A 54498-nucleotide genomic window follows, 5' to 3' on the forward strand; every position below is an offset into this window, starting at 1 on the left:
ACCATCCGCGTGCCAAGGCCCTGATGGCCGGGTACCAGCAGGCGCGCGGCGAGCGGGTGCGCGCCGAACGCCAGGCGGCGCTGCGCGACGGCAGCGCGGAGACCTTCGCGACGCTGGCCCGTCGTCGGCCGCTGTTCGTGGTGGCGGTGCTGCTGGGCATGGTGGCGGCGGCGGCCCTGGTGCTGCTGCCGTTCATGCTGCTGCGCGGCTGAACACGGCGCGGCGCCACAGGGGCGGAGGGGGCGGTAAAATGGCGGCATGATCGCCAATACCGCCGCCTACCACTTCACTTCCATTGCCGACCCGGACGCGCTGTGTGCGACCCTGCTGGCGCGTGCCACCACCGCCGACCTGCGCGGCACCGTGCTGGTGGCGGGCGAGGGCATCAACCTGTTCCTGGCGGGCCCGGAAGCCGGCATCGACGCGTTCTACGCCGCGCTGCGCGAGGACCCGCGTTTCGCCGATCTACGCGTGAAGACCAGCTACAGCCGGATGCAGCCGTTCGCCCGGCTCAAGGCCAAGGTCAAGCCGGAGATCATCAGTTTCCGCATCGACGACGGCCAGCCGCTGGCCTATCCGCGGGCGCCGTCGGTGGACCCGGCCACGGTGCAGCGCTGGCTGCGCCAGGGCCACGACGACGCCGGCAAACCCGTGGTGATGCTGGACACCCGCAACACCCAGGAGATCGCGTACGGCACCTTCCAGGATGCGCTGGTGCTGCCGATCACCAAATTCACCGATCTGCCGGAGGCGTTGGCGCCGCACCGTGAGGCGCTGCGTGACAGCACTGTGGTGAGCTTCTGCACCGGCGGCATCCGCTGCGAGAAGGCGGCCCTGTGGATGCGCAACGACGGCATGGACAACGTGCTGCAGCTCGACGGCGGCATTCTCGGGTACTTCGAGGCCGTGGGCGGGGAGGGCTACGACGGCCGCTGTTTCGTGTTCGATGAGCGGGTGGCGCTGGATGCGGACCTGAAGCCGCTGGTGGACGCGCCTGCCGGTTGACGGCTGAACGCGAAAATCAGCGTCCCGCTGCCGGGCATGGCGACGGGGGGAATCGGCCCCATCTCAGGGGCATACCCTTTGATGGAACGCGTCCATGCACCTGTCGATACTTGATCTGGCCCCGGTCTGCGAAGGCAGCGATACCACGCAGGCCTTCGCCAACATGCTGGACCTGGCCCAGCACGCCGAGGGCTGGGGCTACCACCGCTACTGGCTGGCCGAGCACCACAACATGCCCGGCATCGCCAGCGCCGCCACGGCTGTGCTGATCGGCCATGTCGCCGGCGGTACCCGGCGCATCCGCGTGGGAGCCGGCGGCATCATGCTGCCCAACCATTCGCCCCTGCAGGTGGCCGAGCAGTTCGGCACGCTGGCCTCACTGTATCCGGACCGCATCGATCTCGGCCTGGGCCGCGCCCCGGGGACCGACCAGCCGACCGCCCGCGCACTGCGCCGCTACTTCGACAGCGCCGACCAGTTCCCGCAGGACGTACGCGAGCTGCTCCATTACTTCCAGCCGGCCCAGCCCGGCCAGGCCGTGCGCGCGGTTCCCGGCGCAGGCATCCCGGTGCCGGTCTGGCTGCTCGGGTCCAGCCTGTTCAGTGCGCGCCTGGCGGCGGCGATGGGGCTGCCGTTTGCGTTCGCCTCGCATTTCGCGCCGGATGCGATGGATGAGGCACTGGCGGTGTACCGCCGCGAATTCCGCCGTTCCGAGCACCTCGATGCCCCTTACGCCGTGCTGGGCCTGAACGTAGTGGCTGCCGATTCGGAGGCCGAAGCGAAGCGTCTGTTCACCACCCAGCAGCAGAGCTTCGTCAACCTGCGTCGCGGCAGGCCGGGCCTGATCCCGCCGCCGATCGACGACATCGAGGACTTCTGGCAGCCGCACGAAAAGCTCGGCGTGGAGAACGCGCTGGCCTGCGCGGTGGTGGGCGACCTGGACCAGGTGCGCGAGGGCATGGCGGCCTTCGTCGCGCGGCACAGGCCGGACGAACTGCTGCTCACCGCCAACATCTACGACCATGCCGCGCGCAGGCGTTCGTTCGGGTTGGCGATGCAGGCGCACCGCGACGGGAGTGCCACGCCGTAGGGCGTGCCCCCGCGAAGGCGGCGTGACCGGCCGGTTCACGCCGTCGTAGCCGGCAATCCGGTGTGATGGAGCTCCTTTTTGCAGGAGTCCTCCCATGCCAGAACACGACCGCCAACAGCACATCCGGCAACTGGCCGAGATGATCCGCGGCATCGACATCGCGATGTTCACCACCGTCGGTGTCGACGGCCGCCTGTACAGCCGTCCGCTGGGTACCCAGGAGGTCGAGTTCGATGGCGACCTGTGGTTCGCGACCGCGGCCGACAGCCCGAAGGTGGCCGAGATCGCACTGAATCCGCGGGTCAACGTGGCCTACGCCTCCACCTCGGGCAACACCTATGTGTCGGTGGCCGGCACCGCGCGGGTGATCGATGACCGCGCCAAGGCCGAGGAACTGTGGTCGCCGGCGATGAAGCTGTTCTTCCCCGGCGGTCCGGACGACCCGAACCTGCGCCTGATCCACGTCAGCGCCGAATCGGCCGAGTACTGGGATGGCCCGGGCGGCCTGCTGGGCAGCGCCCTGAGTTTCGTGTTGTCGGCGATGAACGACGAGCCGGGCGCGTTGTCCGACAACGGCGTGGTCGATCTGCGCTGAGCCAGGGCTGACGAGGTGGGTCCCGACCGCGGGTCGGGACACCTCAGAACCACTTGTTGAACAGCTCCACCGTGTAGCTCACCAGGTGCCCCGAGCTGAAGCCAAAGAACAGCACAGCGGCCACCGCGCCGATCCAGTTGGCCAGCATCAGCGCGCCGTCGCGCTCGAGCAGGGCCAGGGCGAACAGCAGCAGCTGGAAGCCGAACAGGTAGTTGGTGAAGGGGATCGGCAGCGACAGCATCACCCCCACCAGGATCAGCAGCAGGCCGGTGAAGGCATGGGCCGGCAGCGGCGACAGCAGGCCCGGCAGGCGCGGTTTGAGCAGCCGGTCCAGGCGGCGCAGCGCGCCGTCGATGCGGGCCAGGAAGCGGTGCATGGTGCCGCGCTTGGGGCCGCGGTTGGCGATGAAGCCCGGCAGCCAGGGCCGCCGCAGCCCGCACAGCATCTGGACCCCGATCAGCAGGATCAGCGGGCCGCTGACCGCCCCGCCAATGCCCGGGATCGGGATGAAGGCCGGCAGGATCGCCACGAACAGGAACACGCCGAACGCGCTCTGCTGCAGGTTCTGCAGGATCTGGCCCAGCCGCAGGCGCTCTTCCGGGTCGCCGTGGTCGAACATCGCCAGCAGGGTGCGGATGCCCTCGTTGCGATAGTCGGGCCGGTCCTGGTCCGGCGGAGTGGGATCAGCCGGTGAGTTCATCGGTCTCTTCTTCGGACAGCGTGCGCAGCAGCAGTTTGTCCACGCGTGCGCCATCGAGGTCGACGATCTCGATGCGCCAGCCGGCCCAGTCGAAATACTCGCCCGCGTGCGGGATGCGCCCGAAGAAATGGATGCACATGCCGGCCAGCGTGTAGTAATCGCCGTCTTCGGCATCGGGCAGTTCGGCATTGCCCATCAGTTCGCGCAGGTCCTCGATCGACAGCGACCCGTCCACCAGGTACGAGCCGTCCTCGCGGGTCACCACCAGGGCGTCTTCGTCCACGTTCTCCACCGACTGCAGCCGGCCGACCACCGCACCCATCAGGTCGCTGATGGTCACCAGGCCCTGGATCTCGCCGTACTCGTCCACCACCAGCGCCATCGACTGCTGTTCCTCGCGGAAGATCTCCAGCAGCTTCATCGCGTGGGTGGATTCGGAGACGTACAGCGGCTCGCGAAGGTGCTGGAACAGCGAGTGGTCGTCGCGCACCAGGCGCGTCACCAGGCTTTTCACCTCGAGCACGCCGACGATGTCCTGGTCGTTGTCGCGGTACACCGGGTAACGCGAGAACTCGTTCTCGCGCATGGTCGCAATGTTCTTCTCCGGGGCCGCCACGGTGTCCAGCCAGGCGATCCGGTTGCGCGGCGTCATCAGGCTGTCGGCCGTGCGGTCGCCCAGGCGCATCACCCGGTTCATCATGTCGCGCTCGTGCGCATCGATCACGCCGGCCTCGTGGCTCTCGGCCACCAGCATGCGGATTTCTTCTTCGGTCACGGAGGCCGCTTCGTCTTTGCCCAGACCAAGCACCCGCAGCACCAGCCGGGTGCTGTGCGAGAGCAGCCACACCGCCGGGAAGGCGATGCGCGACAGCCAGCCCATCGGCCAGGCGACCAGGCCGGCGATATCTTCCGAGCGGGTGATCGCGAGCCGCTTGGGCACCAGTTCACCGAAGATGAGCGTCAGGAAGGTGATCAGGGCCACTGCCAGCGCCTTGCCCACTTCGCTGGCATAGACAAACCCCGGGAACAGGCCGTGCAGCCATTGGGCGATGGCCAGGCCGATCGCCTCGCCACCGAAGACACCGGTCAGGATGCCGATCAGCGTGATGCCGATCTGGACCGTGGACAGGAAGCTCTCGGGCTTTTCAGACAGCTCCAGCGCCCGTGCGGCGCGCTTGCTGCTGGCGGCCATCTGCTTGAGCCGGCTCTTGCGCGAGGTCATGACCGACATTTCGGACATGGCGAAGAAGCCGTTGAGCAGGATCAGGGCCAGGACAATAATCAGTTCAAACACGGGCGTCGTCCCCGGTTGGTGGCAGGGAAGGCGTGTTCAAGCGATGTCGGCTACCGGGGCGCGGGAAGGCGCGGCGGTGCGGAGGGGGGTAAGGGTCGTCGTCCATAGAGTGCACCCGAAGGTGCCCGTGCATCTTAACAAAAGGCCGGGGCAGTGACGCAAACAGAGTCGTTCAGGCGGGGCCACCCTGGCGTGAAGATCGGGGGGAGTACCCGCAATGGACATCAAACCGTCATAATTCCGCCCGGTGCCGTCCTTCCTCGACGGCGAATAGGTTTCTCAATGTTCTCTCTGCAGACCATTTTCGGCTCCGGCAAACAGTTCTACACCCTGCTGGACGAGGCTGCGCAGGCCGCCCAGGACAGCGCCAAGGCGCTGCACGCGATGCTGCGCGCGGCCGACCGCCAGCCCGCGCTGGACGCCTTCAAGCTGGCCCGCCTGCGCGAACGCGCCGCGTCGGACAAGATCAGCCAGGCGCTGGTGGACAGCTTCATGACCCCGATCGAGCGCGAGGACATCGAAGCGCTGGGCTCGGCGCTGTACAAGATTCCCAAGCAGATCGAGAAGTTTGCCGATCGCTACTCGCTGGCCACCACCCACCTGGAGCACATCGACTTCGCGCCGCGCGCGGCGATGCTTGAGCAGGCCGCCAGCGTGGTCGTGGAGATGGTCAATGACCTGCGCCACATGAATCTGGACCGGATGACCGCGCTCAACGAGAAGCTGCGATCGCTGGAGAACGAGGCCGACCGCCTGATGCTCGAGCTGTACCGCGACATCTATTCCGGCCGTCTGGACAACCTGCAGATGTTCCTGCTCAAGGAGTTCTTCGAGATCCTGGAAAAAGCCATCGACCGTTGCCGCGAGGCCGGTGTGGTGGCGTACCAGATCGTGCTGAAGAACAGCTGACGGACGCCACAGCATGCTGACCCTTGTCCTGGTGGTGATCCTGGCCGCGCTCGTCTTCGAGTTCATCAACGGCTTCCACGACACCGCCAACTCCATCGCCACCGTAGTGGCGACCAAAGTGCTCTCGCCCGGCTGGGCGGTGATGCTCGCGGCGTTCATGAACCTCATCGGCGCCCTGACCGGCACCGCCGTGGCGCTGACCATCGCCTCGGGCCTGCTCAACACCAACGTGGTGGAGGTGACCCCGCAGGTGATCCTGTGCGCCCTGCTGGGTGGCATCATCTGGAACCTGATCACCTGGTGGAAAGGCCTGCCGTCGTCGTCCTCGCACGCGCTGATCGGCGGCCTGTGCGGTGCCGGCCTGGCCGCGGCCCACAACAACTGGGACGCCCTGATCTGGTCCGAGCGGATCGGCACCTGGGCCCAGAACAAGGGCCTGCTGTGGAAGGTGTTCCTGCCGATGATCACCTCGCCGATCGCTGGCTTCCTGCTCGGCATCGTGGTGATGCTGCTGCTGTGGGCGATCATCGCGGGCATGGCCAAGGTCGGCGGCTGGCTCGGGCGCATGGCCCGTCCGCGCATCGTCAATGCCTTCTTCGGCAAGGCGCAGATCGTGTCGGCTGCCTACATGGGCTTCGCCCACGGCCACAACGACGCGCAGAAGACGATGGGTATCATCGCCATGACCCTGATCGGCGCCGAGGCGACCGGTGCGCTGAACGACCTGCCGTCCTGGCTGGCCTTCATGCACCCGGACGCGCACGCCGGTGACGGCATCGCGATGTGGATCGTGCTGACCTGTGCGGTGGTGATGGCCGCCGGTACCGCCTCGGGCGGCTGGAAGATCATCAAGACCCTGGGGCACAAGATGGTCAAGCTGCATCCGATCCACGGTTTCGCCGCGGAAACCAGCTCGGCCACCATTCTGACCCTGGCCGCGCATTTCGGCATGCCGGTGTCGACCACGCACAGCATTTCCACCGCGATCATGGGCGTGGGCTACGCCAAGAACCCGCGTTCGCTGCGTTTCGGTGTGATCGAGCGCATCGTGTGGGCCTGGATCCTGACCATTCCGGCGGCAGGCGGCTGTGCCTACCTGATCCTGAAACTGTTCGAGCTGGTCGGCTGGGCGTAAGCGCCGGGCCCTGCCTGGCTGGAAGGGAAAGCCCGCCGACCGGCGGGCTTTTTCGTGCGCGTCAGGCTGCGCGGTCGCGTGCCAGCAGGCCGTACAGCGCCGAATCGGACAGCTCGCCTGCGATGCACCAGCGTTCGCGCAGCAGGCCTTCGCGTTGGAACCCGATCCGCTCCAGCACCGTCGCCGATGCGGCATTGCGCGGATCGATCTCCGCTTCGAGCCGGCGCAGGCCGCGTTCGTCGAACAGGTAAGTCGCCAGCCGCGTCAGCGCCTCGCGCATGTACCCCTTGCCCTGGACCTGCGGGGCCAGGTTGTAGCCGATCTCGGCGCGGCCGGATGCGGCGTCGATCGCGAATACCACACAGATGCCCAGCAGCGGCCCGTGCGCGCTGTCGCGGATGGCCAATTTGAGCTGCGTGCCGACCGACATCGCGGCGAGGTCGTCGGCAATCTGCGCCTGCGCCTGGGCGAGGTCCGTCCACGGCGCGTGGTTCCAGTAGCGCATCACGTCGGGATCGGACTGGATCGCGAACAGGGCAGGGGCGTCGTCCGCGCGGATCGGGCTCAATACCAGGCGGGCGCTGTCCAGGCGCAAGGTCGAATCGAAATGCATGTGGGCTCCACCAGACGAGGGACCGCCACGCTACCCGATCGCCCGGCGCGCAGGATGAAGGGGCGATGTCCGGGCCCGTCCCACAACGAAACAGCCCGCCGGACGGCGGGCTGTTCCAGGGGGCGTGCTGTCGGATCAGGCGTCCAGCGAAGCCAGGTCGCCCTTGTTCTCCAGCCACTGCTTGCGGTCGCCGGCGCGCTTCTTGGCCAGCAGCATGTCCATCAGCGAGTGGGTCTGCTCGCCATCGTCGATGGTCAGCTGCACCAGGCGGCGCGTATCGGGGTGGATGGTGGACTCGCGCAGCTGCTGCGGGTTCATTTCGCCCAGGCCCTTGAAGCGGGTCACGCTGACCTGGCCCTTGATCTTCTCGCGTTCGATCTTGTCCAGCAGGGTGCGCTTTTCTTCCTCATCCAGCGCGTAGAACACCTGCTTGCCCACGTCCACGCGGAACAGCGGCGGCATCGCCACGAATACATGGCCGGCATCGACCAGAGCCGGGAAATGCTTGAGGAACAGCGCGGTCAGCAGGGTGGCGATATGCAGGCCGTCGGAGTCGGCATCGGCCAGCACCACCACCTTGCCGTAGCGCAGGCCGCTGATGTCGTCCTTGCCCGGGTCGCAGCCGATCGCGATGGCCAGGTTGTGCACTTCCTCGGAGGCCAGCACGCTGCCGGAGGAGACTTCCCAGGTGTTCAGGATCTTGCCGCGCAGCGGCATGATCGCCTGGAAGTCCTTGTCGCGCGCCTGCTTGGCGCTGCCGCCTGCCGAGTCGCCTTCGACCAGGAACAGTTCGGTGCGCGACAGGTCCTGGCTGATGCAGTCGGCCAGCTTGCCGGGCAGGGCGGGGCCCTGGGTGACCTTCTTGCGGGTGACCAGCTTCTCGGTCTTCAGGCGCGCGCTGGCGCGCTCGATGGCCAGTTGGGCGATCTTCTCGCCGATGTCCACGTTCTGGTTGAGCAGCAGGCTGAAAGCGTCATGCGCGGCACCTTCGACGAAGCCGGCGGCCTGGCGCGAGGACAGGCGTTCCTTGGTCTGGCCGCTGAACTGCGGATCGGTCATCTTCAGCGAGAGCACGAACGACACGCGGTCCCAGACGTCTTCCGGGGCCAGCTTGACGCCACGCGGCAGCAGGTTGCGGAAGTCGCAGAACTCGCGCAGCGCCTCGGTCAGGCCGGTGCGCAGGCCATTGGCGTGGGTGCCGTGCTGGGCCGTCGGGATCAGGTTGACGTAGCTCTCCTGCACCAGCTCGCCTTCCGGCAGCCAGGCCACGGCCCAGTCCACCACCTCGGTGTCCTTCTTCAACTGGCCCACGAACAGGTCGGCCGGCAGCATCTCGCGCTCGCCCAGCTCGGCCTTCAGGTAGTCGCTCAGGCCATCCTCGTAATACCAGGTGTCCTGCTCGTCGGTGGCCTCGTCGCGCAGTTTGACGGTCAGGCCGGGGCACAGCACCGCCTTGGCGCGCAGCAGGTGGCGCAGGGCACGCAGGTTGTACTTGGGCGTATCGAAGTACTTCGGGTCGGCCCAGAAGCGCACCCGCGTACCGGTGTTCTTCCGGCCGACGCTGCCGACCACTTCCAGCGGGGTGGCGCGGTCGCCGTTGCGGAACGTGATGCGGTGTTCGCTGCCATCGCGCTTGATGTGCACTTCCACCAGGGTGGACAGCGCGTTGACCACGCTGACGCCAACGCCGTGCAGGCCGCCGGAGAAGGTGTAGTTCTTGTTGTTGAACTTGCCGCCGGCATGCAGCCGGGTCAGGATCAGTTCGACGCCGGGGATCTTCTCCTCCGGATGGATGTCCACGGGCATGCCGCGGCCGTCATCGCTGACCTCGCAGCTGCCGTCCTTGAACAGGGTGACCTCGACCGTGCGGGCATGGCCAGCCAGCGCCTCGTCAACGGCATTGTCGATGACTTCCTGCGCCAGGTGGTTCGGGCGCGCGGTGTCGGTATACATGCCTGGGCGGCGCTTGACCGGGTCCAGGCCGGACAGGACTTCAATATCGGCGGCGTTATAGCGGGCGTTCATCTGTCTTCATAAAGCGCAAAGCGACGGCGAAGTTTGCGGTCTGGACGGCTTTTTTGCACGCCGCACGTTCAGGGGGCGGCCGACCGGGGCGCGATAGACTGTGCAGGCTGGAACCGGACCCCCGGCGCCCGCACCCAAGCCGATACCGCGAGGAGCACCCATGAAGAAGTTGCTGACCATCGTTGCCATTGCCGCCGCCGTCGTGGCCGTGCCGCTGGCGCTGGCCCAGAACGCCGGACAGGGCCAGCCCGCGCCGCAGCAGGGCGAACAGGCCGACAAGGCGCAGGCCGAGGCCGAGGCCAAGGCCAAGCGCCGGGCCGCTGCCACCGCCGAGATGAAGGCCAGGGGCGAACAGGCCCCGCAGAAGGAAGAGGAAGAGGAAGCGAGAAAGAAGCGCTGACCCATTCCGGGCCGACACAGGCGCCCCGGCATTGCCGGGGCGTCTTTTTTTTGTGAAGGCGGCCACCCGGGCCTTGGGCTTGGGGCCTCCAATCTGTAAACTATGGCTTTCCGGGAGCAGTGCGTGTCATCCATCAGCGAATGGACTGGCCTGATCGTGCGCGATCGCCAGCAGGGTAGGCAGGAGGTGACGGTCCGCACGGCGACCGGCACGGCCCTCCCGACCTCGCCGACCGGACCCCGAACCGTTCCCCCGATCCTGCCCCCGGCGCGTGTCGTTTCCGCAGCCTGCGGCTGGATCTCTCCGTCTTTCCCCTTTGCGTCGTCCGTCGCCCTGCGCGCCGGCGTCGTTTCCCCCTTCCTGACAGGACACCCCCAGCCATGACTCCCTTGATCTTCGTAACCGGCGGCGTAGTGTCCTCGCTCGGCAAAGGCATTGCCGCCGCGTCGCTCGCCTCCATCCTTGAAGCCCGTGGCCTGCGGGTCACCATGATGAAGCTCGATCCGTACATCAACGTCGATCCGGGCACGATGAGCCCGTTCCAGCACGGTGAGGTGTATGTCACCGACGACGGTGCCGAGACCGATCTGGACCTGGGCCATTACGAGCGCTTCGTCCGCACCCGCCTGAGCCGCAAGAATTCGGTCACCACCGGCCGCATCTACGAGAACGTGATCCGCAAGGAGCGCCGTGGCGATTACCTGGGCGCCACCGTCCAGGTCATCCCGCACATCACCGATGAGATCCGCCGTTGCATGGATGAAGCCACCGAAGGCTTCGACGTGGCCCTGGTCGAGATCGGCGGCACCGTCGGCGACATCGAATCGCTGCCGTTCCTCGAGGCGATCCGCCAGGTGCGTACCGAGCGTGGCCCGGAAAAGGCGCTCTTCATGCACCTCACCCTGGTGCCGTACATCGCCGCCGCCGGCGAGCTGAAGACCAAGCCCACCCAGCATTCGGTGAAGGAACTGCGTTCGATCGGCATCCAGCCGGACGTGCTGCTGTGCCGCTCCGAGCAGGTGGTGCCGGAGTCCGAGCGCCGCAAGATCGCCCAGTTCACCAACGTCTCCGAACGGGCGGTGATCAGCGTGCCGGACGTGGATGTGCTGTACCGCATCCCGATGGGCCTGCACGAGCAGGGGCTGGACGAGATCGTCATCAACCAGTTCAAGCTCGGTGACAAGGCCGGTCGGGCCGACCTCTCCGAGTGGGAGGCCGCCGTGGATGCCACGCTGCATCCGCTCGATGAAGTCACCATCGCCGTGGTCGGCAAGTACGTGGACCACCAGGACGCCTACAAGTCCGTGGGCGAGGCGCTCAAGCACGGCGGCCTGCGCCAGCGCACCAAGGTCAACCTGAAGTGGCTGGAAGCGCAGGACCTGGAAGGCACCGACATGGGTGCCCTGAAGGACGTCGACGGCATCCTGGTCCCGGGCGGTTTCGGTGACCGTGGCTTTGAAGGCAAGGTGCTCACCTCGCAGTTCGCCCGCGAGCAGAACGTTCCGTACTTCGGCATCTGCTACGGCATGCAGGCCGCCGTGGTCGATTTCGCCCGTCACGTGGCCGGGCTGGAGGGCGCCAACAGCACCGAGAACGACCGCCAGTCGCCGAACCCGGTGATCGGCCTGATCACTGAATGGCGTACCGCCACCGGCGATGTCGAGAAGCGCGACGAGCGCTCCGACCTCGGCGGCACCATGCGCCTGGGCCTGCAGGAGCAGCGCCTGAAGCCGGGCACGCTGGCCCGCGAGCTGTATGGCAGGGACGTGGTGTCCGAGCGTCATCGCCACCGTTACGAGTTCAACAACCGCTACCGGACCCAGCTGGAGGACGCCGGCCTGGTGATCGCCGGCAAGTCGATGGACGACACCCTGGTTGAAGTGATCGAACTGCCGCGCGACCAGCATCCGTGGTTCCTGGCCTGCCAGGCGCATCCGGAATTCCTGTCCACCCCGCGCGATGGCCACCCGCTGTTCATCGGCTTCATCCGCGCCGCGCGTGAGCGCAAGGCCGGCGGCGCCCCGCTGCAGGCATGACGATGGACCCGTGGGCGGCGCTGGAAGCGCGCCGCCAGCGGCGGCACTGGCATGCCTGGCCGTGGGGCTGGGCGGCGCTCGTGCTGGGCGTCGGTGCGTGGGGCTGCGCCTTCATGCTGACCATCCTGGTGATGGCCAGCGTGGGCATGCCCGGCGACGGCAGCCACGCCATGCAGGCCACGCAGCCGTACCTGCTGTTCACCCTGGCGCTGTCGGCGGCGGTGGTGCTGGCCGCGCTGGTCTCCATCGTGCTGTCGTTCCGGCTACGCCGCCAGCGGGCCGGTGGCGCGGTGGGGTTGGCGTTGCTCGCGCTGCTGGCGGCGGTTCTGCTGCTGCCCGCGCTGCTGGCGCGCACCGCGTCCACGCAGGTGCTGATCGGTGACAGCACGCCGATTTGGCAAGCGGGGGGCGGGCAGGGATAATCACGCGGCACGTTTTCGGCGCTGTCCTTTGGCGTTTCCCCTTTCTGACTGGTAACCGGCCCGCTATGACCACGATCCGCAGCATCCACGCCCGTGAAATCCTCGACAGCCGTGGCAATCCCACGCTGGAAGCCGACGTTGTCCTGGAGGACGGTTCGTTCGGCCGCGCCGCGGTTCCGTCGGGCGCCTCGACCGGCACCAAGGAGGCGGTGGAACTGCGTGACGGCGACAAGACCCGTTACCTGGGCAAGGGCGTGCGCAACGCCGTGTCCAACGTCAACACCACCATCGCCACCGCGCTGAAGGGCTTCGATGCCGCCGACCAGGAAGCCCTGGACCGTCGCCTGATCGACCTGGACGGCACCGAAAACAAGGGGCGTCTCGGTGCCAATGCGCTGCTCGCCGTGTCGATGGCCAATGCCCACGCCGCTGCGGCGTCCAGGAAGCAGGCGCTGTGGCAGTACCTGGCGCAGGGCCGTGACGTGACCCTGCCGGTGCCGATGATGAACATCATCAACGGCGGCGCGCATGCGGACAACAACGTGGACTTCCAGGAGTTCATGGTGCTGCCGGTCGGTTTCCCCTCGTTCTCCGAAGCGCTGCGCGCCGGCACGGAAATCTTCCATTCGCTCAAGTCGGTGCTCAAGGGCCACGGCCTGAGCACGGCGGTCGGCGACGAAGGCGGTTTCGCCCCGGACTTCCGCAGCAACGTCGAAGCGCTGGACACCATCCTCGAAGCGATCGGCAAGGCCGGCTATACCGCCGGTGAAGATGTGCTGCTGGGCCTGGACGTGGCCTCCAGCGAGTTCTACGAGAACGGCAAGTACAACCTGGTCGGCGAGAACAAGCGCCTGACCTCCGATCAGTTCGTCGACTTCCTGGCCGACTGGGCCGCGCAGTACCCGATCATCACCATCGAAGACGGCCTGGCCGAGAACGACTGGGCGGGCTGGAAGCTGCTGACCGACCGCATCGGCAGCAAGGTGCAGCTGGTGGGCGACGATCTGTTCGTGACCAACCCGAAGATCTTCAAGGAAGGCATCGAATCCGGCACGGCCAACGCGATCCTGATCAAGGTCAACCAGATCGGCACCCTGACCGAAACCCTGGAAGCCATCGCAATGGCGCACAGCGCCAACTACGCGGCGGTTGTGTCGCACCGTTCGGGCGAAACCGAAGACACCACCATCGCCGACATCGCCGTGGCCACCACCGCCACCCAGATCAAGACGGGCTCGCTGTGCCGCAGCGATCGCGTGGCCAAGTACAACCAGCTGCTGCGCATCGAGGAAGCTCTTGGTGCCGGCGCGCGTTACGCCGGTCGCGACGCGTTCGTGTCGCTGAAGCGCTGATCCCATGCGCGACTGGCGCTGGCTCCTGCTGGTGCTCGCGGTACTGCTGGCATGGCTGCAGTACCGCTTCTGGTTCGGCCCGGGCAATTCGGGGGAAGTGATGACGCTCGAAGCCCAGGTCGAATCCCAGAGGCGCGACAATGCCGGCCTGCAGCAGCGCAACGACGCGCTGGCTGCCGAGGTCAAGGACCTCAAGGAAGGCGAGGCGGCCATCGAAGAGCGTGCGCGCAGCGAACTGGGCATGATCAAGCCTGGTGAAAAGTTCTACCGTGTGGTCGAAGACGCCCCGGTTGCGCCGCCGCGCGCACCCACGGTGGTGGCCGACCCGGACGCCCCGCATCAGGAAATACCCTGATGGGCACCGTATGGGCAGTGGTTCCCGCCGCCGGGCGCGGCACGCGCTTCGGCGGCGCCACCCCCAAGCAGTATCTGCTGGCGGGTGATCGCGTCCTGCTGGCGCATACCCTGGAGGCGCTGTTGTCGCATCCGGTGGTCGCCGGGGTGATGGTGGTGATCGCCGACCGGGACCAGGACTGGCCCGGTTGGACCTCGCTTGCCGACAAACCGATCCTGACCTGCGTGGGCGGCGCCACCCGTGCCGGCTCGGTGCTGGCCGGCCTGCAGGCGCTGCCCGACAGCGTGCGCGCCGACGATTTCGTGCTGGTCCATGACGCCGCGCGTCCCAACCTGGCCGCGGCCGATCTGGGCCGGCTGCTGGAAGTAGGCCGCAACGATCCGGTCGGTGCGATCCTGGCCGCACCGGTACGCGACACCCTCAAACGGGCCGGCGATGACGGTGGCATCGATGCCACCGAGCCGCGGGCGCGCCTGTGGCGCGCCCTGACCCCGCAGCTGTTCCGCCGCCATCAGTTGGCGCGCGCGCTGCAGGAGGCCGCCGACGCCGGCATCGAGGTCACCGACGAGGCGATGGCGATGGAGCGGCAGGGCCTGCGTCCGTTGCTGGTGGAAGGCAACGAAGACAACTTCAAGGTCACCACCCCGTCGGATCTGTCCCGTTTCGAATTCGTGTTGTCGCGTCGCGGAATCTGATTCCGCACGCAGCTTTCATCTTGCCAAGCCGGGCATAGCCCGGCGCTACTGTCAGGTTCACGCCATGAACACCCCGTTTCCTCCCGTCCGCATCGGACAGGGCTATGACGTCCACGCCTTCGGCGCGGGCGACCACATCATGCTTGGCGGCGTCCGCGTGCCGCACACCAGCGGCGTGCTCGCGCACAGCGACGGCGATGTGATCCTGCATGCGCTGTGCGACGCCATGCTGGGCGCGCTGGCATTGGGCGATATCGGCCAGCACTTCCCGCCGTCGGACATGCGCTGGAAGGATGCCGACAGCAGCCGCTTCCTGGAGCACTGCAACAGCCTGCTGCGCGAGCGCGGCTGGCAGGTTGGCAACACCGACATCACCGTGATCTGCGAACGGCCCAAGGTCGGCCCGCATGCGCTGGCCATGCGTGAACGCATCGCCGGCCTGCTCGGGATCGCGCTGGATGCGGTCAGCGTCAAGGCCACCACCTCCGAGCAGCTCGGCTTCACCGGGCGCGGTGAAGGCATCGCCGCCCAGGCTGCCGTGCTGCTGGTGGCGCTGTGATTCCGTTGCCGTTGGCGTTCGGCGCGCCCTTGTTGACCGCGAACATCCGGACCACGCCCGAAGACTTCCAGGTCGACGAGCTGCCGGCGTTCGAGCCCAGCGGGGAGGGCGAGCACCTGCTGCTCACCCTGCGCAAGCGCGGTGCCAATACCGTGCACGTGGCCAAGGTGCTGGCCCGTTGGGCCGGGCTGCCGGACATGGCGGTCAGCTACGCCGGCATGAAGGATCGCCATGCGGTCACCACCCAGCGCTTCAGCGTGCACCTGCCCAAGCGCGTCGCGCCGGATCCGGCGCTGCTGGCTTCCGATGAGATCGAGGTCGTCGACGCGACCTGGCACAACCGCAAACTGCAGCGCGGCGCGCTCGCCGGCAACCGCTTCAGGCTGGTGCTGCGTGAGGTGCAGGGCGATGCGGCGGCCATCGACGAGCGGCTGTCGCTGATCGCCGCGCGCGGGCTGCCGAACTGGTTCGGTGAACAGCGTTTCGGTCGTGACGGTGGCAACGTGCCGGCGGCACTGGCGATGTTCGGTGGGCGTCGCATGCGTCCGGACCAGCGCTCACTGCTGCTGTCCGCCGCGCGCTCGGCCCTGTTCAACCAGGTACTGGCCGAGCGCGTCGCACAGGGCAACTGGGATGCGCCGCTGGATGGCGAGGTGTGGATGCTGGACGGCAGTCGCAGCGTATTCGGACCCGAACCGTTCACCGACCTGCTGGCTGATCGTCTGGCCCGTTTCGACATCCATCCCAGCGGCCCCTTGTGGGGCGAAGGCGAACTGCGCAGCAGCGGCGCCGCGGCCACGCTGGAGCTGGCCGCGGTCGCCGACGAACAGTCCCTTGCCCTGCGTGCCGGCCTGGAAGGCGCGCGCCTCAAGCAGGAGCGTCGCGCGCTGCGCCTGCGCCCGGCCATGCTGCAGCATCGCTGGCTGCAGCCGGACGTACTGGAGCTGAGCTTTGCCCTGCCGCCGGGCTGCTATGCCACGGCCGTCCTGCACGAACTCGGCCCGGTGCACGATGCCAGCCAGGCCGACGCCCCGTAGCGCCGGGCGCTGCCCGGCTAGCGGTTGCTCAGCAGCACCAGCACCGCGCCGGTGCCCCCCTGTCCGGCGGGGGCGGAATGAAACGCCAGCACATCGTTGCGCAGGCGCAGCAGGCGATCGACCAGGTTCTTGAGTACCGGCGCACCGCCGTCGGACTGCAGCCCCTTCCCGTGGATGATGCGCACGCAGCCATAGTCGTGCGCATGCGCTTCCTGCAGGAACTGGCGCAGCATCGCGTCGGCCTGGGCAACGGTGGCGCCGTGCAGGTCCAGCTCGTCCTGGACGGAATACTGGCCGCGCTTGAGCCGCTGGAACATGCGCGCGGGCAGGGTGTCGCGCCGGTAGCTGGCGGTATCGCCGGCCTCCAGCGGGTTGCTGTCGCGCAGCAGCCGGGCAAACTCGCCGCGCGCCGCCTGGTCATCCTGCTCGGCCATGCGCGCGCGCGGTTTCGGCCGCGGCGTGGCGGGCGGCGGCGCGGCCGGCTTCTTCAGCGGTGTGACCGCCCCGATCGCCGAGCGGAACAGCGCCGCCGGATCTTCGTCTTCAGGATGTGACATGCGTACAGCGTAATGCGAGGCGATGGCCGCTGCCTACCGTCTGCGGGGTAGGACGATCTGCCCGCATGCGGCACAATAGCTGACGCACTTGCGCGGTCGATGCTCCCCGCACGGATGAGCATCGACCCCGCCAACGCTGGAAAGTGATGGAATCGAAGTCTTGAAAAATCAAGCGGTTAAATCGCAGATGCGGATCCTGGTCAGCAATGACGACGGTGTCGATGCCCCGGGCATCCGGATGCTTGCCACGGTGCTGCGCGAGGCCGGCCATGAAGTGATGGTGGTCGCCCCCGACCGTGATCGCTCGGGGGCCAGCAACTCGCTCACCCTGGACCTGCCGATCCGGCTCAAGCGCATCGACCACTACACCTGTTCGGTCGCCGGGACGCCCACCGACTGCGTTCACCTGGCACTGACCGGGCTGCTCGAGTACGAGCCGGACATCGTGGTGTCGGGCATCAACAACGCCGCCAACCTGGGCGATGACGTCATCTATTCCGGCACGGTCTCGGCGGCGATGGAAGGGCGCTTTCTCGGTCTGCCGGCGGTGGCGGTGTCGCTGGTGACGCACAACCACGAGGCGCGCAATTTCGAGACCGCCGCGCGCGCCGCGGTGGCGATCGTGGCGCGGCTCAAGGCCGATCCACTGCCCGCCGACACCATTCTCAACGTCAACGTCCCGGACCTGCCGTGGGACCAGGTGCGCGGCTTTGAAGTCAGCCGCCTGGGCAACCGCCACCGCGCCGAAGGCTGCATTCCACAGCGCGATCCGCGCGGCAACGAGGTGTACTGGATCGGCCCGGCCGGTCGCGAACAGGATTCCGGTCCCGGCACCGACTTCCACGCCGTGCGCAACGGCTTCATCTCGATCACGCCGATCCAGGTGGACCTGACCCGGTATCAGGCGCTGGAGAAAGTCGCCAGCTGGGTGGGCGGGCTCACCGCCGTCCTGGATCGCCCGGCATGACCCAGCGCCTGCGCCTGCAGCCTGAAGCGGTCGGCATCGGCATGACGTCCCAGCGCGTGCGCGACCGGCTGGTCGACCGCCTGCGTGACGCTGGCATCGCCGACGAGGTCACGCTCAACGCGATCCGCGTCGTGCCCCGCCATCTGTTCATCGATGAGGCACTGGCATCGCGCGCCTACGAAGACACCGCATTGCCGATCGGCCACGGCCAGACCATCTCCCAGCCCTGGGTGGTGGCCCGCATGACCGAAGCGGTGCTGCAGTCCGCGCCCAGAAAAGTGCTGGAAGTCGGCACCGGCTCGGGTTACCAGGCCGCTGTACTCGGTGCGGTGGGTCTGGAGGTCTACACCGTCGAGCGCATCGGCGACCTGCTGCGGCAGGCGCGCAAGCGCTTCCGGGCGCTGGGCATGAACATCCGCAGCAAGCACGACGATGGTCGCGCGGGCTGGGCCGAGCACGGGCCGTACGACGCCATCGTGGTCACCGCGGCCGCCCCGGCGCTGGTGGATGCGCTGGTCGAGCAACTGGCCGTGGGCGGTCGCCTGGTGGCGCCGGTGGGCGGGCCCGGCGCGCAGTCGCTGGTGCAGCTCACCCGTCGCGACGACGGCAGTGTTGAACACCAGGTATTGGCGCCGGTCACGTTCGTGCCGCTGCTGTCTGGCATGCTGGATTGATTCCAAGGAGCGTTGCGTCATGAAGATCTTTGGCCCGCTGTACGAGCGGGCGATGAAGTGGGCGGCGCATGAGCGTGCACCCACGTATCTCACGGTACTGAGCTTCATCGAGGCGATCATCTTCCCGGTGATGCCCGAGGTGATGCTTGCGCCGATGTGCGTGGCCCAGCCCAAACGTGGCTGGTGGTTCGCCACGCTCAGCCTGGCTGGCTCGATGGCCGGTGCGCTGGTGGGTTACGCGCTCGGGCATTACGCGTTCGAGGCGCTCAAGCCGGTGTTCGCCGCGTTGGGCATGCTGTCGAGCATCGAAGGCGGCATCGCGGTGGTGCAGGCCAAGATGGCCGAATCGCCGTGGGCGGTGTTCACCTTCCTGGTGCTCGGCGGGTTCATGCCGATTCCGATGAAGGTCTTCACGTGGGCTTCGGGTATTGTCGGCGTGCCGTTGCCGCAGTACTTCCTGAGCATGCTGATCGGGCGGGGCAAGCGGGTGTATGTCCTGGCGGCTGTCATCCGCATCGGCGGTCCGCGCGCGGAAGCCGCGCTGCGGCGTTGGATCGAACCGCTGGGCTGGGTCGCGACCGTGCTGGTGGTGGGCTTGGTTGCCTGGCTTGTATGGAGGTCGAAGTTCGCATGAGTGTTGATCGTATGAGCAAGGGAGCGCGCGCCGGCGCGCTGCTGCTGGTGGTGTCCGCGTTGAGCGCCTGTGGCACCGCCACCGTGGTGCGCCCCTCGGGCAGCGGCGGCACCACCGCACATCCCACGCCGCAGAGATCGGTGGCCAAGCCGGGACAGACGGCAGTGATCCGCCGGGGCGACACGCTGTACGCGCTGGCCCGCATCCACAACATCACCCCGCGTGACCTGGCGGCGTGGAACGGGCTGTCCGAGCCGTACACGATCTACCCTGGGCAGACGCTCCGGCTGTACCCCGGTGGCAGCGGCAGCCGTGCACCGACCACCGTCGTGACGGCGCCGCGCCCGGGCACCGCCCCGACGCCGGCCCCCGCGTCGGCGCCGACCACGGCGATCAGGAGCAACATCAGCTGGCGTTGGCCGGCCGATGGCGCGATCGTCGGCAAGTTCGTCGCCGGCGAGGCGACCAAGCAGGGCGTTGACATCGCCGGCAGCAGCGGCCAGCCCGTGCGCGCAACCGCCGGCGGCGTGGTGGTGTACTCCGGCGCCGGCCTGGTCGGCTTCGGTGAGCTGATCATCATCAAGCACAGCGACCAGTGGCTGTCGGCCTATGGTCACAACCGCAAGCGCCTCGTCAACGAAGGCCAGAGCGTCAAGGCAGGGGAGCAGATTGCCGAGATGGGCCGCACGGGTGCCCCGCGCGACATGCTGCACTTTGAGATCCGTTACAACGGCAAGCCGGTCGACCCGCTGCTGTACCTGCCGCCGAAGTAACCGCCGCGCCGAGCGCGGCAACCCCCGGTAGCGCCGACCGATGGTCGGCTGGCCGCGCGCAGCGCGGCAATGATCGACAACGGCCAACGAGGCCGTCCGCATCCTCGCCAACAAAAAAGGCCGCCTGGCGGCGGCCTTTCCTGAACGGATTCCAGCAGGTTCAGCCGGTCAGGATGAATGCGGCCGCCACCTTCCGACCCTCGCTGGCGAGGATGTTGAAAGTGCGCGCGGCAGCCGGGTTGTTCATCACTTCCAGGCCGATCCCGCGGGTCAGGCAGGCCGCCATCACCGCTGCTGGCGGGAACACCTGCGTGTCCCCGGTGCCCAGCACCACCAGCGCCGGATTCAACGCCAGCACCGGCTGCAGGTGGTCGGGGGTCAGTTCGGCGATGGTGGCCACCGGCCACGCCTCGATCAGCGTGTCCGGCGCCAGGATGAAACTGGAGGCCAGCGTCCGCTCGTTCACTTTCGCCGTACGGCCGTCGGCGGCACGCAGGGCGTAGGCGTAGTCGGGGATTTCGTGGCTCAGCTGCATGGGGTCTTCCGGAATCAGCCGCGCGGCAGGACGATCTGACGCTGTTCCTTGCTCGGGCGGTACAGCACGGCCACGTGGCCGATGCGCTGCACCAGGGCACTGCCGGAGGCCGCGGCCAGCTCGGCAATCATGGCGTCACGGGCCTCGCGGTCCTCGGCGGACACTTTGACTTTGACCAGTTCGTGGCGTTCCAGGACTTCGTCCAGTTCGGCCAGGAAGGCCGGCGTGACCCCCTTGCCGCCGATCTGCAGCAGGGCTTTCAGATCATGGGCGTGGCCGCGGAGGAAGCGGGTCTGGGACGAGGTCAGGGTGATGGACATTCAGGAAACAAGCGGTTAACTGGGGCGATCAGGGTATCATGACCACCCCATCCGGCCCGCATCCAATGGCAACGCGCAGCAAAAGCAGTCAACGCTGGTTGAAAGAGCACTTCTCCGACCCCTTCGTGAAGAAGGCCCAGGCCGAGGGCATGCGCTCGCGTGCGGCCTACAAACTGGAGGAGCTGCTCGAGCGTGACCGGCTGCTGAAGCCGCACATGGTCGTGGTCGACCTGGGCGCGGCCCCGGGCGGCTGGTCGCAGCAGATCCGGCGCCAGATCGGCGACACCGGCCGGGTCCTGGCCCTGGACATCCTGGAGATGCCGCCGCTGGCCGGCGTGGAGTTCCTTCACGGCGACTTCAGGGAGCAGGCCGTCCTATCGCAGTTCGAAGCCATGCTGGGGGATCAGCCGGTAGACCTTGTGCTCTCGGATATGGCCCCCAATAAAAGTGGCATGGACGCGGTCGACCAACCGCGGATGATGCACCTGGCGGAGTTGGCGATGGATTTCGCCGACCAGCACCTCAAGCCGGGTGGCGCGTTCCTGATCAAGCTGTTCCAGGGCGTGGGCTTTGACGACTACGTGCGTGAGATGCGCCGGCGTTACGACAGAGTGGTGATCCGCAAGCCTGAAGCGTCCCGAAAGCGCTCGCCCGAGGTTTACGCCCTGGGCCAGGGAAAACGCGCCCAGATCAAGTAAGCTCAACCATACGAATCGCGTCAGGAATTAAAGGAACACCGGAGCCAATGAGGATGAACGACTTGACCAAGAACCTCCTGCTATGGGTGGTCGTCGCCGTCGTGCTGATGGTGGTTTTCCAGAGCTTCTCGCCTAAGAGCAGCGGCGCTGGCGCACAGGGCACGACCTACTCGCAGTTCCTCGACCAGGTGGACAGCGGCAACGTCCAGAAGGTCACGCTGGGCGGCGACGCCCGTGGCGCGACCACCGAGATCTCCTACACCACCCGCGGTGGCCAGTCGGCCACCATCAGCGCGCCGTACGATCGCGACCTGATCAATGTGCTGCGCGGCAAGGGCGTGGAAATTGCCCAGGAAGCGCCGTCGAGCGGCATTTCGTTCGTCTCCATCCTGATGAACTTCCTTCCGGTGATCCTGATCATCGGCTTCTGGATCTTCATCATGCGCCAGATGCAGGGCGGTGGCGGTGGTGCCAAGGGCGCGATGTCCTTCGGCAAGTCCCGCGCCAAACTGCAGGGCGAAGACCAGATCAAGGTCACCTTCGCCGACGTCGCCGGCTGCGACGAGGCCAAGGAAGAAGTCGGCGAGCTGGTCGACTTCCTGCGTGATCCGACCAAGTTCACCAAGCTGGGCGGCAAGATTCCGCGCGGCGTGTTGATGGTGGGCCCGCCCGGTACCGGCAAGACCCTGCTGGCGCGCGCCATCGCAGGCGAAGCCAAGGTGCCGTTCTTCTCGATCTCCGGTTCGGACTTCGTGGAAATGTTCGTCGGTGTCGGCGCCAGCCGCGTCCGCGACATGTTCGAGCAGGCCAAGAAGCATGCGCCGTGCATCATCTTCATCGACGAGATCGACGCCGTCGGCCGCCATCGTGGCGCCGGCCTGGGCGGTGGTCATGATGAGCGCGAGCAGACCCTGAACCAGTTGCTGGTCGAAATGGACGGCTTCGAGGGAGGCGAGGGCGTGATCGTCATCGCCGCCACCAACCGTCCCGACGTGCTGGACCCGGCGCTGCTGCGTCCGGGCCGCTTCGACCGCCAGGTGGTGGTGGGCCTGCCGGACGTCAAGGGTCGCGAGCAGATCCTCAAGGTGCATATGCGCAAGCTGCCGCTGGCCGACGACGTCGTGCCGATGGTGATCGCGCGCGGTACGCCGGGCTTCTCTGGCGCGGACCTGGCCAACCTCTGCAACGAGGCGGCGCTGTTCGCCGCCCGTGGCAACGAGAAGGAAGTCCGCATGGACCACTTCGACCGTGCCCGCGACAAGATCCTGATGGGCGCCGAGCGCCGTTCGATGGCGATGAGCGAGGAAGAAAAGACGCTGACCGCCTACCATGAAGCCGGCCATGCCATCGTCGGCCGCCTGGTGCCCGAGCATGATCCGGTCTACAAGGTCACGATCATTCCGCGCGGCCGAGCGCTGGGCGTGACCATGTACCTGCCGGAAGGCGACAAGTACTCGATGAACCGCGTGGCGATCGAATCGCAGCTGTGCTCGCTGTACGGCGGCCGCGTTGCCGAAGAGCTGATCTTCGGTGCCGACAAGGTCACCACCGGCGCATCCAACGACATCGAGCGTGCCACCAAAATGGCCCGCAACATGGTCACCAAGTGGGGCCTGTCCGAGCAGCTCGGCCCGATCGCCTATGGCGAAGAGGACGATGAGGTGTTCCTGGGCCGTTCGGTCACCCAGCACAAGAGCGTGTCCGACGATACCGCGCGCCGCATCGATGAAGTCGTGCGCAGCATTCTGGACAAGGCCTACGCCCGCACCACCGAGCTGCTGACGGCCAACCTCGACAAGCTGCACACGATGTCCCAGTTGCTGCTGCAGTACGAGACCATCGACGCGCCGCAGATCGATGCGATCATGGAAGGCCGCGATCCGCCGCCGCCGGCCGGTTGGGGCAAGTCCAACAAGGACGGTGGCAGCAACAATGACAAGGGCGGCGACGCCCGTCCGCTGCCGCCGATCGCCGGTCCTGCCGAGCAGCACTGAGCGGGCAATGCCTGAACGACGAAGGCCGGGGAAACCCGGCCTTCGTCGTTTCCGTACAGGCTGCGACAGAGCCGCGCAGGGCCGTCGCCCGACCCGGGCGCGGGTCATAATGGCGACCCGTTTTCGCTTCCGTCCCGGAGTCGCCATGTCCATCCCCCCGCCGCAGCCGATCTCGCACACCGCCGAAATGGTGATCGCCACGATCGTGGGCGTGGGCATCGGCCTGGCCCGCGACAACCTGCTGCTCGGTGCCGGCATCGGCATCGCCGTCGGCGTGCTGTTGAGCATCGCCAAGACCCTGTACGTGGAGCGCAGGCGCCGCCAGCGCTGACCCCGGCAGCCGGCCCTGCGGGCCGGCGTAAACTACCCGCTGGCGTACTTTGTGGAACGGCCCATGTTCGATATTTCTCCCCAGCTGGACTGCGCTGGCCGCGTACTGCGGCTGGACCGTCCGCGCGTAATGGGCATCGTCAACGTCACCCCGGATTCCTTCTCCGACGGTGGCGCGCACAACACGGTGGACGCTGCGGTGGCGCATGGCCTGCAACTGGTGGCCGAGGGCGCGGACCTGCTGGATATCGGCGGCGAATCGACCCGGCCCGGCAGTGCGCCGGTGCCGCTGGACGAGGAGCTGCGCCGGGTGGTGCCGGTCATCGAGGCGCTGGCGCGCCAGACCCCCGTGCCCATCAGCATCGACACCTTCAAGCCAGACGTGATGCGTGCGGCGGTGGCGGCGGGCGCCGGCATGATCAATGACATCCGTGCACTGCGCCAGGAAGGGGCGCTCGCGGCGGCCGCCGACCTCGACGTGCCGGTCGTGCTGATGCACATGCAGGGTGAGCCGGGCAGCATGCAGGACACGCCGCACTACGACGATGTCGTGGCCGAGGTCCACCGCTTCCTGGCCGAGCGCCTGTTCGCCGCTGAGATGGCGGGCATCGCCAGGAAGCACCTGGTCATCGACCTGGGCTTCGGCTTCGGCAAGTCCACCGAGCACAACATGACGCTGCTGGCGCGCTCTGAGCGGTTCCTGGAGCTGGGCGTGCCGATGCTGGCCGGCCTGTCGCGCAAGCGCAGCATCGGCGAACTGACCGGCCGCGAGTCGCCGCGCGAGCGCGTGGCCGGTTCGGTCGCCGCGCACCTGATCGCGGCCCAGCGCGGCGCGATGCTGCTGCGCGTCCACGATGTCGCCGCCACCGTCGATGCGCTCAAGGTATGGGCGGCCGTGGCCGCAGTGCCGGCGGTGCGCCTGGAGGCAAAGCCGGCGATGCCGCGCTGGCCGGACGAGGACTGATGGCCGCCGATACCCGCCCCCTGGCGATCGCCCTGATGGGGCCGACGGCCTCGGGCAAGACGGCCACCGCCATCGCGCTGGCCCGCCAGCTGGACGGTGAGATCGTCAGCGTCGATTCGGCGCTGGTCTATCGGGGTCTGGACATCGGCTCGGCCAAACCCGATGCCATCGAGCGGGCGCAGGCACCGCATCATCTGCTGGACCTGCGCGATCCGTGGCAGACGTACTCGGCCGCCGAGTTCGCCGCCGACGCCGGCCGGGCGGTGGCCGACATCGTGGCGCGCGGCAAGCTGCCGATCCTTGCCGGCGGTACCGGGCTGTACTTCCGCGCCCTGCTGCAGGGCCTGTCGCCGATGCCGCAGGCCGATCCGGCCGTCCGCGCCGGCATCGCCGCCGAGGCGGCCGAGCACGGCTGGGCGGCGATGCACGCGCATCTGGGCGAGGTCGATCCTGCCGCCGCTGCGCGCATTCATGCCACCGACCCACAACGCATCCAACGTGCGCTCGAAGTCTTTCGCCTGACCGGCCGCCCGATCAGCGAGTGGCAGAAGCTGCCAGGCGTGGACCGCCTGCCGGTACGCGCGTTGAAGCTGGTGCTGGCGCCGCGCGAGCGCAGCGTCCTGCACCAGCGGATTGCGACCCGCTTCGACGCCATGCTCGCCCACGGCTTTCTCGATGAAGTGCGCGCCCTGCGCGCGCTGCCGGCGATGGCCCAGGTGGCGACGCCGCTGGACCTGCCGGCGATCCGTGCGGTCGGCTATCGGCAGGCGTGGGAGTACCTGGACGGGCAGGGCAGCGCCGCCGAGTTCCGCGACCGGGGCATTTACGCCACCCGCCAGTTGGCCAAACGGCAGCTGACCTGGCTGAGGGGCGAACTTGATGCCCGCTGGTTCGACCCTCATATCGACCGTGCTTCTCTGGCGGACGCGGTTTCGACCTTTGTCGGTCGCTGACACCACGCCTTCACGCGCCCACCCCGTGTACCATCAAGGATTCCAGTGGGCGGCGGGGGCCGCGTCAACTGCTGGACAACCATAAAAACAATAATCAGGAGTGTGCAATGTCCAAGGGGCAATCGCTGCAGGATCCGTTTCTGAATGCACTTCGGCGCGAGCGCGTGCCGGTATCGGTGTATCTGGTCAATGGCATCAAATTGCAGGGCACGATTGAATCGTTCGACCAGTTCGTGGTCCTGCTGCGCAATACGGTCAGCCAGATGGTGTACAAGCACGCCATTTCGACCGTGGTGCCGGCGCGCAATGTGCGGGTCGGGCCGGGCGGTGGTTATGTGCAGTCCAACGAAGGTGGCGCCGAAGGCGCCCAAGGTGAAGAAGACGTTGAGTGACAGGTTGAGCAATACGGGAGAACTGCGTGTTTGATCGTTCCAAGCGAGGCGAACACGCGCTCCTGATCCAGCCGCATGCCGGCCGGCTCGAAGAAGACGTGCTGGAAGAGTTCACCGATCTGGCCCGCTCGGCCGGGGCCACCATCGCGGCGACCCTGACCGCGCGCATCGATCGCCCCAACCCGTCGATTCTGATCGGGTCCGGCAAGCTGGACGAGATCAAGGCGGCGGCCGAGGCCACCGGGGCGGATCTGGTGCTGGTCAACCATGCGCTGTCGCCGTCGCAGGAGCGCAACCTGGAGCGGTTCCTGGAGCGCCGCGTGATCGACCGCACCGGGTTGATCCTGGATATTTTCGCCCAGCGTGCGCACAGCCACGAAGGCAAGCTGCAGGTCGAGCTGGCGCAGCTGCGCCACATGGCCACGCGGCTGGTGCGCGGCTGGACCCACCTGGAGCGTCAGCGTGGTGGTGCCATCGGCCTGCGCGGCCCGGGCGAAACCCAGCTGGAAACCGATCGCCGCCTGCTGCAGAAGCGGGTCGAACAGCTGCAGAAGCGGCTCGAGAAGGTCGAAGTGCAGCGCACCCAGATGCGCCGTGCCCGCGTGCGCAGCGAACTGCCGCGTGTGGCGCTGGTGGGGTACACCAATGCCGGCAAATCGACGCTGTTCAATGCGCTGACCGGCGCTGAAGCCTACGCCGCCGACAAGCTGTTCGCGACCCTGGATCCGACCGTGCGCCGCATTGCGGTCCCCGGTGGCAACGTGGTGCTGGCCGATACCGTGGGCTTTGTGCGCGATCTGCCGCACGAGCTGGTGGCCGCGTTCCGCGCGACCCTGAGTGAAGCGCGCGAGGCCGACTTCCTGCTGCATGTGGTGGACGCGGCCGATCCGCATCGCGAAGAACGCATCGCCCAGGTCGACGACGTGCTCAACGAGGTGGGCGCGGGCGAATTGCCGCAGCTGCTGGTGTTCAACAAGATCGACCGCATCGAGGGCAGCGAGGTGCGCCACGACGCACAGGACGGCATCCCCGACACGGCGCGCCGCGAACGTGTCTGGATCTCGGCCCGTGACGGCCTGGGACTGGACCTGCTGCAGTCGGTGCTGGGCAAGCGCCTGGGCCTGCAGCATGTGACCGGCGACCTGCGCCTGCCGCCCAGCGCCGGCCGCCTGCGGTCGCGCCTGCACCGTCTGGAGGTGGTCCGCAGCGAGCAGGCCGACGAGGACGGCTGGCTGCTCAGCGTGGAGATTCCGATCGCCGAGGCCGAAAAACTGGCCGCAGGCGAGGGGGGTGAGCCGATCCGCGCGCTGCTGCCGGAGAAGGTGCCCGAATGGTGACGGCGCGACACACCGTCGCACCGTCATGGCACGACAGCACGCTGGTTTTCGGCTAAAACGGGGGCTGTGCCCCTGTTGATCCTGGACCCCCATGACCGTTCCCTCCGATGCCGACCTGGGCGTTCTCGCCCGTGACGTCGGCCAGCGCCTGCAGCAGGCTGCGCTGCAGCTGGTCACCGCCGAAAGCTGCAGTGGCGGCTGGATCGCCAAGGCCATGACCGATGTGGCCGGCTCGTCGGCGTTCTTCGACTGCGGCATGGTCGTCTACAGCTACGAAGCCAAGCAGCGCCTGCTCGGCGTGCGCGCGCAGACACTGGAGCAGTTCGGCGCGGTCAGCCGGGAAACCGTGCTGGAAATGGTCTCTGGCGCGCTGGTCAATTCCGGCGCGGGGATGGCGGTGGCCGTCACCGGTATCGCCGGTCCCGGCGGCGGCAGCCCCGACAAGCCGGTGGGGAGTGTCTGGATCGGCTGGAAGCAGCGTGGCGGCTATGCGCGCGCGCAGCTCTTCCAGTTCGACGGCGACCGCGAAGCCATACGGCGGCAGACCGTGCACCAGGCGCTGACGGGAATCTTCCCGCCGGTGTGACATCCTGAGCGCGTGTGCCGACAGGAGTGAGCGCAATGTGGGAAACGCTGGGAACCGTGCGCGACCTGGGGCGATTGCAGGAAATCGCCTCGGTCCTGATCCGCTATGGCTTCGGCGACCTGGTACGCCGGATCGGCCTGGCCGACGTCCTCGAACGGGCCGGGCGCCTGCTGCACTGGAACGACACCCAGCAGATGCTGCGCATGACCGCGCCGGTGCGGGTGCGCCGCGCGATGGAAGACCTCGGCCCCACCTTCGTCAAACTCGGCCAGGTGCTGGCCACCCGCGTGGACCTGTTCCCGCCCGACTGGATCGCCGAATTCTCCGAGCTGCAGAACGCGGTGCCGGCGCTGCCGTATGCGCAGGTGCGCGATCAGCTCGAACGCGATCTGGGCGCCCCGGCCAGCGAGGTGTTTGCCTGGCTCGATGAAACCCCGATGGCCGCCGCATCGCTGGCGCAGGCGCATCGCGCGACCCTGCATGATGGCTCGGCCGTGGTGCTCAAGATCCGTCGACCCGGTATCCGCGAGGTGATCGAGGCCGACCTGCGCCTGCTGGCGCGTCTGGCGGAGATCGTCGAAGCGCGGCTGCCGGACCTGCGCCGCTACCGCCCTTCGGAAGTGGTGCAGCAGTTCCAGACCTCGTTGCGGCGCGAACTGGATTTCGCCGCCGAATGCCGCAATGCCGAGCGCATCGCGCGCAATTTCCACGGGCGGCGGGACATCTTCATTCCGGCCGTGCACTGGCAGTGGACCTGCGAGAGCCTGAACGTCCAGGACTTCGTGGATGGCATCCCGGGGCGGGATCTGGCGGGCGTCGATGCCGCCGGCCTGGACCGGGTGCAGCTGGCGCGCACCGGCGCCGGGATCATCCTCAAAATGGTGCTGCAGGACGGCGCGTTTCATGCCGATCCACATCCCGGCAACATCATCTACCTGCGTGACGGCCGGATCGGGGTCATCGACTTCGGTATGGTCGGCGCATTGTCCGAGCAGCGTCGCTTCCAGGTCGCGCAGCTGCTGCATGGGCTGGTGACCCAGGAGCCCGAGCCGGTCATGGACGTGCTGCTGGACTGGGCCGGTGGCGTGGACGTGGACGAAGCCCGCCTGCAGCAGGACATCAGTACCTTCGTCGACCAGTACCGTGGCGTGCCGCTGAAGGACCTGCACATGGGCCTGATGCTGGGCGATGTGACGCAGCTCCTGCGCCAGTACGCCCTGACCCTGCCGGCCGACCTCGCGCTGATGATCAAGACCTTCCTGACCCTGGAAGGCATGGGCCGCCAGCTCGATCCACAGTTCGACATGGCGACCGCCGCGCGCCCGTACCTGGAACGGGTGATGTGGCAGCGCTATGCGCCGGCGGCGATGCTCAAGCGTGGCAAGCGCAGCCTGCTCGGGGCGATGGACCTGATGGGCGACCTTCCGCGCGATGTCCGCCGGCTGCTGCAGATGGCGCGCAACGGGCGCCTCCAGGTCAAGGTCGAGACCCGTGCCCTGGAAGGGTTTGGCGATCAGGTCAACCGGGCCGCCAACCGGCTGGTGATGGGTATCGTGACGGCGGCGTTGATCATCGGCTCCTCGATCGTGATGCACAGCGTGGGCGGGGTCTCCAGCCGCTGGCTGCTGGCGCTGGGTGTGGCCGGCTTCGTCGGTGCCGGCTTCTGCGGCGTGTGGATCCTGTTCTCGATCTGGCGCTCCGGGCGCAATCCCTGACGCCCCGGACCGGACGGTGCCACAGGCAACGCCGACCGTTGGTCGGCTGCCGGTCGCCCGGTCTGTGCAGGCACTTGCGCACCCCCGGCCTTAGTAGTAATACTACTAATCATGGACCTGACCGACACCCAGCAGGCGATCCTGCAGTTGATCGCCGAGCGTATCCAGACCGATGGCGCACCGCCCTCCCAGGCGGAAATCGCCCGTGCCTTCGGCTTCAAGGGCGTACGCGCCGCGCAGTACCACCTGGAGGCGCTGGAGCAGGCGGGGGCGATCCGTCGCATCCCCGGCCAGGCGCGCGGCATCCGGCTGGTGCAGGCGCCGCCGCTGCAGGACGGTCTGCCTGGTTCGCTGGCCGCAGCCGTGCTCCCGGACCATGTGCTGCGCCTGCCGGTCCTCGGCCGGGTTGCGGCCGGTCTGCCGATCGGGGCGGACATCGGCTCGGACGATTTCGTGGTGCTGGACCGGGTGTTCTTCTCGCCTGCACCGGATTACCTGCTGAAGGTGCAGGGCGACTCGATGATCGACGAGGGCATCTTCGATGGCGACCTGATCGGCGTGCATCGCACCCGTGACGCCCGGTCGGGGCAGATCGTGGTCGCCCGCATCGATGACGAGATCACGGTCAAGCTGCTGAAGATGGGCAAGGACCGCATCCGGCTCCTGCCTCGCAACCCCGACTACAAGCCGATCGAGGTGTTGCCCGACCAGGACTTCGCCATCGAAGGCCTCTATTGCGGACTGCTGCGGCCCAACCGCTAGGTCCTGATGCTGTTGAAACACGCGCGGTCTTTGTGGCGATTCTCTGGTTCCGCTGAGGTTGGTACGGATGTCCGATAATTTTTTTCCGAACGCCGGGCAGAATCTCAGCCTGTGCGATACGCCAACCTTAAAGTGACCCCGTGGCCAAGAAGACTCCCAAAGAAAGCACCTCCAACGACATGACCTCTGCAAGGACCAATACGATGGACGAGAACAAAAAGCGTGCGTTGACCGCCGCCCTGAGCCAGATCGAGAAGCAGTTCGGCAAGGGCTCGGTCATGCGCATGGGTGACCGCGTCATCGAAGCGGTCGAGGTCATCCCCACCGGTTCGCTGATGCTGGACATCGCGCTCGGCATCGGTGGCCTGCCCAAGGGGCGTGTCGTGGAGATCTACGGTCCGGAATCCTCGGGCAAGACCACCCTGACCCTGCAGGCGATCGCCGAGTGCCAGAAGAAGGGCGGTACCGCCGCCTTCATCGACGCCGAGCATGCGCTGGACCCGATCTACGCCGCCAAGCTGGGCGTGAACGTCGATGATCTGCTGCTGTCCCAGCCCGATACCGGCGAGCAGGCACTGGAAATCGCCGACATGCTGGTGCGTTCCGGTTCGGTGGACATCGTGGTGGTCGATTCGGTCGCCGCGCTGACCCCCAAGGCGGAAATCGAAGGCGAAATGGGCGACCAGCTGCCGGGCCTGCAGGCCCGCCTGATGAGCCAGGCGCTGCGCAAGCTGACCGGCAACATCAAGCGCTCCAATACCCTGGTGGTGTTCATCAACCAGCTGCGCATGAAGATCGGCGTGATGATGCCGGGCCAGAGCCCGGAAGTGACGACCGGCGGCAACGCGCTGAAGTTCTACGCCTCGGTGCGCCTGGACATCCGTCGTATCGGCGCCATCAAGAAGGGCGACGAGATCATCGGCAACCAGACCAAGATCAAGGTCGTCAAGAACAAGCTGGCACCGCCGTTCAAGCAGGTCATCACCGAAATCCTCTATGGCGAGGGCATCAGCCGCGAGGGCGAACTGATCGACATGGGCGTGGAAGCCAAGCTGGTCGAGAAGGCCGGCGCCTGGTACAGCTACGGTGAAGAGCGCATCGGTCAGGGCAAGGACAACGCCCGTGGTTACCTGCGCGACAACCCGCAGGTTGCCCAGCGCCTGGAAGCCGAGCTGCGCGAGAAGTTCCAGCCGGCCGAAGCGGTCCGCGAGGGTGGTGACGACGACGGCGACGACGCCGAGTGAGTTTCCTGCGGGGCAGGGCGGCGCCGTCAGTGACGCTTGCCCTGTCCCGCGGTTTCAGTATTCCCCCGACGGGGGGAGCGCCAGGGACGGCGCATTTCATCGAAGGTGGTCATGCACGATTCCGATGCCCCGGCACCCGGCCGCAAGCGCCGTGTCCGCGAACAGACCCCGGTCCAGCGAGCGCTGGGCCTGCTGGTCCGCCGTGAGCACTCGCGCAAGGAGTTGACCCGCAAGCTGCAGGCCCGCGGCATCGAGACCGAGGCGGCCGAAGCGGCCGTGGACAAGCTCAGCGAGGCCGGCTGGCAGGACGACACCCGGTTCGCCGAGAACCTGGTGCGCATCCGCGCCAGTACCGGCTACGGCCCCCTGCATATCCGCGCGGAGCTGGGCACCCACGGGCTGGACAGCGAGCAGGTCGCGGCCGCGCTGGCGACCTTCGAGGGCGATTGGACCGAGAACGCCCGCGATCTGGTCCGGCGCCGGTTCGGCGATGCCGGCCCGCAGGAGCTGCCACAACGGCGCAAGGCGGCCGATCTGCTTGCCCGCCGTGGGTTCGATGGCGACAGCATCCGCCGGGCGACCCGTTACGACCCAGAGGACTGAGCGGCCCGGGCCTGATACCCTTTGTGGTTTCGGCGGTCCTGCGAGGGACCGACCGGCCCGCACAAAGCCAGCCCCCATGAACGCATCCGTCAAATTCACTACCTCCCAGATCCGCAGCGACTTCCTTGAGTTCTTCAAGGGCAAAGGCCACACCATCGTGCCGTCGGCGCCGCTGGTGCCGGGCAATGATCCGACCCTGCTGTTCACCAACTCCGGCATGGTGCAGTTCAAGGACGTGTTCCTGGGCGCGGAAAAGCGCAGCTACGTGCGCGCTGCCGATGTCCAGCGCTGCCTGCGTGCCGGCGGCAAGCACAACGACCTGGACCAGGTCGGCTACACCGCGCGCCACCACACCTTCTTTGAAATGCTTGGCAACTGGTCCTTCGGCGACTACTTCAAGAAGGACGCCATCGCCTGGGCGTGGGAGCTGCTGACCCAGGTCTGGAAGCTGCCGGCCGAGCGTCTGCTGGTCACCGTCTACCAGACCGATGACGAGGCCTACGCGCTGTGGCGCGACATGGTCGGCATTCCGGAGTCGCGCATCGTGCGCATCGGCGACAACAAGGGCGCCCCGTACGCGTCGGACAACTTCTGGCAGATGGCCGACACCGGCCCCTGCGGTCCGTGCACCGAGATCTTCTACGACCACGGCGACCATATCGCCGGTGGCCCCCCGGGTTCGCCGGATGAAGACGGTGACCGCTACATCGAAATCTGGAACCTGGTGTTCATGCAGTTCGACCGCCAGCCCGACGGCACCCTCGTGCCGCTGCCGGCGCCGTGCGTGGATACCGGCATGGGCCTGGAACGCCTGGCCGCGATCCTTCAGCACGTTCACACCAACTATGAGATCGACCTGTTCCAGGCGCTGATCCGCAAGGCCAGCGAACTGACCGGCATGGCCGATCTGGAAAACAAGTCGTTGCGCGTGATCGCCGATCACATCCGCGCCTGTTCGTTCCTGATTGTCGATGGCGTGCTGCCGTCCAATGAGGGCCGCGGCTACGTGCTGCGCCGGATCATCCGCCGCGCGCTGCGCCACGGCTGGATGCTGGGCGTGCGCCAGCCGTTCTTCAGCAAGCTGGTGCCGACCCTGGTCGAGCAGATGGGCGAAGCCTACCCGGACCTGCCGGCACAGGCCGATACCGTCGTGCGCGCGCTGCAGGCCGAAGAGGAGCGGTTTGCCCAGACGCTTGATTCGGGCATGAAGATCTTCGACGACGTCGCCGCCCAGGTGACCGATGGCGTGATCCCCGGCACCGACGCGTTCCGCCTCTATGACACCTATGGCTTCCCCCTGGATCTGACCCAGGACATCGCGCGTGAGCGTGATCTGACCGTGGACATCGACGGCTTCGACGCGGCGATGAAAAAGCAGCGCGACGACGGCCGCAAGGCAGGCAAGGGTGGCGCAGGCGTGGTCCTGTCCGCCGAGCTGGTCGCCACTCTCAAACCCACTGTGTTTCTGGGCTATGACCGCCTGCAGGCCGACGGCCTGACCGTGGTGGCCCTGCTCAAGGACGGCCGCCCGGTGGACGCGGTGCAGGCCGGTGATGACGTCATCGTGCTGACCGACCAGACCCCGTTCTACGCCGAATCCGGCGGCCAGGTCGGCGACACCGGCACGCTGTCGGGCCCGGGCGTGCAGTTGCAGGTTGGCGACACCCAGAAGTTCGCGGGCCAGTACCACGGCCACGTGACCCGGGTGACGAGCGGCAGCCTGAAGGTGGGTGACGTGCTCAGCGGCGAGGTCGATGGCCAGCGCCGTGGCGCCACCATCCTCAACCACTCGGCGACCCACCTGTTGCACGCCGCCCTGCGCGAGGTGCTGGGTACCCACGTGCAGCAGAAGGGCTCGCTGGTTGCGCCTGACCGCCTGCGGTTCGACTTCTCGCACTTCCAGCCGATCAGCGCCGAGGAGCTCGCGGTGATCGAGCGCAAGGTCAACGAACAGGTGCGTGCCAACAACGCCGCCGAAGTGCACAACATGGGCATGCAGGAAGCTCTCGATTTTGGCGCGATGGCGTTGTTCGGCGAGAAATATGGCGAACACGTGCGCGTGCTGAAGATGGGCGACTACTCGACCGAACTGTGCGGTGGCACGCACGTGGGGCGCACCGGCGACATCGGCCTGTTCAAGATCACCGCTGAAGGCGGTGTGTCCTCGGGCGTGCGCCGCATCGAGGCGGTGACCGGGCAGGGCGCGCTGGACTACGTGGCCAACGAGGAAGCGCAGCTTGCCGAAGCGGCGGCGCTGCTGGGCGGCACGGCCAGCGATGTGGTCGAGAAGATCCGCCAGCTCGGCGAGCGGCAGAAAAAGCTTGAACGCGAACTGGAGGGCCTGAAGGCCAAGCAGGCCGCTGGCGCCACCGCCGACCTCGGCGCATCGGCGGTAGAGGTCAATGGCGTCAAGGTGCTGGCGGCGCGTCTGGAGGGTTTCGATGCCAGGTCGCTGCGTGATGCCGTGGATCGTCTCAAGCAGCAGCTGGGCGATACCGTCATCGTGCTGGCCGGCGTGCAGGACGGCAAAGCCGCGCTGGTGGCAGGTGTGAACGGCAGTGCAACGGGCAAGGTCAAGGCCGGGGAACTGTTGTCGCACATCGCAAGTCAGATCGGGGGCAAGGGCGGCGGTCGCCCGGATCTCGCCCAGGGTGGTGGTGAGGACGGGCCCGCCCTTGCCTCGGCGCTCGCCGCCGTAGTGGATTGGGTCACCCCGCGTATCTGAACGCCGTAAGCCTCGACTGTCCTGCTCCTTGATGGCGTGGGACGGCTGACGGTACTATGGCGAATCCTTTCCCTTTGTCGTGGGGCGTTCCTTGGCTGGGCGCCAAGCCGGTGGGGAAGTACCACCGGTTCCATGGAGACTTGCAAAAATGTTGATCCTGACTCGCCGCGTAGGCGAAACCCTGATGATCGGTGACTCGGTCAGCGTGACCGTGCTCGGCGTCAAGGGCAACCAGGTCCGTATCGGTATCACCGCTCCGAAGGACGTTGCCGTGCACCGCGAAGAGATTTACCAGCGCATCCAGCGCGGCGACGAGCCGAATGCCGCTGGAAGTGAAAATTCTTCCGATTAAGGCTTTACCTGAGGGCGCGGAAAACGTTATTATTCGCGCCCCCGCTGAGATGAAACATCACAGCGGCGGAACAAGAACACTGGAGCGGTGCCCGAGTGGCTGAAGGGGCTCCCCTGCTAAGGGAGTATAGGGTCAAAAGCTCTATCGAGGGTTCGAATCCCTCCCGCTCCGCCAGTTATGCAGAAGGCCTTCGTACGCAAGTACGAAGGCCTTTCTGTTTGGGCGGCCGCTGCATCACCCGGCAGGTCTCAGTCGGGGACGAAGGCGCGCTCTTCGTACGCGATGCGCTCCAGCCGTTCACCCGTCCACAGCAGATACTCGATCCGGTCGGGATGCCCGTAGCCGTCGTTCTGCGTGACGATCAACAGGCGACTGTCGCGCCGGTGAGCCAAGCGCCCGTTGTTGAGGGTCTGGCCCGGGTGGACCTCGCCACTGACGCGGTCGATCAATACGTATTCGATGCAGCCGCTGCCGCAGCCGGCCAGGTAGACGGTGAAGCGGTCCGCGAAGTCGAGGTCGCCGTCCTGGCCGTCGCCGCGCAGGTACATGTCCATTTTCCAGGTCACCCCGTCGTGCGGAGGCCGGGTTGGTGCGAAATGGTCGATCCGGGTCAGTTCGACCGGGTAGTCCTCCAGTTGCGGTGGGGCGGCCGCGACGGCGAGGGCCAGCAGCAGCGATGTCGCAAGCGCGATGTACATCCGTGTTTCTCCAGTCAGGGCATCCAGCGGCGCCAAGCATCGCATGTCCGCAGGCTGTAACATGTGGCTGCCGCGGAAGCGCCGTAGCGCCTTCCTCCCCCCATCTACCTCCAGCCGCCGCCAGAGGATGTCGTTCCTCACTGGAGGCGTTGCCGTGTCCGTTGTCGTGTCCCGTACTGCCCAGGCCCGTTCGGGCCGTATTCCTGCCGAACGTCCGTCGGCACCCTCCCTGTCCCTGCTCACCGTGGCCCTGAGTGGCGTGCTCGGGCTGGGTCTGTTTGCCCCCGCCGTGCAGGCGGAGGAGGCGCCGCCGGAGGATGCTGCTGCCCAGACCCTGCCGACGGTGCAGGTCACCGCCAATCAATTGGGCACAGTGACCGAAGGCAGTGGCTCCTACACGCCGGGCACGATCGCCACCGCCACGCGTCTGGTGCTCAGCCCGCGCCAGACGCCGCAGTCGATCAGCGTGATCACCCGTCAGGAAATGAACGACTTCGGGCTCAATGGCATCGACGACGTCATGAAGGTCACCCCGGGCATCAGCATCGTCACCTACGACAGCGAGCGCACCGAGTACTACGCACGCGGCTTCGCGGTGCAGAACTTCCAGTACGACGGCATCCCGATGGCGCGCGATTCGGCGTACTCGGCGGGCAACACGCTCAGTGATACCGCCATCTACGACCGCATCGAGGTGCTCAAGGGCGCGACCGGCCTGCTGACCGGCATGGGGGACCCCGGCGCGACGATCAACCTAGTGCGCAAGAAGCCGACCCGCGCGCCGGCCGGCAGTGTCACGCTGGGGGCCGGTTCGTGGGACAGCTACCGGGCCGCCGTGGATGTCGGTGGTCCGTTGACCGGGAGCGGCCGCGTGCGCGGACGCGCGGTGGCGGCGTACCAGGACAAGCAGTCCAACGTCGACCATTACCAGCGCAGCAACGAGGTCTTCTACGGCATTCTGGAAACCGACATCGGCGACAGCACGCTGCTGACGGTGGGGGCCGACTACCAGGACAGCGATCCCAAGGGCTCAAGCTGGGGCGGCATTCCACTGCTGGACAGCGCGGGCAAGTTCAACCGCATGCCGCGCTCATTCAACAATGGCGCACGCTGGAGCCGCTGGGGCCAGTACGCCCGCACCGGCTTTGCCACGCTGGAGCACACCTTCGGCAACGACTGGGTCGCCAAGCTGCAGCTCAACCACCAGGTCAACGGTTACGACGCCTCGCTGGGAGCGGCGGCCGGCGGCAATCCCGATCCCGTCACCGGCGAGGGCGTGAGCATGTGGCTGGGCCAGTACATCGGCAAGACCACCAGCAATGCCGCCGATCTGTACGTGAGCGGCCGGTTCGAATGGTTCGGTCGCCAGCACGAACTGGTGGTGGGCGGGAGTGTGTCGCGCAAGCGCTGGGTCAACAACGGGTATTCGCCCCAGCCGGGTTACGTGAGCGACGTTGCCGACTATTACGCCTGGACCGGCGATGTGCCCGAGCCGGACTGGCAGTGGAGCTATGGGGACAACCAGGTTACCCGGGAGAGCGGTGCCTATGTGGTGGGCCGCTTCGACCTGGCCGACCCGCTGAAGCTGATCCTCGGCAGCCGCATCGCCAACTACACATCCCCGGATACCGACGAGAGCGGCGTGGTCGTGCCGTACGCCGGCGTGGTGTACGACCTCAGCCGCACCGTCTCGGTGTTTGCCAGCTACAGCACCATTTTCAAGCCGCAGGGCAACCAGGATGAACAGGGTCGGCTGCTGGACCCGTTGGAAGGGCGCAGCTACGAGGCCGGCCTGAAGGCGGAGTTCTACGAAGGGCGTCTCAACGCGAGCGCGGCGGTGTTCCAGCTGGAGCAGGACAACTACGCGCAGCCCACCGGCGGCAGGACACCGGGCGGTGGCATCGCCTATGAAGGGCTGATGGGCGTGCGGACCAGGGGCTATGAGCTGGAGATCTCCGGTCAGCTCGCGCCGGGCTGGCAGGTCCAGGGCGGCTACGCGCACAAGATCGCGCGGCAGCAGTCCACCAAGGTCTCCACGCTGGAACCGGAAGACCAGTTCAGCGTGCACAGCACCTACCGCCTCACCGGTGCGGGGCAGGGCTGGAGCGTTGGCGGTGGTGCGCGCTGGCAGGGCAGTACGTTCGGCACCATCACCCACCCGGCCACCGGCGGAAGCCAGGTCCATCGCACTGAGCCGTACTGGTTGCTGGATGCGATGGCGCGCTACCAGTTCAACGACCAGCTGTCGGCGACGGTCAACGTCAACAACCTGCTCGACAAGCGTTATTACACGATCTTCAGCTGGTACAGCACCTACACCTGGGGCGAGCCGCGCAACGTGCGCCTGACGCTCAACTACAGGTTCTGATCCGCGCAACGCACGACACCCCGGGCAACCGGGGTGTCGGCGTTTCAGTGGGGGGGATTACAGCGGCAGCTCAAAGACGATCACTTCGGCATCGTTGCCATTCTCCAGCGTGACCTGCGCCTCGTCGCTGATCTGCAGCGCATCACCGGCTTCCAGGGTGATGCCGTTGACCTGGAGCTGGCCACGGGCGACCTGCACATAGGCGCCGCGACGCGGGGCCAGCGGCAGGTGCACGCGGTCATCGCCATCCAGGATGGTCGCGTAGATGTTGGCATCCTGGTGGATCAGCAGCGAACCGTCGCGGCCATCGCGCGAGGCGATCAGGCGGAGCTGGCCGCGCTTGGTGTCCGGCGCGAAGTGGGTTTCCTGGTAGCTCGGGGCGATGTTCTCCTGGTCGGGGAACAGCCAGATCTGCAGGAAGTGCACCGCCTCGTCGGCCGAGTGGTTGAACTCGCTGTGGCTGACGCCGCTGCCCGCACTCATCCGCTGCACGTCGCCATAGCGCAGCACCGAGCCGGTGCCCATCGAGTCCTTGTGCTCCAGCGCGCCGCCAAGCACGTAGGAAATGATCTCCATGTTGCTGTGGCTGTGGGTGCCGAAGCCCTGGCCGCCCTGGACGCGGTCTTCGTTGATCACGCGCAGAGGGCCGAAGCTGACATAGCGCGGGTCATAGTAGTTGGCGAAGGAGAAGGTGTGCATGGAGTTCAGCCAGCCGTGGTCGGCCTTGCCACGGGTGTTGCTCTTGCGGATCTGCAGCATGGGAATCTCCTGGGTGTTCGATGGTTTCGATGGCGGTCCGGGGCGGCGGCTGCCGCTCCCTTTCCTGTTGCGGCCAGTATCCGCTTGCGCCACGGACTTGAAAAACGGATAGTTTTGCAAGCCATCATCGAAAAATTCGAATGCTCAAGCTCAGCCTCGATGCCCTGCAGATCCTGGATGCCATCGACCGCCGCGGCTCGTTCGCCGCCGCCGGCAAGGCGCTGCACAAGGTGCCATCGACGATTTCCTACACGGTGTCCAAGCTGGAGGAGGACCTGGGCGTCCAGCTGTTCGACCGGATCGGCCCGCGCGCGCACCTGACCGCGGCCGGTGAGGCGCTGCTGGAGGAGGGGCGGCACCTGCTGCGCGCCGCGCGCGAGCTGGAAATGCGGGTGCGCCGGGTAGCGTCCGGCTGGGAGGCCGAACTGACCGTGGCGGTGGATGCGATGTTCCCCCCGGCGCTGCTGGCCGAGGACGTGCGGGCGTTCACGGCGGTGGCCGAACAGACCCGGGTGCGGCTGGTCAGTGAGGCGTTGTCCGGTACCTGGGAGGCCCTGCTGGACCGCCGGGCCGACCTGCTGGTCGGCGCGGCGGGCGAGGGGCCGAGCGGGGGCGGATACGTGGTCGAGCCGATGGGCGTGGTGCGCTTCGTCTTTGCCGTGGCGCCCTCGCACCCGTTGGCGACAGCGCCTGAGCCGCTCGGACGGGAGGTGCTGGCGGCGCATTGCGCGATCGCGGTGGCGGACTCGGCGCGCCGGCTGCTGCCGCGCACGGTCGGCCTGCTGATGGGCCAGGACACAGTGACCGTGCCCGATACGGCCAGCAAGTTCCGCCTCCAGTGCGCCGGTCTTGGCTTTGGCTTCCTGCCCGAGCCGTACGTGCGTCAGGCGGTGCGCGAGGGGCGGCTGGTGATCCGGCAGGTGGACGAGCCAAAGCCGGATGAAACCTTCTGGCTGGCCTGGCGGACCGGCGAGGAGGGCGCGGGGCTGCGCTGGTGGCGCGAGCGCATGCAGCGGCCCCAGGTGATCGAGGGCTGGTGGCCGACGATGGCGACGTGGCTCGGGCACGGCGCCTGAGCCGCCGGCCAAGCTGAACCGATGGTGCGCTGTCATGCCACCGTCATCCCGGTGCGATAGAGCGCCTGCGGCGCAGCCAGTACGCTGCCCGGCCCGTTGATGTCCGTCCACGCCCATGAAACGCCTGCTGCTGTTGCTGCTGGCCGGGGCCGGCCTGTGGCTGGCTGCCTGCTCCTCGCTGACCTCGTCCGCGTCCACGTCGCTGAGCGATCGTCTGGTCGCCCCCGGCGGCGTGTCCACGCTGCTGGATACCGCGCGCATCGCCGACGCGGTGGCGTCGGTGCCGAACCGACACGGTTTCGTCACCGGCCGCGCGGGCGTGCCGATCTTCTGGCGGGCGTTCGATCCTGGCCAGTACGGCGCGCGCTACCACTACCTGGCCCAACAGCACGACAACGGCCTGCCGCTGCAGACCGGCCTGCAGCTGGCGGTGCCGCATCCGTTCCGGCCGCAGGCGCCGCGCGGCACCGTCGTGCTCCTTCATGGGTGGATGATGAACGGCGATGCGATGCTGCCGTGGTCGCTGCAGCTGGCGCAGGCCGGCTACCGCGTGGTCACCATCGACCTGCGCAACCACGGTCAGTCCGGCGCCGGTCCGGCCGGCTATGGCACGTTCGAATCGGACGATGTGGTCGATGTGATCGGCACGCTGCGCCAGCGCGGCGAAGTCGCGGGTCCGCTGTACCTGTTCGGCGTCTCTTACGGGGCGGCCACGGCGTTGTTCACTGCCGACAAGCTGGGCGACCAGGTCACCGGCGTGGTGGCGATGGAGTCCTTTGCCAATGCCGGCGACGCGATCCGCAGCATGATTCCGCACCTGATGTCGCTGCAGCCGAGTGGCTGGAAGGCGCAGGCGGTGGCCGCGTACGGGCGCTGGCGCTACGGGGGGCAGGACATCGACCAGGTGATCGCCGCCGCCAGCCAGCGGCTGGACCTGGACCTGGACCGCGTCGATGTGGCCCGCGCACTGTCCGGTACGCAGGCCTGCGTCCTGCTGCTGCATGGCCAGGATGACCAGCATGTCCGGGTGGAGCAGGGGCGTCGGCTGGCATCATCCAGTCCGCGCGTGCACTACATCGAGATGCGCGGCGAGGACCACATCACGCTGCCGCTGCGCGTGGATCTGCTGGGCGGTGTGGTGGACGACTGGCTGGCGCACGACGACCCCGCCGGCGGTGCGTGCCCGGCGCCCGCACTGCCGGGCGCGGCGGATCGCCTGGTGATGCAGGCGGTGCGGGTGCAGGCGATGTCGCGCGGATGAGCGTCGCGCGCCGGGTTGCGGGGAGACGGCCAAAAAAAAACAGCAGCCGAGGGCTGCCGTTCTTGTCGATGCAATGGTGCGCCCGGAGAGATTCGAACTCCCGACCGCCTGGTTCGTAGCCAGGTACTCTATCCAACTGAGCTACGGGCGCATTTGCATTGTCTGATTGTAGTGCTGCACGCGATGCAGTGGTGCGCCCGGAGAGATTCGAACTCCCGACCGCCTGGTTCGTAGCCAGGTACTCTATCCAACTGAGCTACGGGCGCATGTGCATCGCGTTTTGTACTGCTGCTGCCAACGGCGGCGTTGTCAGCCTGTTGATGGTGCGCCCGGAGAGATTCGAACTCCCGACCGCCTGGTTCGTAGCCAGGTACTCTATCCAACTGAGCTACGGGCGCGTCAACAGGAGCGGAATTATGCGGATCGACGTCGCATTCGTCAACGCTTTTGTGAAGGTCTTCATTCAAATGAATGAAAAAGCGTGTCGGCAACGGCCTCCGGCGCCTTCATCCAGGCGAAGTGGTCGGCGCGTGCGCCCAGCGTGGCGGCGGACAGCACGGTCAGCGTCGATCGTACCTGCGGCAGCTTGGCCAGCAGGCCCTGCATCGACGTTGCCGGTGCCAGCCAGTCGTCGGCCATGATCACCGCCGTCGCCTGGCCGCGGACCGCGCGCATGGCGAGGTCGAGGTCCTGCGCGATGCCCTCGCCGCAGTAGTGGTTGCTCAGGCCCACGCGTGCCCAGTCGCCGATCAGGCCGCGCGCTTCGGTGCCGCCAAATCCCACGCGGCGTCCGTGCAGCACGCCTTGGCGCTGGGCCAGCCACGGCAGGAAGCGGTAGATCAGTGGCAAGGTCCAGCCGCGCGGCGCGGGGAAGGTGCGCCAGTATGGCGTGCCGCTGGCGACCAGCCAGAACCGGGCGACGACGTCCGGGTTGAGTCCGGCGAACGCGCAGGCAAGCTGGCCGCCGAGGCTGTGGCCGCCAATGATCAACGGTGCGCTGCCCTGGGCCTGCACCTGCGCCAGGCTGGCCGGCAGGTCGCGCTGGAGGATCTCGCGGTAGCCCCAGTCCTGCGTGCGCGATGGACGCAGGCTGCTGCTGCCGTTGCCGCGCCACTCATGCAGGTGCACGGCAAGGCCGCGCGCGGCGAGCGCCTCGGCCAGCGGCAGGTAGTGGCGTGCGGCCACGCCCAGTGCCGGCAGCCACAGCAGGCGCGCCTGCGGCGTGGCCGGGCGGCGCACCAGCAGGTCGGTACGATGGCCATCGTCGGACTGCACGGGCAGGGTCAGCGCATCGATCATGCAGGACGCGCCGCGCCGAAGTGATCGATCACCAGCACCTCGCTGCGGCCGGGGTAGTACCCGCTCTGCAGGCCGCGGGCCACGTAGTCGATGGCGGCCTCGCAGGCGTTCGGCACTGACAGCCCCTGGCACAACTGCGCGGCGATCGCCGACGCCAGCGTGCAGCCGGTGCCGTGGGCATCGACCGGCAGGCGCGCGTGGATGAAGTCATCGCGGGTGACGCCATCGAAGTAGCGGTCGATCACCCGTGCGCCCTCATCCAGATGACCGCCCTTGAGCAGAACGGCGCCCGCGCCGAGCGCCAGCAGCGCACCGGCGGCATCTTCGGCATCGTCGGCGGTGACAATGCGACGCCCGAGCAGCAGTTCGGCCTCCGGGATGTTGGGCGTCAGCAGCGTGGCCAATGGGATCAGGCGGGTGCGCATGGCGTGCAGCGCGCTCTCCTCCAGCAGCCTGGCGCCGCTGGTGGCCACCATCACCGGGTCGAGCACCACGTGCGGCGGGCGGTGTGTTTCCAGTGCGTCGGCAACCCGCCCGATCACCTCGGCGTTGGCCAGCATGCCCAGCTTCACCGCGTGGATTTCGAAATCGGCGAAGCAGGCATCGATCTGCGCCTGCAGGAACTCCAGCGGGGGCACATGGACGGCAGTGACGCCGCGGGTGTTCTGCGCGGTCAGCGCGGCGATCACCGACAGGCCGTGCACGCGATGGGCGGCAAAGGCCTTCAGGTCGGCCTGGATGCCTGCGCCGCCCCCGGAATCGGAACCGGCGATGGTCAGGGCGGAAACGGGAGTGGATGGGCTCATGCGCTGATTGTGCAGTGTTTGCGGCAGCGGTGCTGGCGCGCGCTCAGGGCCGTTGCAGGCGTCGCCATTGTGCGTGCAGCACGTAACCCAGGCCGGTGCCGCCGGTCAGCAGTGCCGGGGCGAGCAGGGCGTCGTAACCAACCCGCAGGAACAGCCAGGCGCCGAGGATGCCGCCGGCGAGGAAACCGCTGACGATCAGTCCGCTGAGGGTCAGGCGACGGATCGGCAGTGGCAGGCCGCGCAGCAGATGTCCCAGCCCGATCCCGAGGTCGGTGAACATGCCGCTGAGATGGGTGGTGCGCACCACGGCGCCGCTGAAGGTCGTGGCCATCGCGTTCTGCAGGCCACAGGCCATCGCGGCGGCGAGCGCACCCCAGATCTGCTGCTGCTTGAACAGCGGAATGGCGATCAGCAGCAGCAGCGATTCCAGCGTCAGCACCACGCCGTAGCGGCGGCCGAGCTGCAGGGCGCTGTCCTGCACGATCATGCCGCTGAGCATGGCCCCCAGGCAGAACGCAATGAGCAGGCCCCACAGGCGCCCGACCACGCGCCAGTCGCCCTGTGCCAGGGCCATGCCGAGCTGGCTGGTGGTGCCGGTCATGTGGCTGACCGCCTGGTGCTCGAACCCAAGGAAGCCGACCACGTTGACCATGCCGGCCACACAGGACAGCGCGATCGCGCCGACCCATACCCACGTGGGCAGCCGGATGCTCATCGGCCGTGGACGGCGTTGATCACGGGATGCTCAGCGGCCCGCAGGGGGGCCGTTGAACTGCACATCGGAGAACTGGCCGCTGGCCGGATCGAACACCGCGCCCCAGAACTGCGCACCGCCATCGCAGACGCGGATCGCCTCGCGCGCCGGATCGATGTCGCTGCCGTCGGGCAGGTGGAAAGCGTTGAGGTAGATCAGCTGGCGTCCATCGCGTTCGATGCCGACGTACTGGCGATCGAAATCGCCGGCCCTGGGCACCTGCGCCTCCAGCGAAGGCAGGGCGGCTTCAAGCTGCTCGACCTGCTGCCGGCTCGGCGCCCAGTAGCCGGTGACCCGCCCCGGCTCGCGGCCGGGGCTGGTGCGCGAGCAGGTATCCAGCACCTGGGCGGCGATCACCGGGCGGGTGACCACCCAGGACTGGCCGGCCTTGACTGCGGTCGGGATGGTGCTGCCGGGGCGCGTGTTGGACGGCGTGCACGCTGCCGCCAGCGCAGCAAGCGCCAGCGGCAGGGCGGCACGGGACAGGAAATGGTTCACAACACCTCCGAGGCGTAGTCGGCCAGGCGCGAACGCTCGCCACGGCGCAGCGTGACATGGGCGCTGTGCGGCCAGTTCTTGAAACGGTCCACCGCGTAGGTCAGGCCCGAGGTGGTTTCGGTCAAGTACGGGGTGTCGATCTGTTCGACGTTGCCCAGGCAGACGATCTTGGTGCCGGGGCCGGCACGGGTGATCAGCGTCTTCATCTGCTTGGGGGTCAGGTTCTGCGCCTCATCCAGGATCAGGTAGCGCGACAGGAAGGTGCGTCCGCGCATGAAGTTCAGCGAGCGGATCTTGATCCGGCTGGCGATCAGGTCGTTGGTCGCCGCACGCCCCCAGGCGCCGCCTTCCTGGGTGTGGGTGAGCACCTCCAGGTTGTCGGTCAGCGCGCCCATCCACGGCGTCATCTTTTCCTCCTCGGTACCGGGCAGGAAGCCGATGTCTTCGCCGACGCTGACCGTGGCGCGGGTCATGATGATCTCGCGGTAACGCTGCTGGTCCATCGTCTGCGCCAGGCCGGCGGCGAGCGCGAGCAGGGTCTTGCCGGTGCCGGCGGTGCCCAGCAGGGTGACAAAATCGATCTCCGGATCCATCAACGCGTTGAGCGCGAAGTTCTGTTCGCGGTTGCGCGCGCTGATGCCCCAGACCGCATGGCTGCCGTGGCGGAAATCATTGACCAGCGACAGGGTGACCTTGTCGCCATCGACCTTGGCCACGCGCAGCTCAACCTCGTCGTCGCCGGGCAGGTAGGCGTACTGGTTGGGATGCCAGCTCTCATCGTCACTGGCGAGGATTTCGTAACTGGTGCGGCCCTTGTCGCTCCAGCTGCGGAGGTTGTCGGTGTGCTTCTTCCAGAAATCCTCCGGCAGCTCGGTGGCGCCGGTGTAGAGCAGGCTGAAGTCGTCCAGCGCACGGTCGTTCTCGTAGTCTTCCGACACGATGCCGGCGATGGCCGCCTTGATCCGCAGGTTGATGTCCTTGGACACGAACACCACCGGGATCTCCGGGATCTGCTCCTTCAGGGCCAGAATCGCACCGAGGATGGCGTTGTCCGGGATCACCGCGCCGAAGCTCTTGCCCGCCTCGAAATGGCTGGTCTGGAAGCGCAGCAGGCCCACGCTCTGCTTGCCGCGCAGCTGCAGGCCGTTCGGGCGCTGCAGCGGGATGCCGTCGGCGAGATTGTCCAGGCCCGACGCCTGCACCAGCTCATTGAGGAAGCGGCTCACCTGGCGCGCATTGCGGCTCGCCTCGGTGGTGCCCTTCTTGCCGTTGTCCAGCTCTTCGATCACCTGCATCGGCAGGTAGACATCATGCTCCTCGAACTTGAACAGCGCGGTTGGATCGTGCATCAGCACGTTGGTATCCAGTACGTAGATGCGCTTGCCTCGGGTCATCGTCATTTCCTGGTGGCAGAACAGGGACAAGCCATCACGGCCTGCGGGGCAGGGTGATGGCCATTGGGGGGTGCCGGGTTGGTCACTGGGTTTTCGCGGCCTTCAGGGCTTCAAGGACGGATGCGGCGTGGCCGGCGACTTTCACCTTGCGCCACGACTGCACGATACGACTGTCGGGTGAGATGAGGAAGGTGCTGCGTTCGATGCCACGCACCTGCTTGCCGTACATGTTCTTCAGCCGGATCACGTCGAATGCGGTGCACAGCGCTTCGTCGGCATCGCTGATCAGCGGAAACGCGAATCCCTGCTTGGCGCAGAAGTTGTCGTGGGATCTGACCGAGTCGCGGGAGACGCCGAACACGCGCGCATCCAGGCGCGTGAAGTCCGGCAGCAGGGCATTGAAATCGATGCCCTCGGTGGTGCAGCCCGGCGTGCTGTCCTTGGGGTAGAAGTACAACACCAGCCACTGGCCGGCGAGTGCGGCGAGGGTGGTGTGTTCGCCGCCGGACAGGGCCAGCGGAAGCGCGAGGGTGGTGCTGTCCAGGGTGTCGCCGTCGTTCATGAGGTCCTTTCCGGATCCTGGGGTGCGTCTACTACAACTGCATGAAACACCGCGCGCTCGTGACGAACGCGCGAAGCCGTCAGAACTTCATCGGGTCCATGATCGCGTCCAGGTTGAGGTGGTCGCAGAACTCGAGGAAATCGTCGCGCAGTGCGGCGATGTGCATGTTGGCGGGCACGCCGATGGTGACCTGTGCGGAGAACATTTCCGCACCGGTCTGCATGGCGCGGTAACGCGTGCTCTGCAGGTTCTCGATGGTGATGCCCTGGCGGTCGAAGAAATCGGCCAGCTGGAACAGGATGCCAGGCTTGTCGGCGGCAATCACTTCCACGATGTAGGGCAGCAGGTTGGACTGCGCCTGCTTGGCACCGGTGCGGTACCAGACCAGCTTCAGGCCTTCCTCGCGCTCCAGGCGGGTGAGCATCGCTTCGAGCTTGGCGACCGAGTCCCACGAGCCGGTGGCCAGGGCGGTGACCGAGACATCACGGCCCACGGTGGCCAGGCGCGCGTCGACCAGGTTGCAGCCACTATCGGAGATCCGCCGGGTCACGGGCAGCAGGGGGGACTCCGGATGCGTCGTATAGGCGTTGATCAGGAGATGGTTTTCGGTCGGCGCAGGCCGCGGCGTGGTGTCGGTCAAGGTGGTTCCGGTAATGCAGGGTGAGTCTGAACGGCACCGGCGACGGCCCGTTCACCTGGGTCCAGCATACTTGCCCGCGCTTTCGACCCGCAAGTAACATGCAAAGTACATCCGGCCGGCGTTTAGCCCGGTCCGCCTCCCCCTCTCTTCAGAGCATCGTTTCCTTGTCCCTTTCCGGTCTCATCACCGCGCTGGCGACGCCTTTTCAGGCTGACGGCGCATTGGATCCCGACGGTTGGCAGCGCCTGCTGCACCTGCAACTGGAGGGTGGTGTCCGCGGTGTGGTCGTGGCCGGCTCGACCGGCGAAGCGGCCACCCTGTCCGACGACGAATACGACCTGCTGCTGCGCAGCGCGGTCAAGGCCGTGGGCGGCCGCATCCCGGTGCTGGCCGGGACCGGGTTGTCGGGAACCGCCAAAACCATCGAGCAGACCCGCCGTGCAGCCGCCAACGGCGCCACCCATGCGCTGGTGGTGACGCCGCCGTACGTGCGCCCGACCCAGGCCGGCCTGATCGCGCATTACCGTGCGGTCGCCGACCAGGGCGGCCTGCCGGTGGTGCTCTACAACGTGCCGGGGCGGACCGGTTGCGACATGTTGCCGGAGACCGTGGCCGAACTTGCCCGGCATCCGAACATCGTCGGCATCAAGGAAGCGGTGGGCGACACCGGCCGCGTCAACGCGCTGCTGGCGCTGCGTTCGCCCGACTTCGCCATTCTCAGTGGCGATGACGGTACTGCCGCGCGTTCGATCCTGTCCGGCGTCGATGGCCTGATTTCGGTGGGTTCCAACGTCCTGCCCGGTGCATACCGCCGCATGTGCGACCTTGCCGCCGCCGGCGAGCGCGAGGCGACCGAGTCGTGGGATGCACGACTGGAGCCGTTCCATGAATTCTGCGGTGTGGAATCCAATCCGATCCCGGTGAAGGACCTGCTGCGCCGGATCGGCATCGGCGACGGACTGCGTCTGCCCCTGCTGCCCTTGTCCGAAGCCCACCATGCCGCCGCCGGACATCTGGCCAGCGACATCGGCGCGCTCGAAGCACTATCCAGCCACTGATCGACAGTGGCCTGACCCAGGAGATTCATATGCGTCAATCCGTTTCCGCCATTCGCGTGCTGTCCTTCGCGATTCTGGCCACCGCTACCCTCGTGGGCACCACCGGCTGCTTCAAGCGCGGCGCAAAGGGCGACTACGCGCTGGCGCCCGAAGTGCGTCCGCTGGAAATCCCGCCGGATCTGACCGTGCCCAGCACCACCGGCGGCGCGCAGGTGCCGGCATTGGCCTCGCAGGCGGTCAAGCCGGCCCCGGCGGCGTCCGCGCAGGCGCCGGCCAACAATGCCGGCTTCACCGTGGCGGGCAGCAAGGAAGACGTGTTCGCCAGGCTCGGCACCGCCCTGGAGTCGGTTGACGGCGTGAAGATCGCCAGCAAGGCCCAGCTGCTGGGCTCCTATGACGTGGCCTACGAAGGCAGCGACTTCCTGGTGCGCGTGGTGGCCGTGGATGCCGGCGCGTACATCTCGGCCGTTGACCCGCGGGGCCTGCCGGCTACCGGCGCTGCCCCGGTCAAGCTGCTGGGTGAGCTGAAGGCCAAGCTGGCACCGTAAGGTGCCGGCCGGTGAGGCCGGGCGCTGCCCGGCTGCACCCGGCAGTGGTCGAAAACAAAAAAGGCGCCGTGGGCGCCTTTTTTCGTTACCGCTCCAGCAACTTGAGCTTGTCCGGCTTGCCGTCCCACTCGCCGGCATCGGCGGGTGGGTCCTTGCGCACGGTCAGCACCGGCCAGGCCTTGGCCAGCTCTGCATTGAGCTCCACGAACACTTCCTGCCCGGCGGGCACGTCGTCTTCGGGGAAAATGGCGTTGACCGGGCATTCCGGCTCGCAGAGGGTGCAGTCGATGCACTCGTCCGGGTCGATCACCAGGAAGTTGGGACCCTCATGGAAGCAATCCACGGGGCACACTTCCACGCAATCGGTGTGTTTGCACTTGATGCAGTTTTCGGTGACGACAAAAGGCATGGCTGGATCTGAATCCGACAGTGAGCCGGACAATTCTAGAACAGGTTGGCCGCTGGCGCGGGATTCGATCTCACTTGGGCGTGCAACCGCCCGCGCACGCGGCGCCGCTCACCAGCGGAACGGGGTGTCGGGGAGGCCGGCGATGCCGGTGTCCACGGCGAACACGCTGCCGGCGTGCGGGGCGGCGGCGAGTTCGTCGGGGCCGTAGTCCAGGCGTGAGCTGGTGACCATCAGGCGGGTCAGGTCGGGCCCGCCGAATGCCACGCAGGTCGGGTTCTTCACCGGCATCGGCAGGATCCGGTCGATGCGGCCATCGGCGCCATAGCGCACCACCCGCGAGGCGCGCCACTGCGCGTTCCAGAGCCCGCCCTCCGCGTCGATGATGGCGCCATCGGGTTCCCAGTGCGGCGATTCCAGCGATGCGAAGCGGCGCGGATGGCGACAGCGGGCGCTGTCTGCGTCGTAGTCGCAGCACCACAGCTCCGGCCGCACCGAATCGCAGTAGTACAGGGTGCCGCCGTCGGCGCTGAAGCAGATCGCGTTGGGAATCACGACGCCGGGCAGGCCGAGATCGCGCAGGCCGTGGCGCGCGCTGTACTGGTAGAAGCGACCCAGCGGCGCTTGCGCCGGATCTTCGTTCATGGTGCCGAACACCAGGTTGCCGGCGCGGTCGGTGCGGCCATCATTGCTGCGGGTGCTGGCCACCTCGGGCTGCACATCGGCCAGCCAGTGCAGGGTGGGCTCGCCATTGGCGGTGTCCAGGTCCATCCGCTGCAGGGACCCGGCCAGAGCGAGCAGCAACTGGCCATCCGCGCCCTCGGCCAGGCAGCCGGGACGGTCCGGCAGCGCCCACTGGCGACGGGCGTCGGTAGCGGGGTGGTACTGCCACAGGCGTCGTTCGCTGATGTCCACCCAGAACAGGCATTGGCGACGGGGCGACCACAGGGCGCCTTCGCCGTGGGTGCAGCGGCTGTCGACCAGCAGGGTGGGGATGTGGGGGTGGCGGGGAGGGGTATCCGTCATCGGCTCGGGGGTGGGGAGCAGGGGCCCTGCATTCTGCCATTGCAGGCAGGTGCTGCCTGGGCCGGGGGGCATGCGGCGGTGCACGATTGCACCGCCGCCGGCGACCCGGCCAAGATGATGGCTGCCGGTGGACAGCAGGGGGCGGGAACAGTGTGACGGCGCAGCGTAGCGGGCGGCGGGAGGCCCGCGAGAACCGCATCACCCTGTCCGCGCCGGGCTGATCCACGTCCTTCCTTTTCCTTCCGGATGCGCCCATGTCCACTGCGTCAGCCACCCTCGCCACGCGCGGGGAGAACACCGCCTTCATTGTTCTGATCAGTTGCGTGGCCACCATCGGTGGCTTCCTGTTCGGTTTCGACAGCGGCGTGATCAACGGTACCGTCGACGGCCTCAAGCAGACCTTCCACTCCAGTGAAGCCGGGATCGGCTTCGAGGTGGCCTCGATGCTGCTGGGCTGTGCGATCGGCGCGTTCTTCGCCGGGCGGCTCGGCGACCGCCTGGGTCGGCGCGGGGTGCTGATCATCGCCGCGGCACTGTTCCTGTTCTCGGCGCTGGGGGCGGGTGCGGCACACAGCTCGCTGGTATTCATCATCGCGCGGGTGATGGGCGGCTTCGCGGTCGGCGCGGCGAGCGTGATGTCGCCGGCCTACATCGCCGAGGTGGCCTCGGCGCGGTACCGGGGCCGGCTGGCCACGGTGCAGCAGATGGCCATCATCGGTGGCCTGTTCTGCGCGTTCCTGAGCAACTACCTGCTGGCGCGGGCGGCGGGCGCCTCCACCGAGGCGCTGTGGCTGGGCCAGGCGGCCTGGCGCTGGATGTTCTGGATGCAGGTGCTGCCCTCGCTGCTGTTCCTGGCCCTGCTGATGGTGATTCCGGAGAGCCCGCGCTTCCTGGTGGTCAAGGGCCGCCGGGAAGCGGCGCTGGCGGTGCTGACCCGGCTCTACGGAGCGCAGGAGGCGCGGCTCAAGATCACCGAGATCGAAGGCTCGCTTGCCCAGGACCAGCACCGCCCGCGCTTCTCCGACCTGCTCGGCAAAACCACGGGCCGGCTGCGCCCCATTGTCTGGGTCGGGATCGGCTTGGCCGTGTTCCAGCAGCTGGTCGGCATCAACGTGGTGTTCTATTACGGCGCGGTGCTGTGGCAGGCGGTCGGCTTCTCGGAGAACGACGCGTTGCTCATCAATGTGCTGTCCGGCGGGCTCAGCATCGGCGCCTGCCTGCTCACCGTGGTGCTGATCGACCGCATCGGCCGCCGTCCGCTGTTGTGGATCGGCTCGGTGGGCATGGCGGTGTCGCTGGCGCTGATGGTGGTGGCCTTCTCCAGCGGGACGCTGATGGACGGCCGGCTGCAGCTGTCCGATGCGATGGGCAGGCTGGCGCTGGTGGCGGCCAATGCCTACGTGGTGTTCTTCAACATGTCCTGGGGCCCGGTGATGTGGGTGATGCTGGGCGAGATGTTCCCCAACCAGATCCGGGGGTCGGGCCTGGCCGTGGCCGGGGCGGCGCAGTGGACCTCGAACTTCGCCATCACCGTGACGTTCCCGATGCTGCTGGCCGGCATCGGCCTGGCCGGCGCCTACGGCATCTATACCGCCGCAGCGGTGGTGTCGATCTTCTTCGTGCTGCGCTATGTCAAGGAGACCAAGGGCAGGGAGCTGGAGCAGATGGAAGGCTGACGGGGCGGCCGGACGCCGGGCCGCCCCGTGCGGCCTGGCTGGCGCAGGCGCGGCGGGTGGGCCAACGCAAAAACCCCGCCGGAGCGGGGTTTTTGGCTTTTCTGCGCGACGACTGGTGCTCCCTAGGGGACTCGAACCCCTGTTTTAGCCTTGAGAGGGCCACGTCCTAACCTCTAGACGAAGGGAGCAGGCTTTGTCGCGAACTGCGCAGCGCGCTAGTATATTGACCTAGATGCCATTGGGCAATCCCGAAACTTCAACCGGAAGCGCCAACATCAATTCCTCTGCTACATCACCGTTCAGCCTGCGCGTGATCCCGCGCGACCAGCACAACATCTCCCGCAAGGACATCAGCCCCAACGCCCTGCGCGTCCTGTACCGGCTGCGCGATTCCGGGTTCGGCGCCTACCTGGTGGGTGGTGCCGTGCGCGACCTGCTGGTGAACGGAAGCCCCAAGGATTTCGACGTCGCCACCGACGCCACGCCCGAGCAGGTCAAGCAGTTGTTCCGCAACTGCCGGCTGATCGGCCGCCGCTTCCGCCTGGCGCACGTGGTGTTCGGCCGCGAGATCATCGAAGTGGCCACCTTCCGCGCCAACATCGATGACGGCAGCGGCGACCGCGAGATGGAAAACGGCATGCTGGTGCGCGACAACGTGTACGGCAGCATCGAAGACGACGCCATCCGCCGCGACTTCACCTGCAACGCGCTGTACTACGCCATCGAAGACTTCTCGGTGCGCGATTACACCGGCGGCTTTGAAGACGTGCAGGCACGCCTGATGAAGCTGATCGGCGATCCCGAGCAGCGCTACCAGGAAGACCCGGTGCGCATGCTGCGCGCGGTGCGCCTGGCGGCCAAGCTCGGGTTCCAGATCGAAGACGCCACTGCCGAGCCGCTGCCGCGCCTGGCCAATCTGCTGTCCGAAGCCGCGCCGGCGCGCCTGTTCGAGGAAGTGCTGAAGCTGTTCCTGTCCGGGCACGGCGTGGCCAGCTTCGAAGGGCTGGAACGCTACGGCCTGCTGCAGGTGATGTTCCCGGAGAGCGCGGCCGCGTTGCGCAGCAACCGCAGCGGTGCGCTGCGCCGGATGGTGATCGAAGGCCTGCACAACACCGATCTGCGCGTGGCCAATGACGAGCCGGTGTCGCCGTCGTTCCTGTTCGCGCTGCTGCTGTGGCCGGCGTTCTGCCGCGCGCTGGCCACCCTGCAGAAGCAGGGCGTGGCACTGGAAGAAGCGCAGCGTCGCGCCGCCGATCGCGTGACCCTGCACCAGCTCACCACCATTGCGCTGCCGCGCCGGTTCTCGCTGCCGATGCAGGAGATCTGGCTGCTGCAGGGGCGTTTCAGCTCGCGCCAGCGCAAGCGCGTGTTCCGCACCTTGACCCACCCGCGCTTCCGCGCCGCGTTCGACTTCCTGGTCCTGCGCCAGGTAGCCTCCAGCGAGCACCAGGCCGATGTGGAGTTCTGGCGCGAGGCCCAGCAGCAGTCCGGCCATGAACTGGACTCCACGCTCGACGCGGCCCATGCCGATGCCGATCTGGACGGGGAAGACGGTGCGCCGCGCAAGCGTCGCCGTCGCCGTCGCCGGCCCGTCGGCGGGCCTGCCGCCAGCGAGTAAGCCGTGACCCTGGCCTGTATCGGGTTGGGCGCCAACCTCGGGGACGCCGCGCAGACCCTGCGCGATGCGTTCCAGGCGCTGGCGGCGCTGCCGCACACCACGCTGCGGGCGCGCTCGCAGTTGTATGGCACGCCGGCGTGGGGCAACGTGGACCAGCCGCCCTTCGTCAATGCCGCTGCCGTGCTGGACACCGCGCTGGCCGCCCCGGTCCTGCTGGAGGCGCTGCTGGCGATCGAGCGCGACTTCGGCCGGGTCCGCGAGCCGGGCCTGCACTGGGGTCCGCGCACGCTGGACCTGGATGTGCTGCTGTACGGTGAGGAGGTCATCGACCTGCCGCAGTTGAAGGTGCCGCATCCCCATCTGCACGAACGTGCGTTCGCGTTGCTGCCGCTGGCTGAAATCGCCGGTGAGGCGCTGATTCCAGGACGTGGCCGCGTGCGGAATGCTGCAATGCAGGTGGAGGCCTGCGGGATCGCTCCAATAGGAGGATAATGCGGGGCTTATCGCCACCGGTTATCAGCTCATGAGTACCCACGCAGACAGCAAGCCCTGGACCGTCCCCGCGCTGGCGGAGGCCAAGCGCAACGGGCAGAAGCTGGTGATGTTGACCGCTTACGATGCTGGCTTCGCGCGCAGTTTCGATGCCAACGGGGTCGATCTGATCCTGATCGGCGACTCGCTGGGCATGGTGGTGCAGGGGCACGATTCGACCCT

The 54498-nt window shown here is 67.4% G+C and carries 59 protein-coding genes and 5 tRNA genes (2 of these 64 only partly in view); 42 read left to right on the forward strand and 22 right to left on the reverse strand.

What is annotated here, in order from left to right:
• The 4 genes from ACPEH8_RS01915 to ACPEH8_RS01930 form a co-directional block, all read left to right on the forward strand.
• Positions 1-212 carry the 3' portion of a DUF6164 family protein gene (locus ACPEH8_RS01915; protein WP_136006351.1) on the forward strand. It extends 154 nt beyond the left edge of the window, so the window shows 212 of its 366 coding nt (coding positions 155-366); its start codon lies off the left edge, out of view; the stop codon is at positions 210-212.
• A 46-nt stretch (positions 213-258) separates the two neighbouring features.
• A complete protein-coding gene (locus tag ACPEH8_RS01920; RefSeq protein WP_136006353.1) occupies positions 259-1005 on the forward strand; it encodes a sulfurtransferase in 747 nt (248 codons plus the stop codon).
• Positions 1006-1099: 94 nt separating this feature from the next.
• A complete protein-coding gene (locus ACPEH8_RS01925; RefSeq protein WP_136006355.1) occupies positions 1100-2095 on the forward strand; it encodes an LLM class flavin-dependent oxidoreductase in 996 nt (331 codons plus the stop codon).
• 94 nt (positions 2096-2189) lie between these two features.
• On the forward strand, positions 2190-2690 hold the full coding sequence (locus tag ACPEH8_RS01930) for a pyridoxamine 5'-phosphate oxidase family protein (protein WP_136006357.1): 501 nt from the start codon (positions 2190-2192) through the stop codon (positions 2688-2690).
• A 43-nt stretch (positions 2691-2733) separates the two neighbouring features.
• On the opposite strand, the gene ACPEH8_RS01935 is transcribed toward ACPEH8_RS01930, so the two are convergent.
• Complete coding sequence (locus ACPEH8_RS01935) at positions 2734-3390, reverse strand: exopolysaccharide biosynthesis protein (RefSeq protein ID WP_136006359.1); 657 nt, start codon at positions 3388-3390, stop codon at positions 2734-2736.
• Positions 3374-4684 carry a hemolysin family protein gene (locus ACPEH8_RS01940; RefSeq protein WP_136006361.1) on the reverse strand — a complete coding sequence of 437 codons (1311 nt, stop codon included), beginning with the start codon at positions 4682-4684 and terminating at the stop codon, positions 3374-3376. Before ACPEH8_RS01940 ends, ACPEH8_RS01935 begins: the two co-directional genes overlap by 17 nt.
• A gap of 282 nt (positions 4685-4966) precedes the next feature.
• Here ACPEH8_RS01940 and ACPEH8_RS01945 point away from each other — a divergent pair, with 282 nt between their 5' ends.
• On the forward strand, positions 4967-5593 hold the full coding sequence (locus ACPEH8_RS01945; protein ID WP_136006363.1) for a DUF47 domain-containing protein: 627 nt from the start codon (positions 4967-4969) through the stop codon (positions 5591-5593).
• A 13-nt stretch (positions 5594-5606) separates the two neighbouring features.
• Positions 5607-6728: an inorganic phosphate transporter gene (locus ACPEH8_RS01950; RefSeq protein WP_136006364.1), complete on the forward strand. Its 1122-nt coding sequence runs from the start codon at positions 5607-5609 to the stop codon at positions 6726-6728.
• Positions 6729-6789: 61 nt separating this feature from the next.
• Here ACPEH8_RS01950 and ACPEH8_RS01955 read toward each other — a convergent pair whose 3' ends face one another.
• A complete protein-coding gene (locus tag ACPEH8_RS01955) occupies positions 6790-7341 on the reverse strand; it encodes a GNAT family N-acetyltransferase (RefSeq protein WP_423665901.1) in 552 nt (183 codons plus the stop codon).
• A 135-nt stretch (positions 7342-7476) separates the two neighbouring features.
• Positions 7477-9366, reverse strand: a complete 1890-nt coding sequence (gene parE, locus ACPEH8_RS01960; RefSeq protein ID WP_136006368.1) for a DNA topoisomerase IV subunit B — start codon at positions 9364-9366, stop codon at positions 7477-7479.
• Between the two features lie 160 nt (positions 9367-9526).
• Here parE and ACPEH8_RS01965 point away from each other — a divergent pair, with 160 nt between their 5' ends.
• The 8 genes from ACPEH8_RS01965 to truD all read left to right on the forward strand — a co-directional run bounded on the left by ACPEH8_RS01965 (position 9527) and on the right by truD (position 16222).
• Positions 9527-9766 (forward strand): hypothetical protein, encoded by a 240-nt coding sequence (locus tag ACPEH8_RS01965; RefSeq protein WP_017355626.1) that lies wholly within the window; start codon positions 9527-9529, stop codon positions 9764-9766.
• A 380-nt stretch (positions 9767-10146) separates the two neighbouring features.
• The gene (locus ACPEH8_RS01970; RefSeq protein ID WP_423665903.1) at positions 10147-11802 is read left to right on the forward strand and encodes a CTP synthase; all 1656 of its coding nucleotides are present in this window, start codon (positions 10147-10149) and stop codon (positions 11800-11802) included.
• The gene (locus tag ACPEH8_RS01975) at positions 11799-12224 is read left to right on the forward strand and encodes a hypothetical protein (RefSeq protein ID WP_017355624.1); all 426 of its coding nucleotides are present in this window, start codon (positions 11799-11801) and stop codon (positions 12222-12224) included. Before ACPEH8_RS01970 ends, ACPEH8_RS01975 begins: the two co-directional genes overlap by 4 nt.
• Before the next feature lie 65 nt (positions 12225-12289).
• Entirely contained in the window at positions 12290-13576 is a 1287-nt protein-coding gene (gene eno, locus ACPEH8_RS01980; protein ID WP_017355623.1) for a phosphopyruvate hydratase, read from the forward strand.
• Between the two features lie 4 nt (positions 13577-13580).
• Positions 13581-13931 (forward strand): cell division protein FtsB, encoded by a 351-nt coding sequence (ftsB, locus tag ACPEH8_RS01985; protein ID WP_017355622.1) that lies wholly within the window; start codon positions 13581-13583, stop codon positions 13929-13931.
• Positions 13931-14626, forward strand: a complete 696-nt coding sequence (gene ispD, locus ACPEH8_RS01990; RefSeq protein WP_017355621.1) for a 2-C-methyl-D-erythritol 4-phosphate cytidylyltransferase — start codon at positions 13931-13933, stop codon at positions 14624-14626. Before ftsB ends, ispD begins: the two co-directional genes overlap by 1 nt.
• Positions 14627-14690: 64 nt before the next feature.
• Complete coding sequence (gene ispF, locus ACPEH8_RS01995; RefSeq protein WP_153164316.1) at positions 14691-15185, forward strand: 2-C-methyl-D-erythritol 2,4-cyclodiphosphate synthase; 495 nt, start codon at positions 14691-14693, stop codon at positions 15183-15185.
• Positions 15182-16222 carry a tRNA pseudouridine(13) synthase TruD gene (gene truD, locus ACPEH8_RS02000; RefSeq protein WP_017355619.1) on the forward strand — a complete coding sequence of 347 codons (1041 nt, stop codon included), beginning with the start codon at positions 15182-15184 and terminating at the stop codon, positions 16220-16222. The genes ispF and truD overlap by 4 nt, the downstream gene beginning before the upstream one ends.
• 17 nt (positions 16223-16239) lie before the next feature.
• On the opposite strand, the gene ACPEH8_RS02005 is transcribed toward truD, so the two are convergent.
• Positions 16240-16779 carry a Smr/MutS family protein gene (locus tag ACPEH8_RS02005; RefSeq protein ID WP_136006373.1) on the reverse strand — a complete coding sequence of 180 codons (540 nt, stop codon included), beginning with the start codon at positions 16777-16779 and terminating at the stop codon, positions 16240-16242.
• Between the two features lie 187 nt (positions 16780-16966).
• Between ACPEH8_RS02005 and surE the strand changes: the two genes are divergently transcribed.
• From surE to ACPEH8_RS02025, 4 genes are read left to right on the forward strand one after another with little or no spacing between them, the layout of a single operon-like run.
• Positions 16967-17746: a 5'/3'-nucleotidase SurE gene (surE, locus tag ACPEH8_RS02010; RefSeq protein ID WP_136006375.1), complete on the forward strand. Its 780-nt coding sequence runs from the start codon at positions 16967-16969 to the stop codon at positions 17744-17746.
• Complete coding sequence (locus ACPEH8_RS02015; protein WP_136006377.1) at positions 17743-18420, forward strand: protein-L-isoaspartate(D-aspartate) O-methyltransferase; 678 nt, start codon at positions 17743-17745, stop codon at positions 18418-18420. The genes surE and ACPEH8_RS02015 overlap by 4 nt, the downstream gene beginning before the upstream one ends.
• 19 nt (positions 18421-18439) lie before the next feature.
• Positions 18440-19054, forward strand: a complete 615-nt coding sequence (locus ACPEH8_RS02020; RefSeq protein WP_136006378.1) for a YqaA family protein — start codon at positions 18440-18442, stop codon at positions 19052-19054.
• Positions 19051-19827 (forward strand): peptidoglycan DD-metalloendopeptidase family protein, encoded by a 777-nt coding sequence (locus ACPEH8_RS02025; protein ID WP_423665905.1) that lies wholly within the window; start codon positions 19051-19053, stop codon positions 19825-19827. Before ACPEH8_RS02020 ends, ACPEH8_RS02025 begins: the two co-directional genes overlap by 4 nt.
• A gap of 160 nt (positions 19828-19987) precedes the next feature.
• Here the strand turns inward: ACPEH8_RS02025 and ACPEH8_RS02030 are convergent, their stop codons facing one another.
• Together ACPEH8_RS02030 and yhbY are read right to left on the reverse strand one after the other, a co-directional pair.
• Positions 19988-20362 (reverse strand): Mth938-like domain-containing protein, encoded by a 375-nt coding sequence (locus ACPEH8_RS02030; protein ID WP_017357614.1) that lies wholly within the window; start codon positions 20360-20362, stop codon positions 19988-19990.
• A 14-nt stretch (positions 20363-20376) separates the two neighbouring features.
• On the reverse strand, positions 20377-20682 hold the full coding sequence (yhbY, locus tag ACPEH8_RS02035) for a ribosome assembly RNA-binding protein YhbY (protein ID WP_017357613.1): 306 nt from the start codon (positions 20680-20682) through the stop codon (positions 20377-20379).
• A gap of 65 nt (positions 20683-20747) precedes the next feature.
• On the opposite strand from yhbY, the gene rlmE reads away from it, so the two are divergent.
• The 15 genes from rlmE to ACPEH8_RS02110 all read left to right on the forward strand — a co-directional run bounded on the left by rlmE (position 20748) and on the right by ACPEH8_RS02110 (position 35511).
• On the forward strand, positions 20748-21380 hold the full coding sequence (gene rlmE, locus ACPEH8_RS02040; RefSeq protein ID WP_017357612.1) for a 23S rRNA (uridine(2552)-2'-O)-methyltransferase RlmE: 633 nt from the start codon (positions 20748-20750) through the stop codon (positions 21378-21380).
• Positions 21381-21433: 53 nt separating this feature from the next.
• Positions 21434-23374, forward strand: coding sequence for an ATP-dependent zinc metalloprotease FtsH (gene ftsH, locus ACPEH8_RS02045; RefSeq protein ID WP_017357611.1), 1941 nt, complete (start codon positions 21434-21436; stop codon positions 23372-23374).
• Positions 23375-23519: 145 nt separating this feature from the next.
• A complete protein-coding gene (locus tag ACPEH8_RS02050; RefSeq protein WP_017357610.1) occupies positions 23520-23705 on the forward strand; it encodes a hypothetical protein in 186 nt (61 codons plus the stop codon).
• A gap of 63 nt (positions 23706-23768) precedes the next feature.
• Complete coding sequence (gene folP / locus ACPEH8_RS02055; RefSeq protein ID WP_153164314.1) at positions 23769-24668, forward strand: dihydropteroate synthase; 900 nt, start codon at positions 23769-23771, stop codon at positions 24666-24668.
• Positions 24668-25621 (forward strand): tRNA (adenosine(37)-N6)-dimethylallyltransferase MiaA, encoded by a 954-nt coding sequence (gene miaA, locus ACPEH8_RS02060; protein WP_136006388.1) that lies wholly within the window; start codon positions 24668-24670, stop codon positions 25619-25621. The genes folP and miaA overlap by 1 nt, the downstream gene beginning before the upstream one ends.
• Before the next feature lie 107 nt (positions 25622-25728).
• Entirely contained in the window at positions 25729-26013 is a 285-nt protein-coding gene (hfq, locus tag ACPEH8_RS02065) for an RNA chaperone Hfq (RefSeq protein ID WP_017357646.1), read from the forward strand.
• A gap of 26 nt (positions 26014-26039) precedes the next feature.
• The gene (hflX, locus tag ACPEH8_RS02070) at positions 26040-27350 is read left to right on the forward strand and encodes a ribosome rescue GTPase HflX (protein WP_136006390.1); all 1311 of its coding nucleotides are present in this window, start codon (positions 26040-26042) and stop codon (positions 27348-27350) included.
• Between the two features lie 91 nt (positions 27351-27441).
• Positions 27442-27936: a CinA family protein gene (locus ACPEH8_RS02075; protein ID WP_017357644.1), complete on the forward strand. Its 495-nt coding sequence runs from the start codon at positions 27442-27444 to the stop codon at positions 27934-27936.
• 35 nt (positions 27937-27971) lie between these two features.
• A complete protein-coding gene (gene ubiB / locus ACPEH8_RS02080; protein ID WP_136006392.1) occupies positions 27972-29651 on the forward strand; it encodes a 2-polyprenylphenol 6-hydroxylase in 1680 nt (559 codons plus the stop codon).
• Positions 29652-29762: 111 nt separating this feature from the next.
• Positions 29763-30413, forward strand: coding sequence for a transcriptional repressor LexA (lexA, locus tag ACPEH8_RS02085; RefSeq protein WP_136006394.1), 651 nt, complete (start codon positions 29763-29765; stop codon positions 30411-30413).
• A gap of 203 nt (positions 30414-30616) precedes the next feature.
• Positions 30617-31657 carry a recombinase RecA gene (recA, locus tag ACPEH8_RS02090; RefSeq protein ID WP_026071041.1) on the forward strand — a complete coding sequence of 347 codons (1041 nt, stop codon included), beginning with the start codon at positions 30617-30619 and terminating at the stop codon, positions 31655-31657.
• Between the two features lie 111 nt (positions 31658-31768).
• Positions 31769-32260 carry a recombination regulator RecX gene (recX, locus tag ACPEH8_RS02095; protein WP_136006396.1) on the forward strand — a complete coding sequence of 164 codons (492 nt, stop codon included), beginning with the start codon at positions 31769-31771 and terminating at the stop codon, positions 32258-32260.
• Between the two features lie 76 nt (positions 32261-32336).
• Positions 32337-34985, forward strand: a complete 2649-nt coding sequence (alaS, locus tag ACPEH8_RS02100) for an alanine--tRNA ligase (protein ID WP_017357639.1) — start codon at positions 32337-32339, stop codon at positions 34983-34985.
• A gap of 148 nt (positions 34986-35133) precedes the next feature.
• On the forward strand, positions 35134-35337 hold the full coding sequence (csrA, locus tag ACPEH8_RS02105; RefSeq protein WP_017357638.1) for a carbon storage regulator CsrA: 204 nt from the start codon (positions 35134-35136) through the stop codon (positions 35335-35337).
• A gap of 81 nt (positions 35338-35418) precedes the next feature.
• Positions 35419-35511 (forward strand) — tRNA-Ser (locus tag ACPEH8_RS02110).
• Between the two features lie 74 nt (positions 35512-35585).
• On the opposite strand, the gene ACPEH8_RS02115 is transcribed toward ACPEH8_RS02110, so the two are convergent.
• Entirely contained in the window at positions 35586-36035 is a 450-nt protein-coding gene (locus ACPEH8_RS02115; protein ID WP_017357637.1) for a hypothetical protein, read from the reverse strand.
• 274 nt (positions 36036-36309) lie between these two features.
• Between ACPEH8_RS02115 and ACPEH8_RS02120 the strand changes: the two genes are divergently transcribed.
• Complete coding sequence (locus ACPEH8_RS02120) at positions 36310-38403, forward strand: TonB-dependent siderophore receptor (protein WP_423666148.1); 2094 nt, start codon at positions 36310-36312, stop codon at positions 38401-38403.
• Between the two features lie 57 nt (positions 38404-38460).
• On the opposite strand, the gene ACPEH8_RS02125 is transcribed toward ACPEH8_RS02120, so the two are convergent.
• Entirely contained in the window at positions 38461-39162 is a 702-nt protein-coding gene (locus ACPEH8_RS02125; protein ID WP_136006399.1) for a pirin family protein, read from the reverse strand.
• 140 nt (positions 39163-39302) lie between these two features.
• Here ACPEH8_RS02125 and ACPEH8_RS02130 point away from each other — a divergent pair, with 140 nt between their 5' ends.
• On the forward strand, positions 39303-40238 hold the full coding sequence (locus tag ACPEH8_RS02130) for a LysR family transcriptional regulator (protein WP_017357634.1): 936 nt from the start codon (positions 39303-39305) through the stop codon (positions 40236-40238).
• A gap of 115 nt (positions 40239-40353) precedes the next feature.
• Complete coding sequence (locus tag ACPEH8_RS02135; protein WP_423665907.1) at positions 40354-41499, forward strand: alpha/beta hydrolase; 1146 nt, start codon at positions 40354-40356, stop codon at positions 41497-41499.
• 74 nt (positions 41500-41573) lie between these two features.
• Here the strand turns inward: ACPEH8_RS02135 and ACPEH8_RS02140 are convergent.
• The 10 genes from ACPEH8_RS02140 to ACPEH8_RS02185 all read right to left on the reverse strand — a co-directional run bounded on the left by ACPEH8_RS02140 (position 41574) and on the right by ACPEH8_RS02185 (position 47452).
• Positions 41574-41650: transfer RNA gene (locus ACPEH8_RS02140), tRNA-Arg, on the reverse strand.
• Between the two features lie 38 nt (positions 41651-41688).
• Positions 41689-41765 (reverse strand) — tRNA-Arg (locus tag ACPEH8_RS02145).
• Between the two features lie 55 nt (positions 41766-41820).
• Positions 41821-41897 (reverse strand) — tRNA-Arg (locus ACPEH8_RS02150).
• Positions 41898-41958: 61 nt separating this feature from the next.
• On the reverse strand, positions 41959-42798 hold the full coding sequence (locus tag ACPEH8_RS02155; RefSeq protein ID WP_423665909.1) for an alpha/beta fold hydrolase: 840 nt from the start codon (positions 42796-42798) through the stop codon (positions 41959-41961).
• Complete coding sequence (gene thiD / locus ACPEH8_RS02160) at positions 42795-43604, reverse strand: bifunctional hydroxymethylpyrimidine kinase/phosphomethylpyrimidine kinase (RefSeq protein ID WP_017356708.1); 810 nt, start codon at positions 43602-43604, stop codon at positions 42795-42797. Before thiD ends, ACPEH8_RS02155 begins: the two co-directional genes overlap by 4 nt.
• Before the next feature lie 43 nt (positions 43605-43647).
• Positions 43648-44319, reverse strand: a complete 672-nt coding sequence (locus ACPEH8_RS02165) for a YoaK family protein (protein WP_423665911.1) — start codon at positions 44317-44319, stop codon at positions 43648-43650.
• Between the two features lie 30 nt (positions 44320-44349).
• Positions 44350-44856 carry a hypothetical protein gene (locus ACPEH8_RS02170; protein WP_136005837.1) on the reverse strand — a complete coding sequence of 169 codons (507 nt, stop codon included), beginning with the start codon at positions 44854-44856 and terminating at the stop codon, positions 44350-44352.
• Positions 44853-46250, reverse strand: coding sequence for a PhoH family protein (locus ACPEH8_RS02175; protein ID WP_153164272.1), 1398 nt, complete (start codon positions 46248-46250; stop codon positions 44853-44855). The genes ACPEH8_RS02170 and ACPEH8_RS02175 overlap by 4 nt, the downstream gene beginning before the upstream one ends.
• Before the next feature lie 82 nt (positions 46251-46332).
• On the reverse strand, positions 46333-46812 hold the full coding sequence (locus tag ACPEH8_RS02180) for a peroxiredoxin (RefSeq protein ID WP_313275139.1): 480 nt from the start codon (positions 46810-46812) through the stop codon (positions 46333-46335).
• Positions 46813-46891: 79 nt separating this feature from the next.
• Complete coding sequence (locus tag ACPEH8_RS02185; protein ID WP_017356703.1) at positions 46892-47452, reverse strand: glycine cleavage system protein R; 561 nt, start codon at positions 47450-47452, stop codon at positions 46892-46894.
• Between the two features lie 164 nt (positions 47453-47616).
• Here ACPEH8_RS02185 and dapA point away from each other — a divergent pair, with 164 nt between their 5' ends.
• Entirely contained in the window at positions 47617-48510 is an 894-nt protein-coding gene (gene dapA, locus ACPEH8_RS02190; RefSeq protein ID WP_017356702.1) for a 4-hydroxy-tetrahydrodipicolinate synthase, read from the forward strand.
• Positions 48511-48539: 29 nt separating this feature from the next.
• On the forward strand, positions 48540-49058 hold the full coding sequence (locus ACPEH8_RS02195; RefSeq protein ID WP_017356701.1) for a hypothetical protein: 519 nt from the start codon (positions 48540-48542) through the stop codon (positions 49056-49058).
• An 85-nt stretch (positions 49059-49143) separates the two neighbouring features.
• On the opposite strand, the gene fdxA is transcribed toward ACPEH8_RS02195, so the two are convergent.
• The gene (gene fdxA / locus ACPEH8_RS02200; RefSeq protein ID WP_017356700.1) at positions 49144-49467 is read right to left on the reverse strand and encodes a ferredoxin FdxA; all 324 of its coding nucleotides are present in this window, start codon (positions 49465-49467) and stop codon (positions 49144-49146) included.
• A 108-nt stretch (positions 49468-49575) separates the two neighbouring features.
• Positions 49576-50490: an SMP-30/gluconolactonase/LRE family protein gene (locus ACPEH8_RS02205; RefSeq protein WP_017356699.1), complete on the reverse strand. Its 915-nt coding sequence runs from the start codon at positions 50488-50490 to the stop codon at positions 49576-49578.
• Between the two features lie 254 nt (positions 50491-50744).
• Here ACPEH8_RS02205 and ACPEH8_RS02210 point away from each other — a divergent pair, with 254 nt between their 5' ends.
• Positions 50745-52166: a sugar porter family MFS transporter gene (locus tag ACPEH8_RS02210; protein ID WP_136005841.1), complete on the forward strand. Its 1422-nt coding sequence runs from the start codon at positions 50745-50747 to the stop codon at positions 52164-52166.
• Positions 52167-52279: 113 nt separating this feature from the next.
• On the opposite strand, the gene ACPEH8_RS02215 is transcribed toward ACPEH8_RS02210, so the two are convergent.
• Positions 52280-52354: transfer RNA gene (locus ACPEH8_RS02215), tRNA-Glu, on the reverse strand.
• A gap of 50 nt (positions 52355-52404) precedes the next feature.
• Between ACPEH8_RS02215 and pcnB the strand changes: the two genes are divergently transcribed.
• The 3 genes in view from pcnB to panB are tightly spaced (at most 31 nt apart) and all read left to right on the forward strand, a layout consistent with a single transcriptional unit that may run on beyond the window.
• Positions 52405-53784: a polynucleotide adenylyltransferase PcnB gene (gene pcnB / locus ACPEH8_RS02220; RefSeq protein ID WP_136005958.1), complete on the forward strand. Its 1380-nt coding sequence runs from the start codon at positions 52405-52407 to the stop codon at positions 53782-53784.
• 3 nt (positions 53785-53787) lie between these two features.
• Positions 53788-54276 carry a 2-amino-4-hydroxy-6-hydroxymethyldihydropteridine diphosphokinase gene (gene folK / locus ACPEH8_RS02225; protein ID WP_017355947.1) on the forward strand — a complete coding sequence of 163 codons (489 nt, stop codon included), beginning with the start codon at positions 53788-53790 and terminating at the stop codon, positions 54274-54276.
• A 31-nt stretch (positions 54277-54307) separates the two neighbouring features.
• Positions 54308-54498: the 5' portion of a 3-methyl-2-oxobutanoate hydroxymethyltransferase gene (panB, locus tag ACPEH8_RS02230; RefSeq protein WP_017355948.1), read on the forward strand. Its footprint extends 625 nt past the window's final position; 191 of the gene's 816 nt are visible here — the first part of the coding sequence; its start codon is at positions 54308-54310; its stop codon lies off the right edge, out of view.

The sequence above is a fragment of the Stenotrophomonas sp. NPDC077461 genome, assembly GCF_049545475.1.
Classification (GTDB): Bacteria; Pseudomonadota; Gammaproteobacteria; order Xanthomonadales; family Xanthomonadaceae; genus Stenotrophomonas; species Stenotrophomonas nematodicola.

Bases quoted from the DNA above. Each gene is read 5' to 3' on its own strand.
- ACPEH8_RS01920 (WP_136006353.1), top strand. From the start codon at position 259: ATGATCGCCAATACCGCCGCCTACCACTTCACTTCCATTGCCGACCCG.
- ACPEH8_RS01925 (WP_136006355.1), top strand. From the start codon at position 1,100: ATGCACCTGTCGATACTTGATCTGGCCCCGGTCTGCGAAGGCAGCGAT.
- ACPEH8_RS01930 (WP_136006357.1), top strand. From the start codon at position 2,190: ATGCCAGAACACGACCGCCAACAGCACATCCGGCAACTGGCCGAGATG.
- ACPEH8_RS01935 (WP_136006359.1), bottom strand. From the start codon at position 3,390: ATGAACTCACCGGCTGATCCCACTCCGCCGGACCAGGACCGGCCCGAC.
- ACPEH8_RS01945 (WP_136006363.1), top strand. From the start codon at position 4,967: ATGTTCTCTCTGCAGACCATTTTCGGCTCCGGCAAACAGTTCTACACC.
- ACPEH8_RS01950 (WP_136006364.1), top strand. From the start codon at position 5,607: ATGCTGACCCTTGTCCTGGTGGTGATCCTGGCCGCGCTCGTCTTCGAG.
- ACPEH8_RS01955 (WP_423665901.1), bottom strand. From the start codon at position 7,341: ATGCATTTCGATTCGACCTTGCGCCTGGACAGCGCCCGCCTGGTATTG.
- parE (WP_136006368.1), bottom strand. From the start codon at position 9,366: ATGAACGCCCGCTATAACGCCGCCGATATTGAAGTCCTGTCCGGCCTG.
- ACPEH8_RS01965 (WP_017355626.1), top strand. From the start codon at position 9,527: ATGAAGAAGTTGCTGACCATCGTTGCCATTGCCGCCGCCGTCGTGGCC.
- ACPEH8_RS01970 (WP_423665903.1), top strand. From the start codon at position 10,147: ATGACTCCCTTGATCTTCGTAACCGGCGGCGTAGTGTCCTCGCTCGGC.
- ACPEH8_RS01975 (WP_017355624.1), top strand. From the start codon at position 11,799: ATGACGATGGACCCGTGGGCGGCGCTGGAAGCGCGCCGCCAGCGGCGG.
- eno (WP_017355623.1), top strand. From the start codon at position 12,290: ATGACCACGATCCGCAGCATCCACGCCCGTGAAATCCTCGACAGCCGT.
- ftsB (WP_017355622.1), top strand. From the start codon at position 13,581: ATGCGCGACTGGCGCTGGCTCCTGCTGGTGCTCGCGGTACTGCTGGCA.
- ispD (WP_017355621.1), top strand. From the start codon at position 13,931: ATGGGCACCGTATGGGCAGTGGTTCCCGCCGCCGGGCGCGGCACGCGC.
- ispF (WP_153164316.1), top strand. From the start codon at position 14,691: ATGAACACCCCGTTTCCTCCCGTCCGCATCGGACAGGGCTATGACGTC.
- ACPEH8_RS02005 (WP_136006373.1), bottom strand. From the start codon at position 16,779: ATGTCACATCCTGAAGACGAAGATCCGGCGGCGCTGTTCCGCTCGGCG.
- surE (WP_136006375.1), top strand. From the start codon at position 16,967: ATGCGGATCCTGGTCAGCAATGACGACGGTGTCGATGCCCCGGGCATC.
- ACPEH8_RS02015 (WP_136006377.1), top strand. From the start codon at position 17,743: ATGACCCAGCGCCTGCGCCTGCAGCCTGAAGCGGTCGGCATCGGCATG.
- ACPEH8_RS02020 (WP_136006378.1), top strand. From the start codon at position 18,440: ATGAAGATCTTTGGCCCGCTGTACGAGCGGGCGATGAAGTGGGCGGCG.
- ACPEH8_RS02025 (WP_423665905.1), top strand. From the start codon at position 19,051: ATGAGTGTTGATCGTATGAGCAAGGGAGCGCGCGCCGGCGCGCTGCTG.
- ACPEH8_RS02030 (WP_017357614.1), bottom strand. From the start codon at position 20,362: ATGCAGCTGAGCCACGAAATCCCCGACTACGCCTACGCCCTGCGTGCC.
- yhbY (WP_017357613.1), bottom strand. From the start codon at position 20,682: ATGTCCATCACCCTGACCTCGTCCCAGACCCGCTTCCTCCGCGGCCAC.
- rlmE (WP_017357612.1), top strand. From the start codon at position 20,748: ATGGCAACGCGCAGCAAAAGCAGTCAACGCTGGTTGAAAGAGCACTTC.
- ftsH (WP_017357611.1), top strand. From the start codon at position 21,434: ATGAACGACTTGACCAAGAACCTCCTGCTATGGGTGGTCGTCGCCGTC.
- ACPEH8_RS02050 (WP_017357610.1), top strand. From the start codon at position 23,520: ATGTCCATCCCCCCGCCGCAGCCGATCTCGCACACCGCCGAAATGGTG.
- folP (WP_153164314.1), top strand. From the start codon at position 23,769: ATGTTCGATATTTCTCCCCAGCTGGACTGCGCTGGCCGCGTACTGCGG.
- miaA (WP_136006388.1), top strand. From the start codon at position 24,668: ATGGCCGCCGATACCCGCCCCCTGGCGATCGCCCTGATGGGGCCGACG.
- hfq (WP_017357646.1), top strand. From the start codon at position 25,729: ATGTCCAAGGGGCAATCGCTGCAGGATCCGTTTCTGAATGCACTTCGG.
- ACPEH8_RS02075 (WP_017357644.1), top strand. From the start codon at position 27,442: ATGACCGTTCCCTCCGATGCCGACCTGGGCGTTCTCGCCCGTGACGTC.
- ubiB (WP_136006392.1), top strand. From the start codon at position 27,972: ATGTGGGAAACGCTGGGAACCGTGCGCGACCTGGGGCGATTGCAGGAA.
- lexA (WP_136006394.1), top strand. From the start codon at position 29,763: ATGGACCTGACCGACACCCAGCAGGCGATCCTGCAGTTGATCGCCGAG.
- recA (WP_026071041.1), top strand. From the start codon at position 30,617: ATGGACGAGAACAAAAAGCGTGCGTTGACCGCCGCCCTGAGCCAGATC.
- recX (WP_136006396.1), top strand. From the start codon at position 31,769: ATGCACGATTCCGATGCCCCGGCACCCGGCCGCAAGCGCCGTGTCCGC.
- alaS (WP_017357639.1), top strand. From the start codon at position 32,337: ATGAACGCATCCGTCAAATTCACTACCTCCCAGATCCGCAGCGACTTC.
- csrA (WP_017357638.1), top strand. From the start codon at position 35,134: ATGTTGATCCTGACTCGCCGCGTAGGCGAAACCCTGATGATCGGTGAC.
- ACPEH8_RS02115 (WP_017357637.1), bottom strand. From the start codon at position 36,035: ATGTACATCGCGCTTGCGACATCGCTGCTGCTGGCCCTCGCCGTCGCG.
- ACPEH8_RS02125 (WP_136006399.1), bottom strand. From the start codon at position 39,162: ATGCTGCAGATCCGCAAGAGCAACACCCGTGGCAAGGCCGACCACGGC.
- ACPEH8_RS02130 (WP_017357634.1), top strand. From the start codon at position 39,303: ATGCTCAAGCTCAGCCTCGATGCCCTGCAGATCCTGGATGCCATCGAC.
- ACPEH8_RS02135 (WP_423665907.1), top strand. From the start codon at position 40,354: ATGAAACGCCTGCTGCTGTTGCTGCTGGCCGGGGCCGGCCTGTGGCTG.
- ACPEH8_RS02155 (WP_423665909.1), bottom strand. From the start codon at position 42,798: ATGATCGATGCGCTGACCCTGCCCGTGCAGTCCGACGATGGCCATCGT.
- thiD (WP_017356708.1), bottom strand. From the start codon at position 43,604: ATGAGCCCATCCACTCCCGTTTCCGCCCTGACCATCGCCGGTTCCGAT.
- ACPEH8_RS02165 (WP_423665911.1), bottom strand. From the start codon at position 44,319: ATGAGCATCCGGCTGCCCACGTGGGTATGGGTCGGCGCGATCGCGCTG.
- ACPEH8_RS02175 (WP_153164272.1), bottom strand. From the start codon at position 46,250: ATGACCCGAGGCAAGCGCATCTACGTACTGGATACCAACGTGCTGATG.
- ACPEH8_RS02180 (WP_313275139.1), bottom strand. From the start codon at position 46,812: ATGAACGACGGCGACACCCTGGACAGCACCACCCTCGCGCTTCCGCTG.
- ACPEH8_RS02195 (WP_017356701.1), top strand. From the start codon at position 48,540: ATGCGTCAATCCGTTTCCGCCATTCGCGTGCTGTCCTTCGCGATTCTG.
- fdxA (WP_017356700.1), bottom strand. From the start codon at position 49,467: ATGCCTTTTGTCGTCACCGAAAACTGCATCAAGTGCAAACACACCGAT.
- ACPEH8_RS02205 (WP_017356699.1), bottom strand. From the start codon at position 50,490: ATGACGGATACCCCTCCCCGCCACCCCCACATCCCCACCCTGCTGGTC.
- ACPEH8_RS02210 (WP_136005841.1), top strand. From the start codon at position 50,745: ATGTCCACTGCGTCAGCCACCCTCGCCACGCGCGGGGAGAACACCGCC.